General features: G+C 37.0%; 44 protein-coding genes and 6 tRNA genes (1 of these 50 cut by a window edge). 29 read left to right on the forward strand and 21 right to left on the reverse strand.

Annotated elements, in window-relative coordinates; all coding sequences use genetic code 11:
• From CXF79_RS10240 to CXF79_RS10275, 8 genes are all read left to right on the forward strand, one after another.
• Window positions 1-442, forward strand: partial view of a sigma-54-dependent transcriptional regulator gene (locus CXF79_RS10240; protein WP_101154850.1) — the 3' end only. Its footprint begins 1,025 nt before the window's first position; 442 of the gene's 1,467 nt are visible here — the last part of the coding sequence; its start codon lies off the left edge, out of view; its stop codon occupies window positions 440-442.
• A gap of 173 nt (window positions 443-615) precedes the next feature.
• Window positions 616-1,881 carry an oligosaccharide flippase family protein gene (locus tag CXF79_RS10245; RefSeq protein WP_101154851.1) on the forward strand — a complete coding sequence of 422 codons (1,266 nt, stop codon included), beginning with the start codon at window positions 616-618 and terminating at the stop codon, window positions 1,879-1,881.
• 13 nt (window positions 1,882-1,894) lie between these two features.
• Window positions 1,895-2,908 carry a glycosyltransferase family 2 protein gene (locus tag CXF79_RS10250; protein WP_101154852.1) on the forward strand — a complete coding sequence of 338 codons (1,014 nt, stop codon included), beginning with the start codon at window positions 1,895-1,897 and terminating at the stop codon, window positions 2,906-2,908.
• A 92-nt stretch (window positions 2,909-3,000) separates the two neighbouring features.
• Window positions 3,001-3,411: a hypothetical protein gene (locus tag CXF79_RS10255; protein ID WP_011044019.1), complete on the forward strand. Its 411-nt coding sequence runs from the start codon at window positions 3,001-3,003 to the stop codon at window positions 3,409-3,411.
• Between the two features lie 195 nt (window positions 3,412-3,606).
• The gene (locus CXF79_RS10260; protein ID WP_101154853.1) at window positions 3,607-4,893 is read left to right on the forward strand and encodes an HD domain-containing phosphohydrolase; all 1,287 of its coding nucleotides are present in this window, start codon (window positions 3,607-3,609) and stop codon (window positions 4,891-4,893) included.
• A gap of 264 nt (window positions 4,894-5,157) precedes the next feature.
• Complete coding sequence (gene glnS, locus CXF79_RS10265; protein ID WP_101154854.1) at window positions 5,158-6,828, forward strand: glutamine--tRNA ligase; 1,671 nt, start codon at window positions 5,158-5,160, stop codon at window positions 6,826-6,828.
• 166 nt (window positions 6,829-6,994) lie between these two features.
• Entirely contained in the window at window positions 6,995-9,139 is a 2,145-nt protein-coding gene (locus CXF79_RS10270) for a transporter substrate-binding domain-containing protein (RefSeq protein ID WP_101154855.1), read from the forward strand.
• A 79-nt stretch (window positions 9,140-9,218) separates the two neighbouring features.
• Window positions 9,219-10,049 (forward strand): hypothetical protein, encoded by an 831-nt coding sequence (locus CXF79_RS10275; RefSeq protein ID WP_011044015.1) that lies wholly within the window; start codon window positions 9,219-9,221, stop codon window positions 10,047-10,049.
• 94 nt (window positions 10,050-10,143) lie between these two features.
• On the opposite strand, the gene ilvN is transcribed toward CXF79_RS10275, so the two are convergent.
• Both ilvN and CXF79_RS10285 read right to left on the reverse strand, forming a co-directional pair.
• Window positions 10,144-10,641: an acetolactate synthase small subunit gene (ilvN, locus tag CXF79_RS10280; protein WP_011044014.1), complete on the reverse strand. Its 498-nt coding sequence runs from the start codon at window positions 10,639-10,641 to the stop codon at window positions 10,144-10,146.
• On the reverse strand, window positions 10,641-12,368 hold the full coding sequence (locus CXF79_RS10285) for an acetolactate synthase 3 large subunit (RefSeq protein ID WP_011044013.1): 1,728 nt from the start codon (window positions 12,366-12,368) through the stop codon (window positions 10,641-10,643). Before CXF79_RS10285 ends, ilvN begins: the two co-directional genes overlap by 1 nt.
• Before the next feature lie 522 nt (window positions 12,369-12,890).
• Here CXF79_RS10285 and CXF79_RS10290 point away from each other — a divergent pair.
• Complete coding sequence (locus CXF79_RS10290; protein WP_101154856.1) at window positions 12,891-13,469, forward strand: DUF4136 domain-containing protein; 579 nt, start codon at window positions 12,891-12,893, stop codon at window positions 13,467-13,469.
• A 307-nt stretch (window positions 13,470-13,776) separates the two neighbouring features.
• Here the strand turns inward: CXF79_RS10290 and yfbR are convergent, their stop codons facing one another.
• The 3 genes from yfbR to CXF79_RS10305 all read right to left on the reverse strand — a co-directional run bounded on the left by yfbR (window position 13,777) and on the right by CXF79_RS10305 (window position 17,751).
• Window positions 13,777-14,370 (reverse strand): 5'-deoxynucleotidase, encoded by a 594-nt coding sequence (gene yfbR, locus CXF79_RS10295; protein WP_011044010.1) that lies wholly within the window; start codon window positions 14,368-14,370, stop codon window positions 13,777-13,779.
• Window positions 14,371-14,392: 22 nt separating this feature from the next.
• Complete coding sequence (locus tag CXF79_RS10300) at window positions 14,393-15,628, reverse strand: pyridoxal phosphate-dependent aminotransferase (protein WP_101154857.1); 1,236 nt, start codon at window positions 15,626-15,628, stop codon at window positions 14,393-14,395.
• A 413-nt stretch (window positions 15,629-16,041) separates the two neighbouring features.
• Window positions 16,042-17,751, reverse strand: coding sequence for a proline--tRNA ligase (locus CXF79_RS10305; protein ID WP_101154858.1), 1,710 nt, complete (start codon window positions 17,749-17,751; stop codon window positions 16,042-16,044).
• 591 nt (window positions 17,752-18,342) lie between these two features.
• On the opposite strand from CXF79_RS10305, the gene CXF79_RS10310 reads away from it, so the two are divergent.
• The gene (locus CXF79_RS10310) at window positions 18,343-18,825 is read left to right on the forward strand and encodes a GNAT family N-acetyltransferase (RefSeq protein WP_101154859.1); all 483 of its coding nucleotides are present in this window, start codon (window positions 18,343-18,345) and stop codon (window positions 18,823-18,825) included.
• 84 nt (window positions 18,826-18,909) lie between these two features.
• Here the strand turns inward: CXF79_RS10310 and CXF79_RS10315 are convergent, their stop codons facing one another.
• Complete coding sequence (locus CXF79_RS10315; RefSeq protein WP_101154860.1) at window positions 18,910-19,380, reverse strand: RNA-binding S4 domain-containing protein; 471 nt, start codon at window positions 19,378-19,380, stop codon at window positions 18,910-18,912.
• A 25-nt stretch (window positions 19,381-19,405) separates the two neighbouring features.
• Window positions 19,406-19,825 (reverse strand): hypothetical protein, encoded by a 420-nt coding sequence (locus CXF79_RS10320; RefSeq protein WP_011044004.1) that lies wholly within the window; start codon window positions 19,823-19,825, stop codon window positions 19,406-19,408.
• A gap of 131 nt (window positions 19,826-19,956) precedes the next feature.
• Here CXF79_RS10320 and CXF79_RS10325 point away from each other — a divergent pair, with 131 nt between their 5' ends.
• From CXF79_RS10325 to CXF79_RS10375, 11 genes are all read left to right on the forward strand, one after another.
• Window positions 19,957-22,155 carry a carbohydrate-binding family V/XII gene (locus tag CXF79_RS10325; RefSeq protein WP_232769135.1) on the forward strand — a complete coding sequence of 733 codons (2,199 nt, stop codon included), beginning with the start codon at window positions 19,957-19,959 and terminating at the stop codon, window positions 22,153-22,155.
• 113 nt (window positions 22,156-22,268) lie between these two features.
• Window positions 22,269-22,961 (forward strand): DUF3313 family protein, encoded by a 693-nt coding sequence (locus tag CXF79_RS10330; protein WP_011044002.1) that lies wholly within the window; start codon window positions 22,269-22,271, stop codon window positions 22,959-22,961.
• 20 nt (window positions 22,962-22,981) lie between these two features.
• Window positions 22,982-24,316, forward strand: coding sequence for a BamA/TamA family outer membrane protein (locus CXF79_RS10335; RefSeq protein ID WP_101154862.1), 1,335 nt, complete (start codon window positions 22,982-22,984; stop codon window positions 24,314-24,316).
• Window positions 24,317-24,480: 164 nt separating this feature from the next.
• Window positions 24,481-24,556: transfer RNA gene (locus CXF79_RS10340), tRNA-Val, on the forward strand.
• A gap of 104 nt (window positions 24,557-24,660) precedes the next feature.
• Window positions 24,661-24,736 (forward strand) — tRNA-Val (locus CXF79_RS10345).
• A 108-nt stretch (window positions 24,737-24,844) separates the two neighbouring features.
• Window positions 24,845-24,920, forward strand: a tRNA-Val gene (locus tag CXF79_RS10350).
• 107 nt (window positions 24,921-25,027) lie between these two features.
• Window positions 25,028-25,103: transfer RNA gene (locus tag CXF79_RS10355), tRNA-Val, on the forward strand.
• A 107-nt stretch (window positions 25,104-25,210) separates the two neighbouring features.
• Window positions 25,211-25,286, forward strand: a tRNA-Val gene (locus CXF79_RS10360).
• A gap of 108 nt (window positions 25,287-25,394) precedes the next feature.
• Window positions 25,395-25,470, forward strand: a tRNA-Val gene (locus CXF79_RS10365).
• 585 nt (window positions 25,471-26,055) lie between these two features.
• Window positions 26,056-27,468 carry a glutamate--tRNA ligase gene (gltX, locus tag CXF79_RS10370; RefSeq protein WP_101154863.1) on the forward strand — a complete coding sequence of 471 codons (1,413 nt, stop codon included), beginning with the start codon at window positions 26,056-26,058 and terminating at the stop codon, window positions 27,466-27,468.
• Between the two features lie 54 nt (window positions 27,469-27,522).
• Window positions 27,523-28,869, forward strand: coding sequence for a DEAD/DEAH box helicase (locus CXF79_RS10375; protein WP_101154864.1), 1,347 nt, complete (start codon window positions 27,523-27,525; stop codon window positions 28,867-28,869).
• Window positions 28,870-29,156: 287 nt separating this feature from the next.
• Here the strand turns inward: CXF79_RS10375 and CXF79_RS10380 are convergent, their stop codons facing one another.
• Complete coding sequence (locus tag CXF79_RS10380; protein WP_101154865.1) at window positions 29,157-29,966, reverse strand: winged helix-turn-helix domain-containing protein; 810 nt, start codon at window positions 29,964-29,966, stop codon at window positions 29,157-29,159.
• 630 nt (window positions 29,967-30,596) lie between these two features.
• On the opposite strand from CXF79_RS10380, the gene CXF79_RS10385 reads away from it, so the two are divergent.
• The 4 genes from CXF79_RS10385 to CXF79_RS10400 all read left to right on the forward strand — a co-directional run bounded on the left by CXF79_RS10385 (window position 30,597) and on the right by CXF79_RS10400 (window position 33,919).
• On the forward strand, window positions 30,597-32,240 hold the full coding sequence (locus CXF79_RS10385; protein ID WP_101154866.1) for a dentin sialophosphoprotein: 1,644 nt from the start codon (window positions 30,597-30,599) through the stop codon (window positions 32,238-32,240).
• A 91-nt stretch (window positions 32,241-32,331) separates the two neighbouring features.
• Window positions 32,332-32,691, forward strand: coding sequence for a hypothetical protein (locus CXF79_RS10390; protein ID WP_101154867.1), 360 nt, complete (start codon window positions 32,332-32,334; stop codon window positions 32,689-32,691).
• Between the two features lie 10 nt (window positions 32,692-32,701).
• Window positions 32,702-33,406: a C39 family peptidase gene (locus CXF79_RS10395; RefSeq protein WP_232769136.1), complete on the forward strand. Its 705-nt coding sequence runs from the start codon at window positions 32,702-32,704 to the stop codon at window positions 33,404-33,406.
• Window positions 33,407-33,487: 81 nt separating this feature from the next.
• The gene (locus tag CXF79_RS10400) at window positions 33,488-33,919 is read left to right on the forward strand and encodes a hypothetical protein (protein ID WP_157825868.1); all 432 of its coding nucleotides are present in this window, start codon (window positions 33,488-33,490) and stop codon (window positions 33,917-33,919) included.
• Between the two features lie 649 nt (window positions 33,920-34,568).
• On the opposite strand, the gene CXF79_RS10405 is transcribed toward CXF79_RS10400, so the two are convergent.
• Window positions 34,569-35,858, reverse strand: coding sequence for a transporter (locus CXF79_RS10405; RefSeq protein WP_011043990.1), 1,290 nt, complete (start codon window positions 35,856-35,858; stop codon window positions 34,569-34,571).
• A 430-nt stretch (window positions 35,859-36,288) separates the two neighbouring features.
• On the opposite strand from CXF79_RS10405, the gene CXF79_RS10410 reads away from it, so the two are divergent.
• Entirely contained in the window at window positions 36,289-37,956 is a 1,668-nt protein-coding gene (locus CXF79_RS10410; protein WP_101154868.1) for an FMN-binding glutamate synthase family protein, read from the forward strand.
• A 126-nt stretch (window positions 37,957-38,082) separates the two neighbouring features.
• On the opposite strand, the gene CXF79_RS10415 is transcribed toward CXF79_RS10410, so the two are convergent.
• The 3 genes from CXF79_RS10415 to CXF79_RS10430 form a co-directional block, all read right to left on the reverse strand.
• Window positions 38,083-38,970: a 23S rRNA (adenine(2030)-N(6))-methyltransferase RlmJ gene (locus CXF79_RS10415; RefSeq protein WP_101154869.1), complete on the reverse strand. Its 888-nt coding sequence runs from the start codon at window positions 38,968-38,970 to the stop codon at window positions 38,083-38,085.
• Between the two features lie 90 nt (window positions 38,971-39,060).
• Window positions 39,061-40,653, reverse strand: coding sequence for an ABC-F family ATPase (locus CXF79_RS10420; RefSeq protein WP_101154870.1), 1,593 nt, complete (start codon window positions 40,651-40,653; stop codon window positions 39,061-39,063).
• A 446-nt stretch (window positions 40,654-41,099) separates the two neighbouring features.
• On the reverse strand, window positions 41,100-43,403 hold the full coding sequence (locus tag CXF79_RS10430; RefSeq protein ID WP_041737056.1) for a YgiQ family radical SAM protein: 2,304 nt from the start codon (window positions 43,401-43,403) through the stop codon (window positions 41,100-41,102).
• A 270-nt stretch (window positions 43,404-43,673) separates the two neighbouring features.
• Here CXF79_RS10430 and CXF79_RS10435 point away from each other — a divergent pair, with 270 nt between their 5' ends.
• The gene (locus CXF79_RS10435; RefSeq protein WP_101154871.1) at window positions 43,674-45,575 is read left to right on the forward strand and encodes a DUF885 domain-containing protein; all 1,902 of its coding nucleotides are present in this window, start codon (window positions 43,674-43,676) and stop codon (window positions 45,573-45,575) included.
• A gap of 139 nt (window positions 45,576-45,714) precedes the next feature.
• Here the strand turns inward: CXF79_RS10435 and CXF79_RS10440 are convergent, their stop codons facing one another.
• From CXF79_RS10440 to purM, 4 genes are all read right to left on the reverse strand, one after another.
• Window positions 45,715-46,206: a hypothetical protein gene (locus CXF79_RS10440; protein ID WP_101154872.1), complete on the reverse strand. Its 492-nt coding sequence runs from the start codon at window positions 46,204-46,206 to the stop codon at window positions 45,715-45,717.
• 903 nt (window positions 46,207-47,109) lie between these two features.
• The gene (locus CXF79_RS10445) at window positions 47,110-47,868 is read right to left on the reverse strand and encodes a DUF3108 domain-containing protein (protein ID WP_101154873.1); all 759 of its coding nucleotides are present in this window, start codon (window positions 47,866-47,868) and stop codon (window positions 47,110-47,112) included.
• A 188-nt stretch (window positions 47,869-48,056) separates the two neighbouring features.
• On the reverse strand, window positions 48,057-48,698 hold the full coding sequence (gene purN / locus CXF79_RS10450; RefSeq protein WP_101154874.1) for a phosphoribosylglycinamide formyltransferase: 642 nt from the start codon (window positions 48,696-48,698) through the stop codon (window positions 48,057-48,059).
• A gap of 118 nt (window positions 48,699-48,816) precedes the next feature.
• Window positions 48,817-49,857 (reverse strand): phosphoribosylformylglycinamidine cyclo-ligase, encoded by a 1,041-nt coding sequence (gene purM / locus CXF79_RS10455; RefSeq protein ID WP_011043979.1) that lies wholly within the window; start codon window positions 49,855-49,857, stop codon window positions 48,817-48,819.
• Between the two features lie 237 nt (window positions 49,858-50,094).
• Here purM and CXF79_RS10460 point away from each other — a divergent pair, with 237 nt between their 5' ends.
• On the forward strand, window positions 50,095-51,501 hold the full coding sequence (locus tag CXF79_RS10460; RefSeq protein ID WP_232769137.1) for a DUF2066 domain-containing protein: 1,407 nt from the start codon (window positions 50,095-50,097) through the stop codon (window positions 51,499-51,501).
• Window positions 51,498-52,205: a DnaA regulatory inactivator Hda gene (gene hda / locus CXF79_RS10465; protein WP_011043977.1), complete on the forward strand. Its 708-nt coding sequence runs from the start codon at window positions 51,498-51,500 to the stop codon at window positions 52,203-52,205. The genes CXF79_RS10460 and hda overlap by 4 nt, the downstream gene beginning before the upstream one ends.
• A 109-nt stretch (window positions 52,206-52,314) precedes the next feature.
• On the opposite strand, the gene CXF79_RS10470 is transcribed toward hda, so the two are convergent.
• The 5 genes from CXF79_RS10470 to CXF79_RS10490 all read right to left on the reverse strand — a co-directional run bounded on the left by CXF79_RS10470 (window position 52,315) and on the right by CXF79_RS10490 (window position 57,575).
• The gene (locus tag CXF79_RS10470) at window positions 52,315-54,258 is read right to left on the reverse strand and encodes a hypothetical protein (RefSeq protein WP_101154876.1); all 1,944 of its coding nucleotides are present in this window, start codon (window positions 54,256-54,258) and stop codon (window positions 52,315-52,317) included.
• A gap of 312 nt (window positions 54,259-54,570) precedes the next feature.
• Window positions 54,571-54,966 (reverse strand): DUF2069 domain-containing protein, encoded by a 396-nt coding sequence (locus CXF79_RS10475; RefSeq protein WP_011043975.1) that lies wholly within the window; start codon window positions 54,964-54,966, stop codon window positions 54,571-54,573.
• 44 nt (window positions 54,967-55,010) lie between these two features.
• On the reverse strand, window positions 55,011-55,367 hold the full coding sequence (gene arsC, locus CXF79_RS10480) for an arsenate reductase (glutaredoxin) (RefSeq protein ID WP_011043974.1): 357 nt from the start codon (window positions 55,365-55,367) through the stop codon (window positions 55,011-55,013).
• A gap of 79 nt (window positions 55,368-55,446) precedes the next feature.
• Entirely contained in the window at window positions 55,447-56,916 is a 1,470-nt protein-coding gene (locus CXF79_RS10485) for a beta-barrel assembly-enhancing protease (protein WP_232769138.1), read from the reverse strand.
• A gap of 50 nt (window positions 56,917-56,966) precedes the next feature.
• Window positions 56,967-57,575, reverse strand: coding sequence for a hypothetical protein (locus tag CXF79_RS10490; RefSeq protein WP_011043972.1), 609 nt, complete (start codon window positions 57,573-57,575; stop codon window positions 56,967-56,969).
• Between the last annotated feature and the right edge of the window lie 96 nt (window positions 57,576-57,671).

Here is a 57,671-nt window from a genome sequence, read left to right on the forward strand (position 1 = left end):
TAGTGACATTGAGGGTAAGGTATTTGCTGGATTCTCTTCTGGTGCAGAGGCATTAATAAAGTCTTATTCATGGCCGGGTAATGTTCGCCAGTTACAAAATATTATTCATAGTTCAACCGTTATGTCTGAAGGACCACTAATTTCTGAAAAGATTATTGCTCAACAACTGGGTAGACAAAACAAACAAGCAGAGCCAACGTCTAATACTCATAAACAAAGCGACATCCCTTCAATAAATCAGCACAATCAAAATACGAGTGTTGATCAGGGGAATCATTCGACCTCATCAATTATTACCTTGGCTGAAGTTGAAAAACAAGCCATTGAACAGGCCATAGATTCGTGCCAAGACAATATTGTAAAAGCTGCGAGTGAATTGGGCGTAAGTCCATCAACACTCTATCGAAAAATCCAGCAATGGCAAACATCGCCAGCAGAATAATTGTATTCCTAATATGCAAATAACCACCATAATGATTTTCATCATGCAAATAATTATGGTGGTTCTATTTAAACTTTAATAAAACCATTATTAATCAATCGATTAAATAAATCACATGTTGGAATGAATCTTGAAGCTACCTTGTTAATTAACAATGCTTCAGGAATATTCTAATGTGGTTGCTTAATTTTTTTAGAATACAATTAAATTCAGTTATTGAGCTCTTATCAAATACTATTTGGTTGCTCAGTGCAGAGTTTGTAGCAAAAATCTCCCGAATATTCACCATTATTGTACTGGCTGCTCAATTATCACCAATGTCATACGGTACTGCCATGTTAGCTTTAGCATTTCATGATGTTTTTGGATTGTTGTTACGTGCAGGTGTGGGTAGCCAAATTATCAACTGTAAGCCACATCAATTAGAAAACTTTGCCAAAAATGGCATAGTGATCCAATGGGGTATTTGCTTAACCATAGCGATAGGCCAATTCAGTTCAGCAAATTACTTTTCATCACTTTATGATAATGATGACATAACACTTTTATTACAAACGATGGCTGTAATTTACCTTCTATATCCGTGGGTAAGCATTAAAATATTTTTATTGCAGCGTGAAAACAAAATGCGTTGGTTCAGTATTAGAAATGGTCTGTGTGTCATTATTGAAAACTGTACAATTGCAATTACCGCTTTATTAGGAGCCGATATCTTATCGGTGGCTTTGGGGAAAATTGCTTTTTCAATTTTTTGGTTATTGTTATTTTCATTCTCACCTGTCAAATCATATGGGGTTGGTTGTAAACCCTTTATCATTCATCAGATGCTTCAAACATCAGGAAAGCTGTTTAATACTGAATTTCTTCGTGGTATTCGATTTCATGCGGATACCTTTATTGCCGGTAGGTTATTAACACCTGAACTTTTTGGATTTTATACCTTTGCGAAGAACGCAGGTGTAGGTTTAAGTCAGTCAATTAGCCAAGTCTATATTGGTGCTTTATTCCCGTACTTGTGTAAATTAGAGCGAAAAGGTCAGTTATTAGAACAACAAAAAAAAGTATTTGTTATCTCTTTATGCATTGGTTTTCTGTTTGTTATTCAAGCGCTATTAGCACCCATTTATGTCCCTATTCTATTTGATGAAAAGTGGTCTTCAGCGATACCTATTATTACCATCTTATGTTTAGTCGCACTTCCTAATTTAATAATCGATATTGTCTGTTGCATGCAGCGTGTAACCGAGCAATACCACAGGGAAACATTTACTCGATTAGTCTGTCTTTTCATCAGTCTAGCAACGATTTTTATCTTTACTCCCAATGAGCCTATGGAGTTCGCTTTGGTGATCTTTTTTAGTAGTTTATTTTGTTTAATTCCAATTTATTTAATTAATGTAATAAAGCCCTTTAGTAACAATTTACGTACTGTAATTTGATAGGAGAAAACACATGGAAGCTAAATCAATTCCGGTAGTATCGGTCGTTATTCCAATGTATAACGTAGAAAAATATATAGAGCAAAGTGTTAATAGTGTCCTTAATCAGAGTTACCATCATTTTGAACTTATTTTAGTTGATGATGGCTGTGTTGATAATACCTTGGACATAGTTAATACCTTTACTGATCCACGTATTAAGATTGTACGACAAGTTAACCGAGGTTTGTCGGGTGCTCGAAATACAGGTATAGAGTCCGCCAGAGGAATATATATTGCTTTATTGGATGCAGATGATTATTGGGCAACTGATAAATTAGCTAAGCACATACAACATTTAAGTATGAATCCAAAAGTAGGTGTTAGCTATTGCCCTTCATTATTCATTGATGAGGAAGGTGCTCTTTTAGGTGTTGGCCAATTCCCTAAACTTAAGAATATCACTAAACAGCATATCTTTTGTCGAAACCCAGTAGGCAATGGTTCTTCACCTGTCATTAGAAGAGCAGTATTGTCAGAAATTGGCCGTTTCGGTATTAATAAAGATAAATACCGAAAAATGTATTTTGATGAAAGCTTAAGACAATCAGAAGATATTGAACTTTGGACACGTATAGCGTTAAACACAAAATGGCAGTTTGAAGGCGTTAGCACACCGTTAACTTATTACCGTGTTAACGATTCAGGTCTGTCTGCCGATGTAGATAAACAATTTGCAAGTTGGCAACACGCTGTCATGTTAAACCAAGCATCTCATTCAACTTTCTTCAAACAATTTTACAGCTTGGCAAAAGCTTATCAGTTAAGGTATTTAGCAAGAAGATCCATACAATCAAAGAGTAAGGTCACTGCATTTAAACTTATTCATCAAGCAATATACTGTAACTATAGAATTATTCTGCAGGAGCCTAGTCGTACTTTCATGACTTTGTGTTGCGCTTGGTTAAAGTTTTTACCAAGTAAGCTATACAGTCGTATAGAGAAATTTGCCATGTTGAATTTTGGTAACAGCTCAGTTAAGCAGTAATATGAACTAAATAGTGACTATCTTTATGATTTTTATCAGTAAATGTTGTAAATAATATCATTAACTAATCCAATTTTACATTGAGAGATATTATGAATCGTATTAAAAAATTGGATAAAACCTCAACAGTTAATCAACTATTAAACGGTATGGAAAAGTCTGTTGCTGATAGCTTTACTGCTGAACAGCGTAAAGCATTGCAAACAAGCATTAGCACTCAAGACTGGCACCAACACAATGTAGATTTTAGGCCTACGTTAGCACTGCCATTTTTACCCTGGAGCTTTTATCTTGTGTTTCTTGTTGGTATTAATAGGAGGGGACTTGTACCGATAGAACGTTTTATTGCTTTTACTATGTTTTTATTTGTTATATTTATAATTGGCTTAACGGTTACTGGTTGTGCTTTGGTGCTTATTTACTTACTAAAATCATGGTTAGGTATTGATTTATTTCCAAATGAATCTCTTGGTATTTGGGATAAATTCAAAGGCTATTTTTAACACTCTATAGTTAAATAAGGGAATATTTATAAATTATTTGTTTTACCAACAATTACTATACTCCCCACAGAGGTCCTTGAATTTTAATGATAACAGTTATATATACGTTAATACTCAGCTATAATTAGCCAAATTAATTGTGCAATTAATTTTATGTGATAACTTAATTGATGGTCGGTAACCAAGGAACAATAAATGGAAAAACCTTCATTACTAATACTTGATGATGAAAAGGAAGTGCTAAACGCGTTAAACCGTGTTTTACGTAAACATTTTCAATTGTATTTATTTTCAGACGCCAATGAAGCCATTGGCTTTTATCAAGATAATCCTAATATTCCGCTAGTGCTTACGGATATGAGAATGCCCATCATGGACGGGGCTACATTCTTAGGGAAAATCATTGAAATTAATTCCCACTGTAAACGATTTTTGTTAACAGGGCATGCCGATATTAATTCAACTGTGATAGCCGTTAACGAAGGGAAAATATCCCACTACTTTTCAAAACCATGGGATAATGAAGAACTAGTAACTAAGCTCAAAAGTGCTTATGCACTGTATCTTAATGAAAGAAAAACCAAACATTTATTAAAAGTTAATTTGGCTAAAAATGCTGAGCTCTCACTGATTAATAGTTCCCTTGAATTAGAAACCAATAAAAACCAACAAAAATTACAACTTATCTCTACCCGAGAAGCGAATAGCTTCGGTCGACTTAAAAAGACATTTTCGACCTTTATTGATATATATGCTGAAACCATTTGTTTGCATAATCAAGATGTATCTCGGCACAATTTTCGCGTTGCAGCCCATGCTAGGTTAATTGCAGAAATGCATTCTTGCGATAAACTCACCACTTTTCAGATTTATATCGCCGGCTTACTGTATGAAACAGGAAAGTTATCTTTAGAACAAACGTTACTTAACAAACCTATAGATACTTTGACGCAACAGGAAAAGAATCTATACAGTGCTTTTTATCAAAAAAGCTACGAGCTGCTCAATAGAGTTGATGAACTTTCCTTCGTCGCCGAAATAATAAAAAACATTCCTGCAAACTATAACGGCACTACTGCGCCAGAACACCTAACAGCGGATGAGATCCCGTTAGGCTCAAGAATTATTGCCATCGTATCAATGTATGATAATTTAGTTAATGGACGTCAGTCACAAGTTAAAACACCGACAGTAGAAGCCAAGCATCGTATTAAAGAATTAGCTAAGACAATGTTTGACCCAAGTTTAGTTAATCACTATTTAACCATACTAGAAGAACGTCCGAGTTCAAGTGAAGGTAAAGTAGACTACCTACTCAATTGTAGTGATTTACAAGAGGGCATGATGTTAACAAGAGATATTGTTAACGCTGATAAAAACCCAATGCTAACGAAAGGAACCACTATAGAGCAGCATCATATTGATAGACTCCTTGAAATTGAAAAGAGCCAAGGAGAATTCTTTCTTGTTTATGCTCGTTGATAATCCAAGGTGCAGTGATGATAAGCTCTTTCGTAAGAGCATTTGAACACGAAATATACGCAATAAGCGTGATAACCGAATAACCACAATAATGCGATAAGAGTATTAAGAAATATACTCTTATCTAACGCTATTCTCCCCCGTAAACACTTGCTATAATGTTCGGTATCTTTGTGCGTAAAACGTACTTTATACCAAGCTTTATACTAACCGACTCCATAAGTTGAATCGATTGTATTAAGTTATTTTCAGAGGTTTATTTTCATGTCGGATACCGAAAACCGCCCAACAAACTTTATTCGTAATATCATTGATGCCGATCTAGATAGTGGTAAACACACAGGTGTGCAAACACGTTTCCCACCAGAGCCAAATGGCTTTTTACATATTGGCCATGCAAAAGCTATTTGCTTAAATTTTGGCATAGCCCAAGACTATAATGGTTTATGTAATTTACGGTTTGATGATACCAACCCTGAAAAAGAAGATATTGATTACGTTCATGCTATTCAAAAAGATGTAAAGTGGTTAGGTTTTGAGTGGGCAGGGGAAATTCACTATTCTTCTAACTACTTTGACCAATTACATGGTTTTGCGGTAGAACTTATTGAAAAAGGTTTAGCGTATGTTTGTTTCTTAAACGCAGAAGAAACACGTGAGTATCGTGGTACTTTGAATAAACCAGGTAAAAACAGTCCTTATCGTGATACTTCAGTTGAAGAAAATTTAGCCTTATTTGCCAAGATGAAAAATGGCGAATTTGAAGAAGGCATTTGTGCCTTGCGCGCTAAAATTGATATGACTTCGAGCTTTATGTGCTTGCGCGACCCTATTATTTATCGAGTACGTTTTGCCCATCATCATCAAACAGGTGATAAGTGGTGCATTTATCCAATGTATGATTTTACCCATTGTTTATCTGATGCATTAGAAGGCATAACCCATTCTATTTGTACGTTAGAGTTCCAAGATAACCGACGTTTATACGATTGGGTCATTGAACACGTTTCAGTACCAAGTACGCCGCATCAATATGAGTTTTCTCGCTTAAACCTTGAATACACACTGATGAGTAAGCGTAAGCTAAATACGTTAGTAGAAGAAAAATTAGTTGATAGCTGGGACGACCCGCGCATGCCAACAATTGCAGCATTTCGTCGTCGTGGTTATACTCCCGCGTCAATGCGAGAGTTTGCCAAGCGAATTGGTGTAACTAAAATGGAAAACACTATTGAAATGAGTGTTTTAGAAGCATGTATTCGTGAAGATTTAAATGATAATGCTCCGCGTGCCATGGCTGTTTTAGATCCTATTAAATTAGTGATTGAAAATTACCCTGAAGATAAGAATGAAGATCTTATTGTTAAAAATCACCCAAGTGATGACGAGCAAGGGACACGTATCGTGCCATTTTCTAAAGAGCTTTACATTGAAGCTGAAGATTTTAGAGAAGAAGCCAACAAAAAATATAAACGTTTGGTCATCGACAAAGCAGTACGTTTACGTGGTGCTTATGTGGTAACTGCAACACGCTGCGATAAAGATGAACAAGGTAACGTTACCACTGTTTATTGTACTTACAATGAAGATACGCTAGGAAAAAATCCAACCGATGGGACTAAACCTAAAGGTGTAATTCATTGGGTTGATGCCAATAAATCACTTGATGCGATAGTACGTTTATATGACCGATTATTTACCGTGCCTAACCCTGCAGCAGCAGACGATTTTAATTCTGTTATTAACCCTCAGTCTTTAGTCACTATTACAGGAGCTAAAGTTGAGCCGTCACTAGCAGAGGCAAAACCTGAGTTTGCATATCAATTTGAGCGTCAAGGCTACTTTTGCCTAGATAATGACATTAAAGAGCCTGGTGCATTAGTCTTTAATCGCACGGTTGGCTTGCGTGATACTTGGGCTAAAATTAGTCAGTAAGCTAAACAAAAAAATTAGCAAAAGATGTCGTTAATTTCTTAACATTATTTTTAGCATCTTCTTAATAAAGCCAGTTGTAGGTTATTTAAACTTACCACTGGCTTTTTTTTTGTTAAACCTGTTAGTCTTAGGGATAGCTTCTTCATAATTCTTTCGGGCATATTTAATGAATAAACAGTTAGTTGCAATAACTCTAGCAAGTTTTTTTACGCTATTTATCTTAACTGGCTGTCAAGAGGCGCCTACAGTAGAAGAAAATCCTAAAACTGACATTAGCCAAAATGGGAAACAAAACGATCTCAAGCCTAAAACTCAAAAAGCAGTAAAAATTGTAAAACAGAGAACAACCGCTAGAACTTGGTCTGAGATAAAAGCATCAGGGCAGATCAACGCAGTAAAACTTGATTGGAAGTTAGAATCTGCACTACCACGAGCAGGTTCCACAGGGGCATATCACACTACTTTATTACAGAGCTTTGCGGATAGCGGAGGTTTAAAAGTTAAGTGGCATAGGGTGAGCAACTTAGCTGACATGTTTAAGAAATTATCAGCGTTTGAGGTTGATATTATTCCGCGACATCTAACCATCACCACAAATCGTCTTGATAAATATAGTTTCACCTATCCGCTTTTACGTGACAAAGAAGTGGTCATCGCTAAATCGGGCAAACAAGATTTTGATGAGGATGATGACAATAATATCTCTCTTCCTATTGGCTCAGCTTATATTGATAGTGTTAGTAAGCAATATCCTCACTGGCAAGTTAACATTATTGAAGATCATGTCAGCTCTCAGGAAGTGGCTGATAGTATCGCGACAGGTCAAACTAAATATACTGTCATCGATGGCTTTGCTTTAGAAACATTAAAACAATATCGCGATGATATTCAAAGTGTTTTCACGTTGCCTAAAGCGATTAATCTTGCTTGGGCCGTTAATTTAAATAATGACACTTTTTTACATGAGTTAAATGAATTCATATCGGTTCATCATGTTATGCAAATGATAGAACCAGAGCGCACTATCGATTTTAAACAGTTAAGAAAAGATAAACTCCCTTTACGTGTGATCACACGAAATAGCCCTGAAACCTATTTTTTATGGCGCGGCGAGTTACTTGGTTTTGAATATGAATTGATGCGAAAATTTGCCGATATCCATAAGGTGAAATTGGTTATTGTTGTGGCGGATAGTTACGAAGAAATGCTAGAACTATTAGCAAATGGGAAGGGGGATATTATTGCCGCAGGACTGTCTCGTACTAAAGCAAGAGCAAAAAAAATAACTAAAGCTAAGTTAGTGACAAGTATTCGTTATAACCGAGTAAAAGAGCAACTGGTTGCTCATCAAGATAGTGCACAAATAAATGAAGCAACGGATCTTAAAGGCCGCACCATAACTATCAGGAAAAGCAGCAGCTTTTGGTCAACAGCACAAAGGTTAGCGACAGATTTTGGCGCCAATATTGTTTTAGCAAATGAAGATATTGCCACCGAAATATTAATCGCTCAGGTCGCTGACAAAGAAATAGATTTAACCATTGCTGATAGTAACTTAATCGCCATTGAGAGCAGTTTTCGCTCACAAATCATTACCCCGCTAACCTTTAAAGAAGATGTACCTTACTCTTATCTGGTCAGACAAAATAACCCGCAATTATTAGCCTATTTAAATGAATTTGTTAGAAAGTACTATCGTGGTACTTTTTATAATGTAGTTAAAAATAAGTATTTTTATAATGAAAGACTGCAAAAAAGTCATAACAAGTACCGTTTGGTGTCCGGCTCAATTTTATCGCCCTATGACGATATTGTTCGCTTACATGTACAAGAGTATAACTTTGATTGGCGACTTATTGTCTCGCAAATGTATCAAGAAAGTCGGTTTGACCCGCTGGCAAGTAATTCCACTGGTGCCTTTGGTTTAATGCAAATGTTACCGCGCACAGCAGCAGAGCTGGGAGTAAAGGATTTAAAAGACCCTGAGCAAGCTATTGCATCTGGCGTGCAATATTTAGATTGGACCCGCGATCGATTCTCTAAGGACTTGCCAGTACAAGAGCAAATATTTTTCTCTCTTGCCTCTTATAATGCGGGTTATGGCCATGTAAAAGATGCGCAACGTTTAGCAAGACAGTTAGGGCTAAGAAGTGATCGATGGTTTAACAATGTTGAAAAAGCCATGTTATTACTTCAGCGTAGACAATATTATAACAAAGCGCGCTTTGGTTATGTTCGAGGGAGAGAGCCAGTAAATTACGTACGCGATATTCATCAGCGCTATTTAAGTTATATTCGCATTACTGATTAATAGACTGATTAATGGGTTAATTATTCTATTTTTTAAAAGAGGGCATAACCATTTCTTTATTATTAATAGTGCATAAATTATGAAGCCAATCATGGTCATTGTTTTAATGCTATTTAGTTTTATAGTCATGTCTGTAGAAGCTGAAGATATTGAACCAGTACATTATGCTTACGCTAATTACTTAGGTAGTGGTATTTATCAAACCACAGGTCAAAATGCTAGTTTGATCAGCATGCCGTTTTCCTATGAACTAGGGCATGAGGGAAAAACAACTTATGGCTTACGCTTGCCTGTTTCAGTGGGTTTTTTTGACTTTGAACTAGGTGATTTACCAAACCTTGATTTACCTGATAGCGTTGGCACAGTAACTTTTACGCCGGGCATTGCGTTTAACTATCAATACAGTAAAGATTGGTTTATTGAGAGTTATATTGATCTAGGTTATGGCCGAAACTTAACAACGAACAAAGGCGTTAGCATTCACTCTTCGGGCGTTTCTGCGCTTTATCATTTCGATATAAAAAACTATGACGCAATTTGGGCGAATAGATTATATTACGCTCGTTATGATGGTAACGGTTATGATGCTAAAGACTCCTATGCTGCTATTCAGCTTGGCATAGATATGGGGTTACCCTTACAATATCAAGTATTTGGTTACCCATTTCAGCCGAGATTTTTTGCCACCGCCTTTTGGTATTTTAGTGAAGTTGATTTTTTAACACCACGAACTCGAAGCTTTGACGAAGAAGATAACGTCACGTTAACTAACAGTGTAGAGTTTGGTTTTACCTTGAAATTTGCTAAAACGATTGGTTATTCATGGGCAGGAATTGAACGGTTAGGATTAAGTTATCGTTATAGTAAAAATTTTAGTGCTTTTCGTTTACTGTTTAGCTTTCCAATTTAGTTAATCTATTCAATTTTATTACTTTACGAACACATCAGTTTAGTAAAAAAACAAAAAAAAGAGGCTAAAAGCCTCTTTTTTCGTGTGTTTTTAGTTAAATCCGTAAAGCTTGATCGCCACGTGCCATACCAACACAACCTGAACGAGCCGACTCAATAATTTCAGTCTCGTTTTGTAAAGCATTAATAAAGGCATTAAGTTTTTCCGCATCACCGGTAAGTTGAACAGTATAAACTTGCTTGCCAATATCTATAATATTACCGCGAAATATATCCGTTATCCGTGTTACCTCAGTACGTGACTTATCATTCATAGCCGCCACTTTTACTAAGAGTAATTCACGTTCAATGTGTTTTCTATCGGTAATATCAGTGATTTTAATCACATCAATCAGCTTATTTACTTGTTTAACAATTTGCTCTAATACTTTGTCATCACCCTTAGTCGCAATGGTCATTCGAGATAAGCTATTATCATCAGTTGGCGCAACGGTTAAACTTTCAATATTAAAAGCACGTTGAGAGAATAAGCCAACAATACGTGATAGTGAACCAGGTTCATTCTCCATCAAAATCGCTAAAATTCTACGCATTATGATTTAACCCCTTTTTTTAACCACATTTCATCAATTGCACCCGTACGTATTTGCATCGGGTAAACATGTTCTTTCTCATCAACCATGACATCGACAAACACTAAACGATCTTTGATAGTAAAAGCTTGTGTTAATTTTTCTTCTAATTCATCTAAGGTGTCAATCTGAATACCAACATGGCCATAAGCTTCGGCGATTTTAACAAAATCAGGAAGGGATTCCATGTAGGAAGATGAATGACGACCACCATAAACCATATCCTGCCATTGGCGCACCATACCTAGAGAGCGATTGTTAAGAGTGACAATAACGACGGGCAGATTATATTGTGAACAGGTAGAAAGCTCTTGGATGTTCATTTGAATTGAACCATCACCAGTAATACAAACAACATGTTTGTCTGGATAGGCTAACTTTACGCCCATTGCTGCTGGTAATCCAAAGCCCATAGTGCCTGCACCACCGGAGTTAATCCATCGGCGTGGTTTAGCAAAAGGGTAGTATTGTGCTGCAAACATCTGGTGTTGACCAACATCTGAGCAAACGTATGCATCACCCTCTGTTATTTTATATAACGCCTCAACAACTCGCTGAGGTTTTATCATTTCATTTTCATCTTGCTCATAGCTAATGCTTTTTACATTGCGCCATAAGTTTATTTGTTGCCACCATTGGCTCAATGCCGCTTCATCTGGTGAGAAGTTAATATCAGTTAATTCATCTAATAACTGCTGCATAACCACATCGACTAAACCAACAATAGGGATATGAGCATTAATCGTTTTTGAGATTGAGGTTGGGTCAATGTCAACATGAACGATAGTGGCGTTAGGGCAAAATTTCTCGACATTATTAGTAACCCTGTCATCAAAACGTGCACCAAGTGCTAAAATAACATCAGCATTCGCCATGCTCTTATTCGCTTCTAAACTACCATGCATACCCAACATACCAATAAACTGTTTGTGGGTTCCTGAAATACCACCCAGCCCCATTAATGTATTAGTAATGGGCGCTTTTAATGTCTCAACTAACTTAGTGAGTAATTCAGATGCATCAGCTAAAACAATACCACCACCCGAATACACTACCAGTCTTTTGGCATTAGAAATCGTTTGTGCCGCTTTTTTGATTTGTTTCGGGTGCCCCTTAATATTAGGGTTATAAGAGCGTATTTTAATATCTGTTTCGATAGTAAATGGCCCTTTATTTTGAGGAATCAAAATATCTTTTGGCAGTTCGACAACAACGGGACCCGGTCTACCCGTGCTTGCTATATAAAAAGCTTTCGATATGGCATCTGGGATGTCTGCCAAGCTTCTACAGCTAAAACTATGCTTAATGATAGGACGCGTACAACCGACGATATCAGTTTCCTGAAATGCATCGTTACCGATAAGTGAAGTAGCAACTTGACCTGCAAGCACTACCATAGGAATTGAGTCCATATAAGCAGTCGCAATACCCGTAACGCAGTTAGTTGCTCCTGGGCCTGACGTTGCTAATACAACACCAACTTCACCCGTTGCTCTCGTATAACCATCAGCCATATGGGTGGCTGCCTGTTCATGACGAACTAATATATGTTCAATTTCATCTTGTTGAAATATAGCGTCATAGATATCTAAAACGGACCCACCTGGGTAGCCGAAAATGTATTTAACTTTCAGTGCAGATAGTGATTTAACTACCATTTCTGCACCAGTAAAAAGCTCTGTTGTCATACCATCACCTTGATTTTTTAGACCTGTATTATTGTAAATAATGTGTTGTTCTTAAATTGAATAAATTAATGTTGAGCTAATAAAAAACCCTCGGTCTTAAAAAGAGCGAGGGTTTTTTGATATTCTGCTTAATCGTTTTTGCTAAGCACAAGCTATCCCCGCTAATGGTGAAAGTACCACTACGACTATGAGGACGACATTGAGGATAGTTGTTTTAAAAATCATACAATCTTACAAAAACTTAAATATTTTAATTAGTACTATTTTTAAAGACTTTCACTACTTGTGTCAACCAATAAATACAAAACAGCAAATAAAGTGCTATTTAAAGTTTAAGTTGCGTATTGACGACTTATTTTCATGTTTGATATTTATGCTGTTGTTTACAATTTGTTAGAGTTGAAAACAATTTAAATCACTGTTTTGTCTGTATTAGTAACGTATTATGATTTATATTAACTGTAATATTATATCGCAGGCCTATAGATTTATAACTTTGGTCTTACAAAAAATGGAAAAGATATGAATCCAATTAAATTATTAGTCATTACCAGCTTAATTGTTTTTACCGCAGGTTGTGCGACAAATTCAGCTAAAGTTAATTATGATAAGAACACTGAAATTGAAACTATTAACTATAAAACCTTTGCTTGGTTAACTAATGCTAAGATCATGGCGGCACCTGTTGATATTAACCCCGTTATGAAAGAAAGAGTTGATAAGAGTATCGAAGACGCTTTTATTGCGAAAGGTTACCGATTAGTTGATAACGCTGAAAATGCTGATTTTGCTATTTCTTATACAGTAGGTAGCCGTGATAAAATTAAAGTAAATAGCTATCCAGCAACGTATAACAGCGGATTTGGTTGGGGACGCGGTTATTATGGCGGCCGGGGCTACTACGGTACTATGTCAATGGGTACAGAAACGAGTGTTAGACAATACACTGAGGGTAAACTAGCTATTGATGTTTATGATGTTAAAAATCATCAACCAGCTTGGCATGGTTGGGCGACTAAACGTTTATCTTCAGAAGATAAAGAAACACCATCAGCAACATTGAATGAAATTGTTATCAAGGTAGTGAACCAGTTTAAATAATTCATAAAGTTATACTATGATGTAAAAAAAAACGGCTTAGCCGTTTTTTTTTGCATAAAATAACGTCATATACACTGTATTGTGAGTTCACTAGACACTTAGCTCTTACCGTTAATGATGGTGATAAGTTAGTGTATTAAGTGTTTAAGCTAGCGATTCTCTTAAAAGGGGATTTTAGTACTAACCTAGATGTATAAAATCCAGAAGAAGCAATAGTCGATATTGGGGAATAAAGCGTTGTGAGGAAATGTATCGATTCAATATAATGAAACAGGCCAATTTATCTTAAGGAAATTGACCGTGAACATTATTCTTTTGATAACTTATCTACAGTCGCCAAACAAGCAGCCATAAAGGTATCAATAAAGTATTCTACTTCAGGCATGTTTTCTTTTAATTCAGATATTTTTATCGCTAATCGTTGCTCAACATGATCAAACTCTGGATTCTTATGATTAATCTCATCTAGGGCTTTAATATAAGCGACAATGATATCAGCAGCTTTAACAATCGTTTTGTATTCTTCTGAGACGTTATCTTGTACGATAATATCGCTAAATAGTTCTTGAAGTTCATCAGGAAGCGAGGCTAAACATTCTTGCTCTGCTAATAATTCAATCTTTTTAAATTCTCTAGCTATCTCTTTATTTGCATACTTTGTTGGATTAACAATATCGCCGTATCGGGTTTCACTGGCTTCATGATACATGGCAATAGTTGATATTTTATCGGCATTGATGTTGCCATTAAATTTTTTATTTTTAATGACAGCCAGTAAATGAGCAACAATGGCAACCTGATGTGAGTGTTCCGCAATATTTTCTGGTTTAACACAAAACATTAATGACCATCGTTTAATTAATGGCATGCGAAACATCCAGGCTAGAAATGAACTTTGCATTATGTGTCCTCGCTATTAATGATTATGCTGATTTACTCGGCTGAACTTGTTTATAGCTAGCAAAAAAGCTTTTTAACTTTTCAAGAGCAGGAATTAACTCATCAACATGAGGTAAAAAGACTAAACGAAAATAATTATGCTCTTTAACATTAAAAGCTCGACCATGAACTAATAGTATCTTTTCTTGTTTTAGTAAGTCTAAAACCATGCGTTCATCGTTGGTGATATTGAATTTTTTATTATCTACTTTAACAAATAGATATAAAGCACCCATGGCAGGATTACATGATAAACCATCAATATCGTTAATCATTTTGTAAGCAATATTACGTTGTTTAATTAAACGGCCGTCATCACGAATTAATTCATTAATGCTTTGGTAACCACCTAACGCAGTTTGTATGGCGTGTTGACTCGGTACATTGGCGCACATTCGCATTGATGAGAGTAATTTTATGCCTTTAATGTAATCTTCAGCATGTAACTTTGGACCAGAAATGACCATCCAACCTGCTCTAAAACCGGCAATGCGATAATTTTTTGATAAACCACCCAGTGTAATGATGAACACATCTGTCGCTAATGCGGCAGTTGGGACATGTTTAGCTTCATCATAAAGAATTTTATCGTAGATCTCATCGCTATAAATTATTAGACCATGTTTCCTTGCTAGGGCAATTATAGCGTGTAATACCTCTTCTGAATAAACCGCACCAGTTGGATTATTAGGGTTGATCAATACAATGGCTTTGGTTTTTTTTGTAATTTTACTTTCCATATCTTCTAGATCTGGAAACCAATGATTCTGCTCATCACATCGATAATGCACAGGTTTACCGCCTGAAAGTGATACTGCTGCAGTCCATAATGGGTAATCGGGTGCAGGGATCAACACTTCGTCGCCATTATCAAGTAATGCTTGCATTGCCATAACAATCAGTTCACTGACGCCATTACCAATAAAGATATCATCGACCATGACATCTTTAATACCTTGCTGCTGAAAATATTGCATGACAGCAACTCTGGCAGAGTAAATTCCTTGAGATTCGGAATAACCCTGTGAGTTAGGTAAGTTATGGATAACATCTTTTAAAATATCATCAGGGGCTTCAAAGCCAAAAGGGGCGGGGTTACCAATATTTAACTTAAGAATTTTATGACCTTCATCTTCAAGGCGTTTCGCCTCGACGGCTACTTGTCCTCTAATATCGTAACAAACATTATGTAATTTAGATGACTTGGTAATAGCTTTCATGAGTTAGTAACTTCTTAAGTAAAATGGAAAAAAGAGAACATCTCATTGTTGCTAATAATGTACTGTTTTGAAAGTCTTATTTTGGCTTTATTTATGATAATTTATCTTATTTTATAGATAAAAGGCATATTGTAACAACGCATTTACTTTTATTAATAGTGCAGCGACCAAAGACCTAACAAGAATGAAAGGTTTTTCACTCAATAGTGTCTATTTATAGCTAAAACTAGCCAATATTATACTCAATAAACTGGGAGGATGAGGTTACGAGGAATGTTCTTGTTTGCCGTTAATGGTATTGCTGCGGAATGTAAGAATATAGTGCGATTAAAATCAATATAGCTTGAGCAACAAAAAAGGGGCAATAGCCCCTTTTTCATTTTACTCAGTTAATTGCATAACTGATTGTATCGTTAATTAAATAAAGACATAACTTCATCAATAGCAATAAGAGATTTTTCACCAGTGATACGGTTCTTAAGCTCTACTTGCTGAGCATCTAAATTACGCTCACCAATGATAAGCAATAATGGTGTACCCATTAATTCATGATCAGCAAACATAACGCCAGGGCGTTCTTTTCTGTCATCAAATAATACTTCAATACCGGCTTGATTTAACGATTCATATAAGGCTTCAGCTGTTTCTTTTACACGTGCTGATTTTGCCATATTCATTGGCACAATAGCCACTTGAAATGGTGCAATAGCTTTAGGCCATTTGATACCGTATTTATCGTGATTTTGTTCTATAGCAGCAGCAACAATACGAGAAACACCAATACCGTAGCAACCCATAGTCAATGTTTGGTTTTTACCACCTTCATTGAGAACTGCACAGTTCATCGCTTCTGCATATTTACGGCCTAACTGGAAAATATGACCTACTTCAATACCACGTTTTATTTCAATGTTACCTTGACCACATGGGCTTGGATCACCAGCAACGACGTTACGGATATCATGTACGCTGATTTCGTTACAATCACGTTGCCAGTTTACACCAGTTAAATGTGCGTCATCTTCATTGGCGCCACAAACAAAATCACTTAAGTGAGCAGCACTGCGATCAACAATTACTTCAATGTTTAAGCCAACAGGACCAATAGAGCCAGCATTACAATTAGCAGCGGCTAAGATTTGCTCTTCGCTAGCAAATGTTATTGGAGTCGCTACTTGTGGTAAATGTTCTGCTTTAATTTCATTAAGCTGATGATCTCCACGAAGTACAAGGGCAACCACTGTTTCTGCTTCACCTTCTACCGTTGCTCCAACAACTAAGAGTGTTTTTACTGTTGTTTTCAAATCAACAGATAAACATTGTACTAAGTCATCCATGCTTTTAACATTCGGCGTGGCTACTTTAGCTAACGTTTGTGTTGGCTCTGCACGTTCACCTGCAGGGGCTAATGCTTCCGCTTTTTCAATGTTTGCTGCAAAATCACTTGCATCACTAAAAGCGATATCATCTTCACCTGAGTCAGCAAGTACATGGAATTCATGTGACTTCTCACCACCTATTGAACCTGTATCGGCTAGAACCGGACGGAAATTTAATTCTAGACGTTCAAAGATACGGCAATAAGCATCAAACATAATTTGATAAGTTTTTTCTAAACATTCATCTTCTAAATGGAAAGAGTAAGCATCTTTCATTAAAAACTCACGGCCACGCATCACGCCAAAGCGAGGTCGTATTTCGTCACGAAATTTTGATTGAATTTGAAAAACATTTAACGGTAGTTGTTTGTAGCTGCTTAATTCATTAGCAACTAATTTTGTAACAACTTCTTCATGCGTTGGACCTAAAACAAAAGGACGTTTATGACGGTCATTTATACGTAATAACTCTGGACCATAGTCATCTAACCGACCTGACTCTTGCCAAAGATCAGCAGGTTGCACCATAGGCATCAATATCTCATTACCACCAGCGCGTTGCATTTCTTCACGAACAATTTGTTCTACTTTTTTCAAAACACGCAAACCAGTTGGAAGCCATGTATATAACCCAGAGGCTAGATTACGAACAAGTCCTGCTCGTAACATCAACTGATGACTGATCACTTCTGCGTTAGCAGGGGTTTCTTTAAGAGTAGACAGTAAATATTGACTGGTACGCATCGTAAAAATTTCCGTAAAATAGGGATAAGTATAATTGGCGACATTCTATCAGGGGGCTAGCTTATGAAAAAGTAATATATGTAATATTTATGACTTAGTTACATCAAAGTTATTAATGTGACGGTTTATGGACTTTTTTAGTCGTTTATTTACAAAAGCTAGGACAAATAAAGAAGAATAAAACTAACGATAAAAGCCTTTTAGAATGGTAATCACTTGAAAGGTACTTATTCACCTCACTGAGAGAGCAAAATTTTTGATTTTTATTTAATGAAAGCTTTATATACCCGTCACCAATCAATATGCTGGTTTCAGAGTGCTTGAGCTATTTTAATTCAAGGCGCTGTGATGAAATAATGGTTATTCAGGAGAATATGCTCCTGCATTCTCTAATAACACCATCCATGTAGCGCCATTATAAATCACAGCATAGAATGATTATGTTTAAATCATTCTTCTTGCCTAAAGTCATTTTAATTCCCACTGAAAACATGCACTGTGAATGGTAACGAGTATATTGACACAATATCTTTATCATATTCATATTATGCGTATAGTTCGTCCATTTAAAAAATTAACAAAGGAAGTAGTGTGAAAATAACTCTAATTCAAGCAGATTACCATAACGAGCAACACGGTAAAGATTTAGTGATGCTATTAAATGCCTATGCTCTTGACCCTATGGGTGGCGGCGAAGCGCTAACAGAGCATACGCAGCAAAATTTAGTGGCGACTTTAGCAAAACGAAGTGATTTTTTAACATTACTTTGTTATGTCGACGGTAAACCCGCGGGAATACTTAATTGCGTTGAAGGTTTTTCTACGTTTAAGTGCAAACCGTTACTTAATATCCATGATTGCGGTGTATTAAAAGAATACCGAGGTTTGGGGTTAAGTCAAAAATTGTTTTGTGAAGTAGAAGAAATATCGCGTGAACGTGGTTACTGTAAATTAACTCTTGAAGTATTAGAGGGTAATACAGTCGCGCAAAATGCTTACAGAAAGTTAGGCTTTACTGGCTATGAGTTAGATGAAAAAACAGGTAAGGCGTTGTTTTGGGAAAAAGTACTGTAAATATGTTTTAAACGTTAATGATTACTAAAAGGCTTTCATTAACGTTTATTTATCAATGATTAAAAGAACTTATGTCGTTAATGATTAAAACGAAATAGGTTTTCTTTTTCTTGGTACTTTAACTATTTCAATATCTTGTGGCTGAGTAATAAAATCACTTTTAGCTTGTTTTTTATTAGGCTTAGCTTTTTTCTGAGGTGTTTTGGTCTTTGAAGTATAATTGCTCTGTTCGTTAGTCGTTTTAGTTGAACTTTTAGTTGTAACTTCACTAACCGCTGGAGTGATGCTTTCTTCTAGACCTTCAGGGATAGCTTCTGCCTCAGTGAGTTCTTCATTGATAAGTAACTGAACTACTTCACCATTAAACTCAATCACATCTTCATGATAAGCTTTTTTACGCTTTTGGTATTCCACTTCACCATTGAGTAAAACATAGCCTTCACTGATAACGACTTTTGCTTCACCGCCACCACTGACTAAATTTGCTATTTTTAATAGCTTACATAATTCTACCGGTTGATGGTTTAATTCAATAACTAAGTAACTTTCTGACATATATTTCTCGATAATAAACTGAGATTTATTCTTGTGTTAATTGAGATAAAAGTTCAGTTATTTCAGTTTTTAATTCTTCGCTTTCAATGGATTGTGCAACGTCGTTAGCTTTATTAGCAAAAATTAGTGCTTGTTCTTTTTCTTCAAATTCAACTTGGCGTAGCGCCATTGCTAAATATGCGGAAGCAGTAAAGACCGGTAACGCTAATTTTTCTGCCGTTGCTAAGGCAACTTCATAAATATCCATAGCTTGTTCACCATCTTCGGTAAAATCAGCAAGTGCTTCCCATTGTAGGGGGTGATCTTTTGGTGAGTCTTGGTTTGTTGCACAAAGTACTTGTAATTTTTTACAACTGGCTAGCCTTAACTCATCATTATCGGTGTTTGAAGCGTTAGCAATTTCTTGGCAAATAGCAAGAATGTCAGTATATAAAGGGGCTTTCATAGATATTCCTAGTGTATATAAGTAGTTACCGGCTTAATTTTAATGTAATTATATTTACAGCGGCATTATTTCAGGCGATATTAACATACTAACAATTTTTTTACATTAACCCGCACACAATACAGGATTGTATGATGAAACTTAGCCTTAATGTACCCATACTAAGAGTTATTAGTAGATGCTTCATAGCATGCTTTTTACTCCTTTTTTCTTTAACTAGCTTTGCTGAAGATTGGCCACAAGAGCTATCTGGTGATCGTGGTACTATAGTCGTTTATCAACCTCAGCCTGAAAAGCTTAAGGGTAATATTCTGACTGGGCGGGCGGCAATGTCACTTGAATTAAAAGACAACCCCAATCCCATTTTTGGCGTATTTTGGTTTTCGGCCAAAATAGCGACAGATCGCAGTGAAAATACAGTCACTATTAACCAATTAAAAGTGACTAAAGTAGGCTGGCCTGATTCAACAGAATCAGATGAAAAGCAGTTTAGTCAATTTGTTGATGCACAATTAGCCAACTCTTCATTTACCGCTTCGTTATCTAAATTGACCGCCAGTTTAACCAGTGCAGAGCAAATAAAAGAAAGCCTCGCCACGATTAAAAATGACCCACCAATAATACAGTTTACAAGTATTTTGTCAGTATTGCTTAGCTACGATGGTGATCCTGTTTTTAGAGATATTGATAACAGTGACTATCAGCGGGCATTAAATACACCACTGGCGGTAATAAAGAAAAAAAACCAAGCAAAGTTTTACTTAACCAGTGGGCATCTATGGTACCAAGCATCAACAGCGTTAGGACCTTGGTCAATATTAGCTAATCCTCCTGCTGATCTTAAAGCGTTAATTCCAAAAGAAGAAGAACAAAGCGACACACCACAAGTCATTTCAGCGCCTAATATTGTAACGGCAACTAAGCCGACTGAACTGGTTGTTTCTGATGGTAAAGCGAATTGGACGAGTTTAGTGGGTGGTAAATTACTCTATGTTGAAAATACCGAAACACCTTGGTTACGTGAACTTGCCAGTGGTGATATGTATTTGCTGTTATCAGGTCGTTGGTTTAGCAGTAAAAGTGAACAAGGTCCTTGGGTTTTTGTTCGTGGTGATAAGTTACCGCAAAGTTTCAAAGAAATCCCACCTGAATCTGCTATTGGTGGCATAAGAACATCCATTGCAGGGACTGATGAGGCTGAACAAGCGGTATTAGATGCACAAATTCCTCAAACCGCTGCAATTAAACGTAGTGAAGCTAAGCTGACGGTAAATTACGACGGCGAACCTATTTTCGAGAAAATAGCTAATACCCAAGTTGAATATGCAACTAATACTTCAGCGCAAGTACTTAAAATCTCGGGTAAATATTATGCAGTTGATAATGGTGTTTGGTTTGTTGCCTCAAAGGCTAAAGGGCCTTGGCAAGTTGCCGATGATATTCCTCAAGAAGCGATAGCTCAAATTCCGCCTAGCTCACCTATGTATAACACCACTTATGTCACCGTTTATGACTCTACACCTGACGTTGTGTATGTCGGTTACACCCCAGGTTATATGTGGTCATATCCATATTATGGTGTGCCTATTTATGGTACTGGTTGGTATTACCCACCTTATTATGTTGGCGGTTGGTATTACCCTAGACCACCAACGTGGGGATTACATGTAGGTTATAACCCATGGACTGGCTGGAATGTTGGCGTAAGTTGGGGCAGCCCATTCTTTAGAGTTGGCGTGGTATGGGGCGGTGGTTATCACCACCATCCAAGACCCTGTTGTGGTCGATATTATGGCGGTGGTTATCGAGGTAATACCAACATAAACATTAATGGCAATGTGAATATTGGCAACTCGGTGAGTATTGCAAATCGTGATCATGCAAAGAAAAGAATTGCCGCCAATCCAACGAATAGGACTGGAGGAAGAATCGCACAGGGTCATCGAACTAATAATCTATACAATCAAGGTGTCAATAAAAAGCGTAATGCAATCAAACAACCATCGACAGGAAAAATAAACAGAGCAAAAGTTTCTCCGAAGCGAGCGAATAATGTTTATGCCGATAAACGTGGTGGTGTTGTGCGTCACGAAAATGGTCAGTGGCAAAATCGTAGTAATAAAAACTGGAAGACGGTGCCAAAACAGGGAACACTGAACTCACCCTCTTTTCCAAATCAACAACAGCGTAACCAGCAAATAAATAGGCAAAAACCTAATAACCGTTCATTTGATCACAAAACGATGAATCGTGATTTACATGGCCGACAAATGGGTAATATGTCGCGAGGTGGTCATCAGCCAATAGGCAACGCTCGACGAGGTCGATAGCTTATTTATTTGGATAATTAATAATAACAGCATAAATAAACAGGAAGCCTTAGTTAATACAAATCTATTATTAATCTAGTATTAACTAAGTAATTAAAATATAAGGAATAAAAATGACTAAACAACAAGGTCTTAAATTGAGCTTTATCGCTTTAGCCGCATCATTGGTTATTGGTTGTAATTCTACCAACCCAACCAATGCACCTCAAGTCTCGCCAGAAGGCATGGAGTTGAAAAAATCAACACGCTCAACGGTTGCTTATAAAAAGGAAGGTGTTGATTTTTCAGAGTATGACAAAGTACAAATACTCCCTAGTGCAGTTGCTTTTAAAAAGAACTGGAAGCGCGATTACAATAGAGATCAGGTCTCATTATCGACACGGATAAATGATGCTGATGTAATACGTATGAAAGCTGAGATGGCTGAATTATTTGATGAAGTTTTTAAAGAGGAGTTTGGTAAAGATGCTAACTTTTCTCTCGTCGATAAAGTAAGTTCTAAAACCTTAGTTGTAAGACCTGCCATTATCAATTTAGATGTTTCAGCCCCCGATATGAGATCAGCGATAAACGTAAAAACCTATGCCGATGATGCAGGACAAGCGACCTTATTTATTGAACTTTATGACGGTGTTAGTGGCGAAATATTAGCCCGTGCTGTTAACACAGCGGTTGCAGGAGATAATAGCTATCATCAGTGGGCAAACCGTGTGTCTAATCGTGCAGATGCGAAGCGTATGATCAGAAAATGGGCCAAAGCATTGAGAATTAAATTTGATGAAGCTCATATGCCAAAAACTAATTAGATGATGGATCTAGTGTCTAAATGAAAAACAGTGTTACACCTCTTAATTCACACAGTTTACTTTTTCTTATTTTAGTTAGTACGCAGTGGCTGTTTTTTAATACTGCTGTGCACGCTAAGCCGCCGAGTAAGGTTAAGTACTCGGTGCAGCGACTAGAAAATACTAAAATGCGTGAAAGTTTAGTATTACCCTATGCTTTTAGTACTGATGACTTAGGTTTAGTTGTCGGTGTAGGAGCTATGGCTTCTGGCCTATATCAAAAACAAATGACTATGGGAGGAACCGTTTATGGCGGTGAGGAGACTAAAGGTTTGGGGGCAGGGCTTTGGAACTATCGCGTTTTTGACAGTAAACGCTTTTTTTTTAGCGCTATTGGTATGATGGGGAACTTTCCACTATTACGTGCATACTCACCTTTGCCAGAGAAATATACATCAGCGCCTAGGGCAGGGTCTAATGACTCAAGTTTTGACGACTTTATTCAAGCCAGCGGCTCAAGTAATTGGTGGGAGGTGAGTTTAGAGTATGTTCTGCCTTGGGGAGATGCTAAAGAGCAAAGTATGGCTCGTTATCAATTAGCGGGCGGGTTATTAAAAGATGAAACCGAACCAGCTGATTGGAACCCGCTAGTCACCGGTACTAGTATCATTATTGCTAGGCAATTCAATCGTTATCAGCAATATATAAATGAAGAGGGTGAGCTTTCTGGTGCAGTTCATGCGCTTGAATTAGGTATGTTTTACGACAATACGGACTTTCCAGCTAACCCTAGCAGAGGGAGCTCACAATATATCGCTTATAGTTATAATCCTGAATGGTTAGAATCAAAAGAGCGCTGGGACTTTGTTGAGGTGGAAGTGAGTAAATATTTTTCTTTAGGGAAAAGTTCATTTGCGAAACAAAATATTATCGCGCTCAACGCTTGGTTGGGTTACTCACCAAGTTGGGAGGTTATTTATGATGAAGCTGGAAATAACCAGGTCATTAATCATGCTCCTTTTCTTGAGGGGGCAACATTAGGGGGGATGTATCGCTTGCGAGGGTTTAGGCAAAACCGCTTCCATGATAAAGCGGTTGTTTATGCTACAGCCGAGTATCGTATGACCTTAGATTATAATCCCACAGAAAATGTACGATGGTTACGATTTCTAAATCTTGATTGGTTTCAAACGGTTTTGTATGTTGAAGGCGGAAGAGTTTCACCTACTTTTCATCGAGATACTTTATTATCTGACTGGAAATCAGACGTTGGTGTCTCATTAAGAGCCCTAACCGCAGGTATTGTAGTGCGATTAGACTTCACTCGTTCAAAGGAAGGAACAAGTACTTGGTTGATGATAGGTCATCCATTTTAGTTTTATGAACTTAAGTACGTTAAAAGTAATTTTTAATGTGTATTAATGCAGCGTTATGGCTGAAAATAAATCAAGCGCATGATTTTTTGAAAAAAAAATTAGAAACTTATAGCTTTTCTGTTGACAGCTTTTGCGAACTGCCTATAATACGCCCCCGAAGAGACGGACGATTAGCTCAGTTGGGAGAGCACCGCCCTTACAAGGCGGGGGTCACTGGTTCAAGCCCAGTATCGTCCACCACTTTGTTTTTACAAAGTATATTGTGACTTTATACGCAGAATAGGTTCAAGCCAATTCTTGCAACTAATGTCCACCATTCTTTCCATAAAGAATTAAAACTAAATGGACGATTAGCTCAGTTGGGAGAGCACCGCCCTTACAAGGCGGGGGTCACTGGTTCAAGCCCAGTATCGTCCACCACTTTATGTTTTTATAAAGTGTATTGTGACTTTATACGCAGAGTAGGTTCAAGCCTGTTCTTGCAAATATTGTCCACCATTCTTTTCCATAAAGAATTAAAACTAAAATGGACGATTAGCTCAGTTGGGAGAGCACCGCCCTTACAAGGCGGGGGTCACTGGTTCAAGCCCAGTATCGTCCACCACTTTATGTTTTATAAAGTGTATTGTGATTTTATACGCAGACTAGGTTCAAGCCTGTTCTTGCAAATATTGTCCACCATTCTTTTCCATAAAGAATTAAAACTAAAATGGACGATTAGCTCAGTTGGGAGAGCACCGCCCTTACAAGGCGGGGGTCACTGGTTCAAGCCCAGTATCGTCCACCACTTTATTTTTTTATAAAGTGTATTGTGATTTTATACGCAGACTAGGTTCAAGCCTGTTCTTGCAACTAATGTCCACCATTCTTTTCCATAAAGAATTAAAACTAAATGGACGATTAGCTCAGTTGGGAGAGCACCGCCCTTACAAGGCGGGGGTCACTGGTTCAAGCCCAGTATCGTCCACCACTTTATTTTTTATAAGGTGTATTGTGATTTTATACGCAGAGTAGGTTCAAGCCCGTTCTTGCAAATAATGGCCACCATTCTTTATCCATAAAGAATTAAAACTAAAATGGACGATTAGCTCAGTTGGGAGAGCACCGCCCTTACAAGGCGGGGGTCACTGGTTCAAGCCCAGTATCGTCCACCATTCTTTATTCTTATTTTCTTTTAGTATTACCTCAATATTATTTAGTTAAAAAATTTGTTTATCTTCATATTCCCGTACATATATTTTACTACACCCATTAATTATTATTTGTAGCTATTTAGCCTGCGTCTCCACCTCAAAAAATCAATAATTATTGGTCATTCCTCTACCCATTAATGCCCATTGCAAAGATAATACCAATTTGATTAAATTTATTCCCTACTCAGAGCTACATTAGCAAGCTTAGAACAAGAAAAATTAGTTGAACATAGTTATTCTATATTTCATGCATTTTACGCTGTTATCAGTTTGCTAATTAGCTTCCAAAGGACGAGTCTAAAAGGCTTATATGTTGCGTTATTGATTTTGACAAGGGAATAACCATTCTCTTCAATCAATGCCTTACCTTTAAGCCTTTTAATTCTCGCTGAATGGGAAATAACTTAATCAACTTGGTATAAACTATTTAATTACATCAAAGTGATGAATTAACTTAGGTGCGGTGTTAAAATGCGGTCAATTTTTCGATTTACACTCCCAATGTCGCCAAATAGGCGCTGTTAGTGACACCCTTTAGAGATTCTTATGACTTTAACAACACGTTTTGCCCCAAGCCCAACAGGATACCTACATGTTGGCGGTGCCCGTACTGCTTTGTATAGCTGGTTATACGCCAAGAAAAATGGCGGTGACTTTATTCTTCGCATAGAAGATACCGACCTAGAGCGTTCAACCCAAGCGTCAGTTGATGCGATTATGGATGGAATGAACTGGTTAAATCTTGAATGGACACATGGTCCATATTTTCAGACTGAACGTTTTGATCGTTATAAAGAAGTTATTCAACAGTTACTTGCATCGGGTAATGCTTATCGTTGTTATAGCACCAGCGAAGAAGTTGATGTAATGCGTGAAGCAGCTAAAGCAGCAGGCGGCATAGAAAAATACAATGGTTTATGGCGTGATCGTACCGATCACCCAACAGATAAACCTTTTGTTATTCGCTTTAAAAACCCTATTGGTGGTGACGTTGTTATCAAAGATATGGTTAAAGGTGATATTACCATCAGTAATGACCAATTAGATGATTTAATCCTTGCTCGCTCTGACGGTACGCCAACGTATAACTTAACGGTTGTGGTTGATGACTGGGATATGAAAGTATCACATGTTGTTCGTGGTGATGATCATATTAGTAATACCCCTAAACAAATTAACATCCTTACTGCATTGGGTGCTGATATTCCTGAATATGCGCATATTCCAATGATTTTAGGTGATGACGGTAAGCGTTTATCCAAGCGTCATGGCGCTGTTGGTGTTATGCAATATCGTGATGACGGTTATTTACCTGAAGCTCTACTAAACTACTTAGTACGTTTAGGTTGGTCTCATGGCGATCAAGAAATATTCTCTCGTGAAGAAATGATTGAATTATTTGATTTAAAAGATTGTAACCGTGCAGCTTCTGGTTTTAATACCGATAAATTAATTTGGGTAAATCAGCATTATATGAAAACGATGGATCCCGCTTACGTAGCTGAGCATCTTGCATGGCATATGGCTGATCAAGGCATTAATACCGAGAATGGTCCTGCTTTAGCTGATGTTGTTAGAATTCAGGCTGATCGTGTAAAAACCCTTAAAGAAATGGCAGATATTTCACGTTACTTCTATGAAGATTTTACTGAACTTGATGCAAAAGCGGTTAAAAAGCACTTACGTCCAGTCGTTAAAGAGCCAATGATGTTGGTTAAAGAAAAACTAGCTGCATTAACTGATTGGTCACCAGAGCCTATTCACGCAGCCATTAACGATACTGCTGTAGAATTAGAACTTGGTATGGGTAAAGTAGGTATGCCATTGCGTGTTGCTGCAACAGGTGGCGGTAACTCACCATCACTTGATATTACCTTAGCTCTGTTAGACCAAAGCAAAGTAATCGAACGAATTGAACAAGCTTTAATCGTAGTAGAAGCACGAATTGCAGCTGGTTAATGACATATCTAACGATGAGTTTAACCACTTTAAATAAGTTTAGGAGAAAGCCGAGTGCAATTTAGTGATTTTGGTTTAGACAGTGCTTTAATGAGTACCATTGAGCATATGGGGTTTAGCGAGCCAACACAAATTCAGCAACAGGCTATTCCTGCTGCAATGGCGGGGCATGATTTAATTGCTTCGTCTAAAACAGGCTCAGGTAAAACCTTAGCGTTTATTATTCCTGCTTTACAGCGACTGAATAAAAATCGTGCTCTGTCAAAGCGTGATCCACGTGTGGTGATTTTAACACCAACACGTGAATTAGCTAAACAAGTATTTAGTCAACTACGTTTGTTTACGTCGAATACTCAATATAAAGCGGTATTAATTTTAGGTGGTGAAAACTTTAACGACCAAGTAAAAGTTTTGCAGAAAGAGCCAGAGTTTATTGTTGCAACACCTGGACGCTTAGCGGATCACTTAACGCAAGGTCACTTTCATTTAAATGGTTTAGAACTGCTTATTTTAGATGAAGCGGATCGCATGCTTGATTTAGGCTTTAGTAAAGAGCTTACGCAGATAAATAATGCAGCCGATCATCGTAAACGTCAAACGTTACTGTTTTCAGCAACTTTAGACCACGCGCAAGTAAATGACTTTGCAAAAGAGCTATTAAAAAAGCCTAAACGTGTTGCTATTGAGTCGGCTCATACCGAACATGAAGACATTACTAAACGTTTCTACCTTGCTGATAATCTTACGCAAAAAGAAGCGTTACTACAGCACTTCTTGGTTACTGAAAAATCACAGCAAATCATCATTTTCACGGCAACACGCAGTGATACTGAACGTTTAGCTAAGCTACTAACCGAGCAAGACCTTAATGCAGTAGCCTTAAGTGGTGAGTTAAACCAAGGTCAACGTAACCAAATTATGGACAGCTTTTCTAAAGGCCAACATAAAATATTGGTAACGACTGATTTAGCCTCACGAGGCCTTGATTTAATCAATGTATCGCATGTTATTAATTTTGATATGCCAAAGCATACTGAAGAATTTGTTCATCGTATTGGTCGTACTGGCCGAGCAGGAACGAAAGGTGATGCTATTTCATTGGTAGGGCCAAATGACTGGTTAAGCTTTAAAAATGTAGAAGCCTTTTTACAACAAAAAATAGCTTTTACAAAAGTTGAAGGTATAAAGGTTAAGTTTAAAGGCTTAAAACCTAAAAAACCAAAAGCGGTTAAAGCGAAAGATAATGTAGTACAAAACAAAAAACCGGTAGCCAATAAACCAAGAAAAGTTATTAAGAAAACTTTCCTTGATATAGAGGATGCTGGCGCAATGAAAATTATTAAACGCAAGAAGTTAACACCAGATCAAATTGAAGATGCGACTAAAAAAGAGCAGGATTAACACTCTTTGCTAAAGCACTGTTCGCTAATGTATCTCAGATTAAATGCAGATTTACTTTTCTGAGTTTGTGAGCCATTTCAGTTGTAGACTCAGCGATTAAATGAGAGTACTCCCTTATTTAATCGCTGTAATATAGCCATGAAAAGGCTCAAATTCTTTTAAGCATTATGCTTTTAGTCCTATCATAAAATGACAACATCAACCTATCATAAGTAACTCTCTCAACTCAGCCACTAGACATTCTAGAATTGCGTTTTTGTTAGTGAAATACCTTGTAAGTAAAATACCTAGATATGTAATTTATAACCAACACCTTTAATCGTTATGATCCAATGTGGATTATCTGGGTCAAGTTCAACTTTCTTTCTTAATAAATGCATGTATTGGTAAAGGTCAGATTTATTCGCACGACTTCGATTCGGCCATAAGTGAGTGATTAACTTTTCGGTCGTACATACACGTTCAGGGTCTTCAGCTAGCAATTTAAAAAGCTTAAATTCCTTAGAGGTAAGCGCTAAGTTTTTTCCTTTTAAATAAACATTTTGACAATCTCTGTCTATTTTAAAAAGCCCCAATAATTCGAGTTCTACATCGGGATTAACTAACTTAGCAGTCCCATTAAGTTGTTTGGATGAAAAAGAGTTAATTGTGCCTAATAAAGTACGTCTGTCAGTCCCTAATCTACGATTGTAATTTCTTCGTTCATCAAAGACATGAGTAAAATCGATAATGTATTTATTAATATAATCATCAAGTTTTTCAATAAAGGTTTCGTCTTTATAATAATTGAGCCAAGGTAGTAGTAAATGAAGTGGCATTCTATTTCTGTTATGTATGGCGCAAATAGGAATGGAATATTGATGATGAATATTGTTTAACGATTCTAAATGGTCTTCAATTAAAGAAGGTGTCAGTTCACGTAAATCAAAAATAATCAACTTAAACTTAGGATGATCACCATTGGTATATAGAGGCTTTGAGCGAGGTATACATTTAAGAGTGAAATGATTAGCAACACAATATCCCGTTAATAAGCCAATGATAAAGCTATCATTTGAAATTATGAGCATACTATTGTCATGCTGAAAATAGGGCATATTTAAGTCCTTTTCTAATTGTAATGACGAAAATAATTTCTCTTACTCTGGAAGTAAGATTGAACCCCGCAGAGAAAGTCCACAGTAAAAGTTAATTTATTGTTAAAAAACTATTTTCAATCATATGTTTAAAAAACAAGCAATATTTACGCCTAAAATATTTTTTATTATTAATACAATTGCTTAATTGATTCACTCTGTTGCACTGATGGCGCATAAAAAATAAGTGTAAAAAATACTGACAGATAATCTAACTCCTAACACAATTATAGCTAACTATATTTATCGTTAAAATTCCAACAATCCCCTACGGTTAATTACTTACTATTTTATAAAATCATTTTAAAAATTAAGGGATTTAGATTTTTTTTTAAGTGTTTTTTGATGTGTCTTTAATGGAATTTTAAGTTAGCCGTGAACTACTATTCACAGTGAATACAAAGCTGGTGCATTCAGATATATGTTAACGCAGATATGGGTTAACGCTTTTTATATAGGTATACACGCTTTATATGGACGTTTAAGCTGTCACTATTTTTCTTGTTTCGTTAGATTTTTCTTTCTTACTAGCGTTTTAGATGTTTCAAGTAGATTAATAGTTACTAAATAATTTTTAGTGGAGTGTAAAATATGAAACTTTTTAACAAAAACATACTAGCAGTAAGTATTGCCCTAATACTTAGTTCTGCAGCCAATTTAGCATTGGCAAATGAAGCGGATAATGGCTCATCCGCAGCAAATGATAACTCGACTGTAACTACCGACAACTCAGCTAATAACAACTCAGATAACAGCGATGCTTCGAATAGTTCGGATAACAGCACTAATAGTGATGATGTAGATGTTGCTATTTCAGATAATGCTAATGATAATTCGGATAACTCGGATAACTCGGATGATTCGGATAACTCGAATAACTCGGATAATTCGGATAACTCGGATGCTTCGGATAACTCGGATAACAGCACTAATAGTGATGATGTAGATGTTGCTATTTCAGATAATGCTAATGATAATTCGGATAACTCGGATAACTCGGATGATTCGGATAACTCGAATAACTCGGATAATTCGGATAACTCGGATGCTTCGGATAACTCGGATAACAGCACTAATAGTGATGATGTAGATGTTGCTATTTCAGATAATGCTAATGATAACTCGGATAACTCGGATAACTCGGATGATTCGGATAACTCGAATAACTCGGATAGCTCGGATAACTCGGATGCTTCGAATAACTCGGATAACAGCACTAATAGTGATGATGTAGATGTTGCTATTTCAGATAATGCTAATGATAACTCCGATAATTCAGATAACAGTGATAATTCAGATAACAGTGATAATTCGGACAACAGCGACAATACTGATAACTCTGATAGCAGTAATGATTTAGATGTTGCTATTTCAGATAACGGTAATGATAACTCAGATAATTCGGATAACTCAGATAATTCAGATAATAGTGATAATTCGGATAACTCTGATAATAGCAATGATTTAGATGTTGCGATTTCGGATAACGGCAATGACAACTCCAACAATTCGGATAACTCTGATAATAGTGCTGATTTAGACCTTACCGTTTCAGATAGCGGTAATGACAATTCAGATAACAGCGACAATTCTGATAATTCGGACAACTCTGATAACAGCAATGATCTTGACTTAGCCATTTCAGATAATGGTAATGACAATTCAAATAATTCAGATAACTCGGATAACTCGGATAGCAGCAATAATTCAGACAATAGTAATAATTCGGATAACTCTGATAAGAGCATGGCTAATGCAAATGCCATGGGGTCTGCAGCTGCCAATAATGGTGGAGTAGCGACCGTTGATAACTCCGATAATAGTGATAACTCAACTACAGATAATAGTGACAATAGTTATGCTGATGCCAGTGATCAAGCCGCTTCAGCGAATAATGGCAGTACCGCCACGGTTGATAACAGCGACAATAGCGATAACAGCGACAATAGCGACAACAGTAGTGCTTGGGCTGATGGATGGGGAACATCTTCAGCAAATAACGGCGGCACAGCGACTACAACCTACAGTGTTAATGAATCTTCATTAACAGGTACAGTTGCTGATAATAACGTGTCATATAACTTTGGTGGTGCTTCTACAATGTCACAAAGCAACAATATGACCGATGCCTTTAATGGTACCGCTGGTATTAACCAAAATGTACAAAATCTTGGTAATAATGCTTTAACTCAACAACAGGTATCATTTCAAGGGAATGTTGATGTAAACCAATGAGAGGTAGGTACACCGACACGTTAAGGTTTATGTAAAATGACGTTAAAAGTTGCTGGCATTATGCCAGCAACTTCCTATAAGGATAAGGGCTATGAAAAAGCTATATCAAAGTACTCGTCTATTAATGTTACTTATCTTATTAATTATAATGAGCAACAAAACCTTTGCCGAAGATGTTATAGACATTACGATAATTGATGTTGCGCCTGTATTGCTTGAAGAATTAGATCAAATCCGAGGCCTTGGTGGAGTCGTCGATGTTACTAGCAATGCGAACTTAGGAGCCGAGCTTACCAATAATGGTGTTAACAACAGTGTTACTGGATATAACATCATAGATCAAGGCTCGTTTACTGATGCAAGTGGAGTATTTTCGATTATTCAAAATACGGGGAATAATGTCATCATTCAAGACTCGACTATAATTACTATTACAATAACTCCTGAGTAAAGGTGTCATTATGAGTAGAATGTTTACGGTATTTTTCCCGCTAATAGCAATAATGCTAATGCAAATAATGTCTGCACATGCAGGCACTGTTAATTTAGGCGGGGGGTTTAGTGGAGGCGAATTTTCAGTAAATGTTTCAAGCATCAAAGAGCGGCGTTTCAAAACTATCTATAAACAACAATACGACTTTAGTTGTGGTTCTGCCACTTTGGCAAGTTTGTTGTCTTTTCATTATGACGATGTTGTTGATGAGTTTAAAGTCTTTAAAGATATGTATAGCCATGGTAATCAAAATAAAATACAGAAAGAAGGCTTCTCGTTGTTTGATATGAAACTCTATTTATCACGTCGAGGTTATAGATCTAATGGTTTTAAAATAAGTTTAAATCAGCTTGCAAAAGCTGAAATTCCGGCAATAACTATTATTAATAATAAAGGTTATATGCACTTTGTTATTATCAAAGGCAGTGATGAAAAGGAAGTATTAGTTGGTGATCCTGCCATCGGTATTAAAGTCTATAGCAGAGCAGAATTTGAAAAAATGTGGAACAAGCAAATTCTTTTTGTTATTCAAGACAAAAAGGACATTGCCTCTAATCATTACCAAACGCAGGAAGAGTGGAAGTTACGAGTGAAGGCTAATTTAGGCTTAGCCGTGGATCATTCTAGTTTAGCACTATTTAATGTACTGCAACCTTCAGCAATTGATTTCTGATTTAACATTTAGGATATTTAGATGAATATAAACTCGGTCATGCTTTTAAAGAACCTATGTATAGTTATGGCATTTATAATCATGACTGGGTCATGTTTAGTGTCTGCTGCAAGCATAGAATATGTAGCTTTTAAGGCACCTCTAGATAAAGAAAAATGGCTTAAGGTATCGGACAAAAAGTTAGCTTTTTCACGAGGAGGATTTATATTATCTAATGGTGTCATAGTTGATATCAGTTTTGAAAAGCGTATATTTCGAAATGGTCAAGAGACCTCTAGCTCATATTTTCAAACTGCAAATAATCAGAACTTAGTTAAGAACGGAAAACTAAATATCCCTGGATTATCTAATACCTTATTTAAGTCAGTAGTACAAAATGATCTAGACAACCAATTACTTCAAACGATCAACAACATCAATATTGATATAAAAAACTTAGATAATATTAACTTAACGCCAAGTGATAGCCAATTTTATAATTTACACTCATTGCCTGTAACCATTAACCATTAACCATTAACCACAAGGTTAAACCACTGATAATATGACGTTTTTACATGCCCATCACCAATCAAGATACAGGTTTCAGAGTGCTTGAGCAATTTCAATTCAAGGCGCTGTGGTGAAATAATAGTTATTCAGGAGAATATGCTCCTGCATTCTCTAATAACACCATCCATGTAGCGCCATTATAAATCACAGCAACGATGAAGTGATGTTGCTCAAGAGCTTCTTCTATGGGTTTAAAATGATTTTATTCGGCGTTAAATAATCAAGGCATAGAGTGAATTGCTTAAATTATTTGTATTGCCTAAAGTCATTTTAATTCCCCATGAAATCCTGCACTTTGAATGGTGACGGGTATAATCCTTCCACTTGAAAGTGTTAGATTGATAATCTCTGAGCGACTCATAATCAATACGCATTTTTGATAAATGATTATTCCTTTAAAACTTAAAAAGAAATTCTATGCATTGTATGGGCTGAGTATTATTTTCTCTACTCCCCGAAGTACGGGTAGAAATGTTTGAAGTAGCTTTAGACTAAGTTAACATTGAATAATTATGTTTATTATCGGTCTACTTTTCTTGAGGTGTAGTTGATTCCAACTGAATTCTAAACGAAATGGCTATAAACAAAGTGTTGCTTTAAATATATCGAATTAAAACACCATTGGAAGCCTGAAGTTAAGTCTGATATCTGGAGCATCATCAGTAACGCCAATATTCAATGATAAATTAATGTTTGTTTGTTTTGTATAGTTGAATGAATAGCCAATAATCAGTTGGCCAATATCAAGCGCACTACCGTTAATTTTAAAGTTATCAATTTTGGATTTTAATACATGTTTATGTGAGTAACTTAAGCTCATAGAAGTACGTTCATTTAATGACAGACCTAAGCCAAAGCTAAACCCTATGCTATCACCGGGATTAACTTCCCCTACCTCTTCATCGGTTTTTAAGTTATTGCCGTAGCTTATATTACCAAAAAGCACACCAGGGTCCGTCGCGTAGATTGCAGTTAAACTAGGTTGAACACTGTAGTATCCAGAGCCTGTTGGTAACTCTGTAGGGAAAACAGTTCCTGGTGTTGATTCTACATACTCAACATCGAATGGACTTGTACCTGTTGGGATTGTGGCAACAAGGTTAAAAACATAAATTGCTCCGCCATCTGCGCCAGAGTTAAGCTGATAACGTGTAGACAATTCAATATCACCCATATCACTACCACTTGCTGTAAATATGTCATCCTCACTAACACCTATGCTTATTGGGCGAGAGCGCTGACTGTCATTTCGGCCAATGTAAGAAAGTTTCATGTCGACCTCCCATCGATCAGTCACACCATATCGAGCACCGAGACTACCAACAACGGTATGACGCTTTATTTCTCTAAGGTCGATCACACCAACCACGAGTGCAGGTAGAAAAGAATAAGCATCTAGAAATACACGGTTAGTATCTGTGTATGAATAACCTAACCTTGGCTCTATTATTAAAGTACCTGATTTTGTAAGTACGCCGCTATTATTAGTACTTAATTTAGGTATAGCTGAGACATCAATGCGGGTAGCTTTTTTAGGTGGCGCTTTACCTACCGGCTTATTAATGACAGGCGAAACTTTACGTTTTTTGTTATTCGTAACTTGATTGCTAGCTTGTTGGGCGTTTTTGTTTTTGGGAGAATTCTTATTCTGTTGATTGATTTTTGAACTTTGCTTTTTAATTGAACGTTTTAATTTTTCAATCTCCTTTCCCTGCTGAATTAGTATTTTATATTGTCGCTCTAACTCAAGTAGGTGTTTTTTATTAGCAGACTCTTGCGATTCAGTTATTTGCTGTGAATAACTGTAATGGCTTGTAGACATCGACAATGCAAACATAAGCACAAATAGTTTATATCGTTTTGCAGGAGGTAAGATTATGTGACTATTAGTTTTTTTCATAAATTTCTCTTATATGAAAACATTCAAAGTAGTTAAGTCAATCATTGAAAGTTTACAAATATATTTGTTAACTGAAAATCATGCTTTAGACCTAGATGGTAGTTAATATAAGCTTATATGTTAAAGCTTGAAATGCAAATTTAGGGAGTAACAAATAAGAGGAAAACAAGTAGGAAAATTGATTTTTTATCGGTCATACCAATAGAATTATTACTTACCTATTGAAACTCACACAGGGCTAGCGACTTTGTTTTAAGCAAAGTAAGTAATGAGTAAACCAATTGACAGTCTTTATAAAAACTTTCGTATTCAAAGAAGAGTGAATAATGGTAAGTTATTAGTACCAAACTATTTAATCCTTCTTTTGGATTAATAAGTTTGATTAATGCGCTTGACAAATATAATAATTATAATTCTATGAGGATGTTTCATGACCATCATGCAAAAAGCTCTATGGTTCATTGCCAGTGTTGGTAATTTTTCAGCAGGGTACTTCTACATGCACAGCGAAAGTGCTTTTAGTTTAATTTTATTAATCTCAACATTACTTTATAGCATTATTGGACTGTATGATGTCTTTCATAGTCGCCATAGTCTGAATCGCCTTTATCCGGTAGTCGCTTATCTACGTTATTTCCTTGAATCTTACCGAGTTGAAATACAACAATATTTCATAGCAAACGATACCGAAGAGCGTCCATTTAACCGTGAGCAACGTACTTTAGTGTATCAACGTGCTAAAAATGTCCGTGATACTATCGCTTTTGGTACCCAGCGTAATCTTGTTGAAGATAATTATCTAAGTTTATGGCATTCATTAGCGCCTACTCATATCAAAGAGGCTGCTAAGCGAGTCATTATTGGTGGTGCTAGTTGCCAGCAGCCATACTCAGCATCCTATTTAAATATTTCAGCGATGAGTTTTGGCTCGTTAAGTTCAAATGCCATTGAAGCACTAAATTTAGGTGCTAAAAAAGCAGGTTGTTATCATAATACTGGTGAAGGAGCTGCGAGCCCTTATCATTTAAAGCACGGCGGCGATATTGTGTGGCAGCTAGGTACCGGTCTTTTTGGCTGTCGTGATGAACAGGGACGATTTAACCCTGCTACCTTTGAGAAAACAGCTAAGCTGCCACAAATAAAAATGATTGAAATAAAATTAAGTCAAGGCGCAAAGCCAGGTCATGGTGGTGTGCTGCCTAAAGCGAAAATTACCGACGAAATCGCCCACATCAGACATATTTCAAAGGATAAAGACTGTATCTCGCCGGCAGTTAACCCAGAATGTACTTCCCCAAAGGATTTGTTAGCTTTTATCGAGCAATTACGCAGCTTAAGTGGCGGTAAGCCTATTGGCTTTAAATTATGTATTGGTAACCCCGCCGAGTTTTTAAGTATTTGTAAAGCAATGTTAGAAACAGGTATTACACCTGATTTTATCACTGTTGATGGAGCCGAAGGGGGGACAGGTGCTGCACCAGTTGAATTTACTAATCGCTTAGGGCTAATTTGTCTAGAAGGCATAAGCATAGTAAACAATGCATTGGTTGGTGTTGGACTCAGAGATAAAATAAAAATAATTGCTTCAGGTAAAACGGCATCAAGCTTTGATTTACTCGCAAAAATTGCTGCCGGCGCCGATGTAGTTAATGCGGCTAGAACTATGATGATGGCCATTGGCTGTATACAATCAAGACATTGTAATACTAACCTTTGTCCTACAGGTGTAGCGACTCAAGATCCCGCAAGAGCAAAAGCAATTGACATCGAGTCAAAAAGTGACCGAGTGAAAAACTTCCATGATAATACGGTAGCAAGTTTCTTTGAATTGGTGGGGAGTATGGGCTTGGACGATCCAGCTAAGCTCATTCCGCAAATGATTAAAAGGCGTTCACCTTATGGCGTTCAAATGTCGATGGGCAGTATTGTAGCGCCATTACCGGCAATGGCTTTAGTTGACCCTTTACAGAACAAGTTAGACCTTGATGAGTCTTGGCAACATTGGTGGCAAGCAAGTAGTGCAGAGCAATTTTATGTCGATGACATTTTTATACTGAAATCGCCAGAGTTTCATCAAGTAAAAACAAATCGAGCTTAGTTATGCTCTTTTGCTTTAAAATAGAGTCTTTTAAGTCATATGACTTAGAAGACTCTAGCAATATTTAAGATTGGTTTACCTCCAGACAATTATTTAGTCTGAGCTTATATATATCACTCATCTATATCATTCAGCGATCAACTGGTTAAGTGTGTAACTTGTGTCGTCACTGCCTAATTTAGTCTTCATATAAGGTAATATTTCTTCAAGCTGCGAAGTTAATTGCCATGGAGGATTAACAATAAACAATCCAGTACCTGTCATACCGTATTCATCAGTATCACTTTCTAGACAAAACTCTACTTGTAATACATTTTTGACCGAGCTTTTAGTGAAGGTATAGCTCATCTGCTCAACTAACTCGCGCTTAACAACGGGATACCAAAGAATGTATGTGCCTGTTGAAAACTTTTCATAGGCCTTAATAATAGTTTTTACCGCTTTGTGATAGTCTTCTTTCAATTCATAAGGAGGATCGATAAGTACCACACCACGACGACTTGGTGGTGGTATTAAACCAAGCACACCTTGATAGCCATCAGATTGTTTAACAAACACTTTACGCCAGCGCTGGCAAAAATCTTCCAAGTGTTGAATATCAGTCGGGTGTAATTCAAATAAATGACTACTGTCTTGTCGACGAACAAAAGCTTTTGCTATGCCAGGGGAGCCAGGGTAAACGTCAAGGTCGTTACTTGTGTCAGTACTTATGTCTGCACTTGGATCAGTCTTACGGTCAGAAGCAAGGTTGAGACTCTTGATCAGTGATAAATAAGGTTCTAGTGACTCAGGCGCATCTTCATCGTTAATAATCTTGGCAATACCGTCTTTATACTCACCCGTTTTTTGGGAATATTCGTCGGCTAGCTGATACATACCAGCCCCCGAGTGGCTATCTATGTAACAAAAGCCTTTTTCTTTACGAGTCATATAATCTAAAACAAGTGATAAAACACTATGCTTTAGTACATCGGCAAAATTGCCAGCATGAAAAGCGTGACGATAACTAAGCAAGGTAATTCCTTAAGAGGGAGTTATGTTAAACAGTGGGAACACGGCTATCAAAAGGTATATTGATAGCCGATAAATATTTTGAACGTAAACTTAAACTTGGCTTGCTAAGTACTCATCGTAAGTGCCAGCAAAATCGATATAACCGTCTTTGGTTATTTCAATAATACGGGTAGCGATGGTTGAAACAAACTCTCTGTCGTGACTAACGAATAAAAGCGTCCCTTCGTATTGCTCTAACGCCATATTCAATGATTCAATCGATTCCATATCCATGTGGTTGGTTGGCTCATCAAGCAGCAATATATTAGGATTGTGCATCATTAGCTTACCAAACAGCATACGACCTTTTTCACCACCAGATAAGACTTTAATTGACTTTTTAATATCATCGGCAGAGAAAAGCAAACGACCTAAATAACCACGAACAGCTTGCTCGTCATCAGTTGGTTGACGCCATTGGCTCATCCAGTCAAATAAGGTCATGTCATTTTCAAATTCAAACTCATGATCCTGTGCATAATAACCGATATTGACATTTTCAGACCAAGTAAACTCACCTGAATCTTGCTGGTAAGCTACTTCGTTCATTAACGTACGTAAAAGCGTGGTTTTACCAATGCCATTTTCACCGATAATAGCGATACGTTCACCGACTTCAATTAATGCTGAAATGTCTTTAAGTACAGAGTTACCATCAAAGCTTTTATTCAACTTTTCAATAACTAAAGCATTACGGAATAATTTCTTCTCTTGCTCAAAACGAATAAACGGATTACTACGACTAGATGGTTTGACTTCATCTAATTGAATTTTATCAATTCGCTTGGCGCGAGAAGTCGCTTGTTTTGCTTTTGATGCGTTAGCAGAGAAACGGGCAACGAAGGCTTGAAGTTCACCAATTTGTGCCTTTTTCTTAGCGTTATCTGACAATAAGCGGGCTCTTGCTTGTGTAGCAGCCAACATGTATTCGTCATAGTTACCAGGAAAAACACACAGTTCGCCATAATCTAAATCGGCCATATGAGTACAAACACTGTTTAAAAAATGTCTATCATGGGAAATGATGATCATGGTTGAATTACGTTCATTTAACGTTTCTTCTAACCATTGGATAGTGTGAATATCTAAGTTGTTGGTTGGCTCATCAAGTAACAAAATATCAGGATTTGAAAAGAGTGCCTGAGCTAGTAATATACGTAACTTAAAGCCAGGAGCGATTTCGCTCATTAACCCGTAATGTTGCTCAACAGGAATACCTACACCGATTAACAATTCACCAGCACGACTTTCAGCACTGTAACCATCCATTTCAGCGTACTCTGACTCTAAATCACCCACTTTCATACCATCAGCTTCGCTCATTTCAGGCAAAGCATAAATACGGTCACGTTCTTCTTTTACTGCCCATAACTCGGTATGGCCCATGATCACAGTATCAATAACACTGTTTTCTTCAAAAGCGAACTGGTCTTGGCGTAATTTACCCAAACGTTCACCCGTATCAAGATTAACGTTACCAGACGTTTGCTCTAAATCACCACCTAAAATCTTCATGAAGGTAGATTTGCCACAACCATTTGCGCCGATTAGACCATAACGGTTACCGCCACCAAATTTTTGTGAGATATTTTCAAACAATGGCTTAGCGCCAAACTGCTGGGTTATATTATTTGCTGCTAGCATGATGTGTTCCGTCGAATGTTGATGTTTACTGAATCAAATAAAACAGTAAATTTACCGATAAAATATTGCGCGCGATTATACACGACAAGACAATAATAGTTAATAAAATTTCTAAGTAAGGCGTAGTGTAAATAAATCAAATAAACGAGCTAAATAGGTTAGCTCGTTTATATACCCAAGCCACTTGAAGATGCGTGTTTCAGGACGTCTGAGCTATTCATGATCAAGGCGCCTCCTTTTATTAGGGTTATTCCCTTAAAAAAGGAGGCAACGAAGAGCATGGTTTGTTCGGACGTTCCCGCAGGGCTGGTTTAGAAACGCTTTATGCTGCGTTATTGATTTCGACAAGGGGGCAACCCTTCTCTTCAATCAATGCCTTACCTAAAGGCATTTCTAATTCCAGCTGAAACCTGCATCTTCAGGTAGCTTGGGTATAATATTAAATATTATTTACTCTTTTTTCTATCACTAAATTGGTTATCAGAAAAGCGTGTTAGACCTTTTTTGTGCATTGGCGTTTTCTTCTTTTTTCCATTACCTTGTTCTGACTTAGGCTTATTTTGACCTGGGCTGGTTTTAAAACCTTGTGAATTATTTTTACCCTGTCTATCTTTGTTTGCTAATTGTTGCTCGCCACGTGTTTCTCTTGGCACAAGACAATTTGGTGCAGAACCAATAAGTTTCGTTAAGCCCATTTTAGTTAAGGCTTGTCGAATCTGTGCCCAGTTAGCTGGATCGTGGTAACGCAATATAGCTTTGTGTAAGCGGCGTTGGATGGTGCCTTTAGGTACGTTAATTTTTCCATCTTCTTTAGCTAAGTTTTTAGTGGTTACATTACGTAACGAATTTAGCTCGGTATGGTACAAGGTTGTGGCATTAGCTAAAGGTGAAGGGTAAAAATTTTGCACCTGATCTAACTTGAAATTGTTTTCTTTTAGCCAAAGTGCGAGATTAACCATATCTTTATCTGTCGTGCCAGGGTGGGCAGAAATAAAGTAAGGGATTAAGTACTGTTTTTTACCCGCAAGTTTCGAGTAATGATCAAACATTTCTTTAAATTTATCATAGCTACCCATGCCAGGTTTCATCATATTATCAAGCGGGCCTTGCTCGGTATGTTCTGGGGCTATCTTTAAATAACCACCAACATGATGAGTTGCTAATTCTTGCACATATTCAGGATGTTCAATGGCTAAATCGTAACGAACACCTGAAGCGATTAGTACTTTCTTAATGCCTTTTACTTTACGTGCTTTACGGTATAACTCTATTGTTGGCGTATGATCGGTATCTAAGTGACCACAAATGGTTGGCCAAACACATGAAGGTTTTCGACAAGTCGCTTCTGCTTTTTCACTTTTACAATTGAGCTGATACATATTGGCGGTTGGGCCACCAAGATCTGAGATTACGCCAGTAAAACCAGGGACTTTTTCTCTAATATCTTCGATTTCATTGATAATAGACTCATGAGAACGACTTTGAATAATGCGTCCTTCATGTTCGGTAATTGAACAGAAAGTACAACCACCAAAACAACCACGCATGATATTAATCGATGTCTTGATCATATCATAAGCGGGGATTTTCGCTTTACCATAGCTAGGGTGGGGTACGCGTTTATATTCAAGACCAAATACACCATCCATTTCTTCAGTTGATAAAGGTTTAGCGGGTGGGTTTAGCCATATAAGGCGAGTACCATGGCTTTGAACCAATGGCTTTGCCGAGGTAGGGTTAACTTCTTGATGAAAAATTCGGGATGCATGAGCATAAAGAACTTTGTTTTCTTTTACCTGTTCGAAAGTAGGTAAATTAATGTAAGTTGTTTCCCAAGGTTTAGCTTTTTTATCCCACGTTTTATTACGGTAATCAGCCATTTCGATAGGCTGTGCCGTTTTCGTTATATCATTATCAGAGATAGCGGCTGCTGTTTGCGCCTCATTATCACTACATGATTCAGGGGTGATTTCTTCATAAGGGCTATAAATAGGATCAATTTTACCTGGTCTGTCTATATCACGCGAATCAATGCCTTGCCAACCAGGGAGTGCCTGATTGGTTAAAAATGCACTGCCTCTAACATCGGTAATAGTCTTAACATCTTCACCACGGGCAATGCGATGAGCAATTTCAACTAACGGGCGTTCGGCATTACCAAAAACTAATAAATCTGCTTTTGAGTCAAATAAAACAGAGCGGCGTACTTTGTCCGACCAATAATCATAATGGGCAATTCTACGCAAACTTGCTTCTATACCGCCAATAATTACAGGAACGCCTTTAAAGGCTTCTTTACAACGTTGAGTGTACGCTGTTACCGCACGATCAGGACGTTTACCACCCTCATCATTTGGGGTATAGGCATCATCATGACGCATTCTGCGCTCGGCGGTATATCGGTTAATCATTGAGTCCATGTTACCCGCAGTAACACCAAAAAATAAATTAGGCTTTCCTAATTCCATAAAGGCATCTTTTGAATCCCATGCGGGCTGTGCGATTATGCCGACTCTAAAACCTTGTGCTTCTAGCATACGACCGATAATAGCCATACCAAAACTTGGGTGATCAACATATGCATCACCAGTTACAATAATAATGTCGCAGCTATCCCAGCCGAGTATGTCCATTTCTTTGCGAGACATAGGTAAGAAAGGTGCTGTGCCGTAGCACTCAGCCCAGTATTTTGGATAATCAAACAATCCCTGTTGAGTCTTCGAAATTATTTGTTTTTTTACTGAAGTCATATCACCATTCCCATTGGGGTTAACCGAATCTAAATCGCTGCGCCGCAAATAGCGGGCGCGGGATTATATCAGATATTTCATGCTATCCCCAACTATATCTGTTCGTTTTTTGAACAATGTTAGAGTCTATTATTTATTAATCAAGATTGTATACTGTTTACAATCTTGATTTCATTTGTTCTAATCGCTGTGAAATAAAATTCGATGTAAAGCTGAAAAATAATTAAAATAATAATAAACCATAGTGCTAATCGCATTTCTGAGGAAAATATGAATAAGAATTTAAAAAGCAGCTTATTGGCTAGTGCGGTTATTGCTGCATTAGGCTTGAGCGCATGCAATGAGAATAATACTGTTGTGGCGGAAACTAAAACAAGTACGGCTTCTGAAACTTCGGAACCTAAACAAGTGATCAGCTCAAAGCAACAATTGGCTTCGTTATATCTGCAAGCTAAACAGAGTCTTTTTAAGCAACGAGCTTTATCAGCAACCATGTATGGTCTATCTCAAAAAGATATAGGACAAGTCATCAGTAGTGATATGGAGTTCTATAGCCCTGAAAATGAAAAGCAATTAAGAGCAGAGTTATTATCCATATCAAATACTATTGCTGGTATCAAGCTAGATGATGCCGATATAACAACAAAGAATAACCAACAAGTTATGGCAGGGCTTACGCGCTATTTTGCTGGAGAGCCCAATTTTAATATTGGTTATATTGATACATGGATGGGGCTTTCTCCTTTTATTGTTAATCAAATTAATGGTCCATTAATTGATATCCCAAGGGTGATGCAAAATGATCAGCCAATTACTACAGAAAAAGAAGCATTAGATTACATCGCGCGTTTAGGGCAGTTTGATAAACTTGCAGCAACTATTATTGAAAAGCAAACGGCAGATGCAGCCCAAAACTGGTTACCTTCAAAAGTAACCTTACAAGGTGCTATTAAATATTTGAAAGGCTTTACCAGTAGATCTGCAGAACAACATCCATTCGTGAATGTTTTTCGTGAGAAAATTGAAAAGGTTGACTCACTTACTACAGAGCAAAAGCAGTCTCTAATCACTCAAGTTATTGCTAAGGTAAGTCAAGTGGTATATCCCGCTTACCAATCAGTAGAAAAAGCCAGTGAACAGTTATTGAGCGAAGCGCGTTCTGAGTCAGGTATATGGGCGCAGCCAAAGGGTAGTGTTTATTATCAAGATGCTATTAAGCAGTTAGGGGATAGTGAATTATCGCCGACTCAAATTCATCAAATTGGTTTGGATGAAGTGGCGCGCATTAGCGGCGTTATGAATGAAATATTACTAGCTCAGGGTTATACAAAAGGCACTGTCGGTGAGCGCATGGTGGCGTTAAATGAAGAGCCACGCTTTTTATATGAAGACTCAATAGCAGGACGTGAAGAATTACTCAGTGATATTAATGGTTATATTACTGAGGTAACAGCAAAAATGGCACCAGTATTTAGAACTACGCCAAGTTATCAAGTAGAAGTGAAATCTTTCCCTGTTGAAGTGCAAGATGGTGCTCCAGGTGGTCAATATACATCACCCGCTGTAGATGGTAGCAAACCAGGTATTTATTGGATTAATTTGAGAGATATGAAAGCTAATCCGAAATTTGGATTAAAAACGCTAACATATCATGAGGCAAATCCAGGTCATCACTGGCAAATTGCGTTGAATTTAGACCAAGCAGAGCTGCCTTTTTTACGTAGAATTGCACCCTATAACGCATACACTGAGGGCTGGGCTCTTTATTCAGAACAAGTCGCGTATGAGCTCGGCATGTATGAAAATGACCCTTTCGGAGATTTAGGTCGTCTACAAGCTGAATTATTTAGAGCAGTACGCTTGGTTGTTGATACTGGATTGCATGATAAACGTTGGACGCGAGAACAAGCGATTAGTTATATGTCAGAGCAAACAGGTACTGCTGAATCGGATGTGGTTGCAGAGATTGAGCGCTACATGGCATGGCCGGGTCAAGCGCTAGGTTATAAGCTTGGTATGTTAAAAATATTAAGTTTAAGAGAACAAGCTAAAGCCCGCTTAGGTGATAAATTTGATTTAGCAGAATTTCATGATGTAGTACTTTTAAATGGCGCAGTGCCAATGGCTGTATTATCACGTAATGTAAATCATTGGTTGGATAATAAAGTATAAAAACACTTTATAAAGCCATGTCGTACAAGACTGTCAAAAAAGTAAGTTATCCAGCTATGTTTGCCTGGCAGTTATAAAAATTAAAAGCCGTATTGTTAATAACAATACGGCTTTTTTATTTTAGGTGGATTATACAGTTTTAGTGAATTTTTTGACCATTTAAGACGGTTTCATTTTTTCTATTATTCTTAAGTAGTACGCAGTGCGTTTCACCTGAACGAGCACAACTATCAAGAGCAGCCATTTCGTCAACGTCAAATGAAGCGTTTGAAAGAATAACTGCTGAGCAATTCCCACGACACAATACATTCTTTATTTGCTCTATATCTAAATGAGCTGATTTTGAATCCAGTAAATTATTCACTTTATTCTTACCCTTAAAACTAACACAAAGCACTTTTGAAATATCAACACCATGGGTATGAGCTAACTGCTCAATTGAAGATTCTTCTGGGTTGATAAAAAGTACCCATTTTTTTTCTTGATTATGTTGCTGACAAATATTTACATAATGCGACGACAATTCTTGATGGTTTTCAACATTAGCTAGCTTTAGCCAAGCTTGCTCTGCAAGTGGAGTACTGATGGCATTATTGATACTTGCATTGATGGTTGTATTGGTCGTGAACATAGTTTTGCCTCGTGCTAAGTCGTGTTATGTAATTATACTGTATAAACGTACAGTATAATGTATTTGATGACTATTCAAGCATTATTTGCTATTTATTGAACAAAATAATACCAGCCGCATTAAAGCAGTAATGCCATTTGTATTAATTAAGGTTACAGAATTCAATGAAAATAAATTTTCAAGAATAAGGCGCTTAATTGAGCAATAGCTGGCTATTAGGATCGAAAGCAACGAGGTTATTGGATATTGATACCCGTCACCAACAAGATGCAGGTTTCAGAGTGCTTGAGCAATTTCAATTCAAGGCGCTGTGGTGAAATAAAAGTTATTCAGGAGAATATGCTCCTGCATTCTCTAATAAGCTCCATCCATGTAGCGCTATTATAAATCACAGCAACGATGAAGTAATGTTGTTCAAGTGTTTCTTCGATGGGTTTAAAATGACTTTATTCGGCGTTAAATAACTTAAGCATAGAGTGGCTATGCTTAAATTATTTGTCTTGCCTAAAGTTGTTTTAATTTCCACTGAAATCCTGCACTTTGAATGGTAACGGGTATAGGTCATTTGAAAATGATCACTTACTTAGTGCAATTGGTATAACAGTTAATAAAGGTTAAATAGGTACTTGTCAACTCGGTATATACCGGTAATCATTCAAGAAGCATGTTGCAGAATTTATGAGTCACCTCAGCGAGGAATGACATAAGAAAGGTATTATCAGCTATGAGTAATTATTAATTTTACTAAAGCATCAAGCACTCATTATCCAGAGTTCAGCTTATTTAATTTGATGGTTTATTTTCTTTAGGAAAGCGTATTTAGGAGATAGTGTTTGAAAAATATTTGGGAACATCACCAATAAACATTGTTAATTTATTGGTGAGTAAAGAACAAGGCTTAGATTATTTAAGCTCAAGTGTTGATAATTGTGCTTCAAATTGTTCAGAGCCACCTTTAACTTGGTAGAGCTTTACCAACAAGTAACCTAACTCGGGTGCAAACCAAGCGTAGGTGATGCGTTTTTTCTCAACAATTTCACGTTTTAATCGAATAGTTTTGACTAGGCCATAGGGGAGAATTAGTTCTTCTTTACCATCATATAGATATTGATAATCTTTAACAGATCCCTTTGTACTAATGACGGGATATACAAACCGCTTTTGTTCGGGGTTGTTAATTAAATCAATGCGATTTTGTAGATGATAACTCAGTTTATCAAGCAGGCCGTCAGTAAAATCGAGAGATATTTTTTTATCTTTTTTCAGATCTGTTGCTGTTTTCCCTGCTAAATCATACTGCCATTGATAGTACTTATCACGTCCTGTTCCCTCACGCTGATAGTCATAACTTAAAGGGATCACTTGGTTTTCTTTGATATCAACAATAGATGTTTCGCTACGTGTATCAGAAAATATTAACCAACTTATATCAGTTTCATAATGATATTTAACTGTACCATCACCAAGATAACTTAACTCTCTGATAGCTTTTCCTACAGGATCTGATTTACGTAATAGCGTATAAGTTGCACGAAAAGCAGGGATAGTTTCAGCGAATGAGTTTTGTTGTTGCTTGGCTTTTGGTAAGGGTGACGTTTCAATATCAGTAGCGGAAGCTAGTAAAGGCAGAGTAAATAAAAGTAAGGAGAAAATTTTTCGCATAATAAACAAATAGACCAGAAGCAATGAGTATACATTTATACTAACAGCTTCTGTCTGGGGGAGAGCAAAAACTTGGTAACTATTTGTTGTACTATTTGTTGTACTATTTGATGAGTTACTTCATTTAGCGAGTAGTACTAAAATAACCCTATTTAACTAGCAGTATTCAAGAGTTTAAGCTAATTAGGTTAATCAGCAGCATAACCTGAAATAGGTAGAATATTACCATCTAATACTGCATGTTCGTCTTGCATATTAAGTCTTTTCTCAGCAAACCACTTTACGACTAGTGGATAGATACGATGTTCTTGCTCATGAACTCTAGCAGCTAAATCGTCACTGGTATCGCCTTCAAATACCGGCACTTTGGCTTGAAGAATTACTGGGCCACCATCAAGTTCTTCAGTAACAAAGTGAACACTAACACCATGTACATCATCACCGGCATCAATAGCGCGTTGATGTGTATTTAAGCCCTGATATTTAGGTAAAAGAGAAGGGTGAATGTTTAACAGTTTACCTTGGAAATGCTGGACAAAGCTTGGTGTAAGGATTCGCATAAAGCCAGCTAATACGATTAAGTCAGCATCAAAGCAATCAATTTCCTTGATAAGTGCTTGATCGTAATCTTCACGGCTAGCAAAATCTTTATGAGAAAGCGCTACAGCGGTAATGTCAGAATTTTTAGCACGGGTTAGGCCATAAGCATCGGCTTTATTGGATATTACGCCAACTATTTCTGCAGGATAATTACTATCAGTACAGGCATCAATAATGGCTTGTAAATTAGTGCCACCGCCAGAGATCAATACTAAAATTTTGCTCGACATATATTTTCCTACTTTACTTAATAAAAGGTTTATAAAAGATTGATAAAGTCGTGATAAATTAAAGGGGCTAGTAAATAGCCCCTTTAATATAACTTTGTATGCTTTGTACGTTAGCTACTTAAGCAAAAACTACTTGCTCTTCACCGTCAGCTTTATCAGCGATTTCGCCAAGGTGCCAAGCATTTTCGCCATGTGCAGTTAGCACTTCAATACTTTGTGCTACTTTATCAGCAGGAACTACGATAACCATACCAACACCACAGTTGAACGTACGGTACATCTCATGTTCAGTAATGTTGCCATTTTCTTGTAACCAATTAAAGATGCTCGGCCATTGCCAGCTATCACCTTTAATCACAGCTTGTGCTGTTTCAGGTAATACACGTGGAATATTTTCCCAGAAACCACCACCAGTGATATGAGAAAGTGCATGAACATCTACATTTTTAAGTAACTCAAGTACAGATTTAACGTAAATCTTTGTTGGTTCAAGTAAATGGTCAGCAATTTTCTTGCCTTCAAGTAATTCATTAGTATCAGTGTTGTTTACTTCTAATACTTTACGAATTAAGGAGAAACCATTTGAATGAGGACCTGAAGCACCAAGCGCAATCAATTGATCGCCTGCAGCAACATTAGTACCGTCAATTAAACGAGACTTTTCAGCTACACCAACACAAAAACCAGCGATATCATAATCACCTTTGTGGTACATACCTGGCATTTCAGCAGTTTCACCACCAACAAGAGCACAACCAGATTGAATACAACCTTCAGCAATACCTTCAACAACTGATGATGCGACAGCAACATCAAGTTTGGCAGTAGCATAATAATCAAGGAAGAATAATGGCTCAGCACCTTGAACAATAAGGTCATTAACACACATTGCCACTAAATCGATACCAACAGTATCGTGTTTAGCTAAATCGATTGCTAAACGTAATTTAGTACCTACACCATCGGTACCAGCAACTAGTACAGGTTCTTTATAACCTGTAGGTAATTGACATACCGAACCAAAACCACCTAAACCACCCATAACTTCTGGGCGTGTTGTGCGTTTTACCGCACCTTTAATGTTTTCAACTAGCGCATTACCAGCATCAATATCAACACCAGCATCTTTATAGCTTAACGACTGTTTTTGTTCGCTCACGGGAAACCTCAGAAATTACCGACAGTATTTTAAGGGCCGTATTCTACCAGTGCAAAGGCTCATACTCAAGACGATAAACAGTATCTTCGCCTTGTTTTCTTTTATTGGGGTATTTCCAAAGAATTTATTGAGATTTGCGGGTATTAATTGCTGGCAATGTGGTAAGATATTACATATAAAATCATAGAGTTTTTAAAATTTTCAGTCGATATGTTTAGATTTCCTTTTGTAATAATTATGCTGGTATTCTCGTTGCTTAGCCCTAGTCTAGCAGCCCTTGAAGTCAATGATCTGTACCAAGCCAATGTTGTCGTCGATTCACAAGCTCGTGAGCAACGTCAACAAGCAATAAAAAAAGCACTGCAAGGTGTGTTTTTAAAAGTCGGTGGTAAAAAAGGTGTGTTAACACATGATGTGTTGAAAAAAGCACAAAGAAAAGCCAGTAGTTACGTTAGTCAATATCACTACCAACGAAAAGATGAAGAGCTGAGTTTGGTCGTTAGCTTTAATGAAGACAAAGTAAATCAATTGTTTAAAGACGCGAATCTTCCGTTATGGGGCAGCTTGCGCCCACAAGTACTGTTGTGGTTAATTGATGAGCAAGGCACAAGCCGAAGTATAGTAGCTTCTGATGAAGATACTATTATCCCTTCAAGTATCAATGACTTTTCAATACAACGTGGTTTACCTATTGTTATGCCTTTAATGGACTTAACCGATAACGAACAAGTGGTGTTAAGTGACTTTTGGGGGTATTTTCCTGAGCAAATCCTACAAGCTTCGCAGCGTTATTTTGCAGATACTATTGTGGTCATGAGAGTATCAGATTCAAGCTTAGTTATTGATAGCGAAAAAAATGAAACAGCTATTACGGAAAGTGATGCTGCGTGTGGCTTGTTATGTGAACAGCAAGAACTTGCTCTCCCTAAAGTATTAGATTGGCGTGTTTTCACTCAAGGTGTTCTTTATACCCAACAATATCAGGGTATTGATAAAGTCAGTTTAATTGAACAAGGCTTATCCGACATTACCGAGTTAATTTATCAATCTTATGCATTATCTACCACAGCGGAAAATGACTTTGTTATTGAAGTTAAAAATGTCACATCATTGAAAAGTGACATGCAATTATTTGAATTTTTAAAAGATTTGTCTGCAGTTAAAGCCGTCACTTTAATTAATGCTCAAGGTGATGAACGTCAATTCAAGTTAGATCTCATTGGTTCAAAAGCATCATTTTTAGCCTCATTGAAGCTAAACAATAAGTTAACGCAACAACTTGACAGTCAACTCGATGGCTTTTCTCATATTCAACAATTTAATACTCAGCTATTCAATGGCCAAGATCAAGCAGGCATAGACCTCAATAACGAGGCTAATGGTCAAGTACAGGTTACTGTTTTAGGCACTGTTGATACGAATAAAGATGAACTTAAAAACCCACAAACGAATGTAAAAAATAAAGAAGGTCTCCTAGATAGCAATATCCCAGAGACTATCCCTACGGGAGAGGATAACAGTAATTTAAATACTGACTCTGCCGATGAACTTACCAAGAATGATCAATTGCAAATATTAACTGAAGCAAAACCACCACTGACGATTGTACCCAAAATTCCCGTTTTTTATTGGGAGCAAAGATGAAGCAAGTTGCTCAATTAACGTTGATGGTACAATTACCTGATGATGAAACGTTTGATAGTTTTAAAAGTGACATTAATCAGGGGGTAGTAACTCAATTAAAGTCCTATATAGAATCACAACAATCGACGCCCCACAGTTTTTACCTGTTTGGCTTATCGAGTGTTGGTAAATCACACCTAATGCATGCAAGCAGCACTTATGCTGCGCAGATTGGAAAATCTTCTGTATGTTTATCTTGTGCTGAGTTAAAACAATTACCCGTAGAAGTTTTAGATGGCTTAGAGCAAATTGATTTAATCTGTTTAGATGATATTCATTTGATTGCAGGCGATACACGCTGGCAACAAGCCATTTTTGATTTATTTAACAGAGTGCTTGAACAAAATAATTACTTATTAATTTCAGGTGATGAGAGTGCCCAACAGTTAGGTATAAGCTTACCTGATTTAGTGTCGAGACTTACTTGGGGATTAACTGAGCAAGTTAAGCCTGTTGATGATGAAGAAAAAGTTATTGCCCTCCAATACCGAGCCACGCAACGCGGTTTGTTTTTGTCTGATGAAGTAGTCAAATTTTTACTTAATCGCTTGAGCCGAGATATGGGCAGTTTAATTAACTCACTTGATGTCTTAGACAAAGCTTCTATACAAGAACAAAGAAAAATTACCATTCCTTTTATCAAAGAAGTGCTAACGCTTCAATAGTTTGTTGATAAGTAGGATTGAACAGAATTTACATAAAAAAACGCGATGATTTAATCGCGTTTTTTTATGTTGGTAAAGTAACTGTATTGACTCAGAGATTATGTGGTCATTAGTGCAGAGGTAAAGGTTTTTGATAATACCGATTAAAATTATTTTCTTGTTCAGGTGTAATGTTTGCTGACGATGGCTGTGCAAATTCTGTAAAAATTGAGACGCTGTTTCGTTGTCCCATCATTTTTCTAACATTTGCTCCTATTGGGCTAATAGTTAAATTATCAAACCAATTACTTCCTTCAACCATTTCTATAGGAGTAGGTACTAAGTTTATTGCCGCTTGGCTATCAAACTCGGGTAATACACGACTAGCACTAAAAAGTACTCTATCTGTTAACTTATCGTCACCAATGCGGCCACGTTGTCCCCAAGTGACAATATAATCAGCTGCGGAAATACTTTCACCTATTGGCTGATTGGTAATGGCAACATCACGTATTACTGCAAAGCGGCTTTGCATCATTAACTCTTCAAACAACATGGCATAATCTTCACGTAAACTCGAGTAAGCATAAAAGTCTGAGGCACCTTCTGGACTAAAAAAAACTTCAATATCTGTTGGTAAGTAGTTTTTTTGTGTCTGGTTGGCGGTCTCGCCAGCAAAACTAACTTGCGCTAAATTACGCATTTCTTGGCTTTTTAGTGGATAGGTAATAGCAAGTTCATCTGATTCAAACGTCGTACTGACAGCTGCATCGAGCACACGTTGATTGCTGCTATGTACATACCATTCGTTACTTGGGAAAAAGTCATTGGCATGAGCAAGTTCATGGTACATTAATGATGTTAAGCGATATAGAGCATCTGTAGCTGTTCGAGTGACCCGTGCAGATTTACTATAACTTTTACTTGCAGAGGCATTATCTTTTACGTACCGCCAAGGCATAGTGAACTGTAAGTCTTTACCAAAGTCAGCCCGATAATCGGGTGCTTCATTTATCGTATCGCGCTCTTGTGGAGTTAACCAAAAATTTTCTGCATCTAAATATATGGCACCTGTCGCCGCCCAATAAAATGAAGGGCGCACATCATAAGAAATAACAATTGCTGTCGTCGCTCTAAGCAAATTTTTGATATCGTTGTTGGTATCATTATTACTCAGAAAGTCTTTAAATCTATCACCCATCCAATGGTGGGATACCACAACACGATCCATAATACTCTCTATTGAAGGTGTCATTGATGAACTTTTTACTTCCTCTGCAATTAGAGGTGTTTGGGACAAAGTACATGAACTGGTTAAGGTATTAGAGTAAATACAAGTAACAAGATCATCAACATAAGGGCTATTGCTGTTATAAGCGAAAACCGATGCTTTACGCTCTGAAAAGTAAGCATTACTGCCTATTTCCGCAGCTGGCTCTACGAGTATCGCTACCTGATCACGATAAATGGTATTACTGTCAGAATCTGTGGCGGATGCCTCGAAGGTAATAATGGTATCGACATCAACTTGGGGAGCATCAAAAAAAAGTGCTAACTCACCACCACTATCAGCGGTTAGGGTGACACTAGGACCTTCTATTTGTTGCCATGTTAACGTGTTGATATCAATCGTTTCAGAAAGTTGGCTACGAAGTGACACCTTATTACCGGCTAAAGCTTCATGAGATAGACGTGTGGTTAACTTATGGTTGTCATCATTAACCGTTATATTCTTCTTTAATGTTTGCTCAATGCCATCATTGAGAACAAAACTGACACTAAAACTGTAATCGCCTGCTAGCATAGGCGTAAAAGAAATAACTTTACTCGTTTTTGCTAAAATTACTACCGACTCGCCAGCCGTTTGTTGCCATTTTATTTGACTAACGACATCAAAAGGGAAGTGAAGAAGGAGATCTATGCTTTGATTTACATTTTGCACCTTATCAAGCTGTACTAAGCTATCAAGGGGATAATTCGTCACATTACCATCAGATTTACTATCACAAGCAGTCAGTACTACTGTGAGAAATAGGGGTAATAACAACGAGGCTCTTACAAAATCACAACGCATTCATTTATTCCTTCTTTTAATAATACCAAATCAACTAAGTTTGTTCTCGCTCAGAGCTTGTCAGCGGTTTGAGAACAAATAGAATTTTTTTATGTATAGTCATTCTATCTTAAGAAAATTATGTGCAGTTATCAGATTGCTGACAAACTCCCAAAGGGCGAGTACCTAATAAAAAGTAAAGGCTTACATGCCGCGTTATTGATTTTGATAAGGGAAAAACCATTATCTTCAATCAATGCCTTACCTCTAAGACTTTTAAGTCTCGCTGAGTGAGAAGAAACTTACTTGAATTGGTATTACTCGGTATTAGAATTATTTACTTTCTTTCTTTTTCCGAATGCTCAGACCAAGTTCTTGACCACGAAATTTGGCGTAATAAGTCGCGCCAAAAAACATAGCACTAGCAAATATCAACTCTAACATTGCCCAAACTCTATCTGCTGGCAATACCCAAAGGGTCGTTAAACTATGCAAAAAATAGATTAAAACAATAAAGTTTGACCAAGCATAGGTGAAAGGGTTTCCTTGTAACAATCCCTTTAATGGAAATAATAACGGCAAGGTAAACATTACCAGTGACGTTGTCGTACTTAAACTCTCGCTTGGACTTAGTACTATTAACCATAACGGCATAAATACTAATAAAGAAAAATAACCTGCTAAGGCTATTTTTTTATAATTACTCGTTGAAAATCTTTGTTTGTTCATTTGGCTGCTTATCTACATTAAGGATTAAATGGTAATTTAGTAACTTACTGTTTAAAAAAAGTTAAAACATTTTCAGGAGGACGTCCAATAATTGCTTTATTGCCATCAGTAACGATAGGGCGTTCAATAAGTTTCGCCGTATTTGCCATGGCGTTAATCAACTCTTCTTCATTAGCACCTTTTAAATTATTTTCAGAAAATTCGGCTTCTTTTACCCGCATCATTTCAATGGCTGTACAATTAAGCTGCGCTAATAACTGCTTAATCTGGGCGTGATCAATTGGTGTTTTTAAGTACTCAACAATAGTGATTTCCTGATTTGTTTTTTGTGCTTGTTCTTCAAGTAATGCAAGTGTTTGGCGACTCTTAGAACATCTTGAGTTGTGATAAATAGTAAACATGGTTTTCCTTTCATAATTAATTGCTAGTTAAACGGTAATGTAAATGCTAACAAGCTGACAGGTTAATACAGTCAACTTGTTATAAACGTTTTAAACGATTTTCTTGTTCTTGTAATTGTAATATCCGGGCCTTCACTCTTTTTTGCATTAAAGGCTGCTCATCAAGAAATGCATAACTGGTCTGCAATTCATCAACTGCTTTTGGGTATGCGCCAAGTAACGCATATACTTCTGCTTTACTCATGTGCATTAAACCTGTTTTCTCTTGAGTTCTATACAAGGTAGTTAATATATCATAAGCGATAAAGTTACCTGGGTTGACTAATAAAAAGTCCTGTAATATTTGCGCTGCAAGATCATATTCTTTCACGCTGAGTAGGGCGTTAGCATAGTTTAAACTGACTACCTGATTGTTAGGCATGAATAAGTTTAATCGTTCAAGCATCTTTATTGCTTTGTTGGCCTGATTATTTGCTATGTAAACATCCGTTAAGGCATCAACATAAAATAAATTATCCTTATCATTTTTTTCTAACATCTCTAATAACTGCAAAGCTTCACTAGTTTGTTTGTTTTCAAAATATGATAGTGCTAAACCATATTGTGCAGCAGCTTTAATAGCGTAGCGTTTTTTCTCCAACTGTAGTTTAAAGAAACTAATATTGGATTTTGCCTCGCCTTGATATCTAGACTTTAATCTTGCTTTGGTTAATTCAAAACCTAAACTAGGTGGTAAAGGTCTTGCTGGGTAGTTTAATGCACGCTGGCGAGCATCAGCTATACGCGATTCAGGTAATGGATGAGTAAGCAACATTGCCGGTGGTTTGCTGGCATAGCGGTACTTAGTCGACATTTTACTAAAAAAGCTTGCAGCACCTTGAGGGTCATAATTGCTGCTCGCTAGTAAAGCAATACCTACTCGGTCTGCTTCTTTTTCATTACCACGAGTGTAGTTAATGCTGGCTTGTTGCGTTACGGCCATACTTGCGCTTAGTGCGGCGATACCAACGGTAGGGTTAACCAAGGTAATCAATACACTAGACAGCATAGCAGCCATGGTTAAACCTTGAGTTTGGCTTTGTGATTCAAGACGTCGGGCTAAATGGCGCTGAGTAACGTGAGAAATTTCATGAGCAATAACAGAAGCTAATTCACTTTCTGTATCAGCTGTTGTTATTAAACCACTATGGATGCCTACATGACCGCCAAAAAAAGCAAAAGCGTTTAATTCGTTATTATTGATAAGAAAAAACTCAAACGCATAATTCACCCCTTGAGCATTTTTCACTAGGCTATTACCTAAGTGATTTATATATTCAATTAAAACTGGGTCTTGAATTAGCGGTTGTGAAGCGCGTAATTGCCGCATCATTGCTTTACCGATTTGCAGCTCTTTATCGGTAGATAATACGCTGTAGCCAGAAATGCCTATATCGGGTAACTTATTTTTATTGTTATGATTATCAATAGCACTTGCATTAAAGCTAGTAGCGGCTGCGATGCCTAATGTAAATAACAAGGCAGTAAACATGGGTTTTAGGTTAAGCAATATTACATCCTAGGGTCATAATGGAAATATACGAGAGTAACAGAGAGCACTTAAGTGTCTTGGGTAAGGATATTACCATTTCTTTTGGCTATTTCTTGGTAAAACTCCGCTATACTATAGCCTTTGACCACAATAATCTGAAAAGATTCGCTTAAAGTTGTGATTAATTCTTTCACTTTGTAATGCGCATATTTTAACAGTGCTATATCTGCTTCATCCCCACTTTGGAAACTGTAAATAGCAAAAGCAACTAAGCTATTAAGACGAAAGAGCATCTGTGTCTTTTCAGGTAACCAATTATTAAAAGGGCAGTTGCCTTTGTCAATCATACTATGAGTAACGACTTCGCCATCAATAGCAGGATAACAATGTAGTTCATAGCCCATGTCATTAAATTCATGGCGTAAGGTGATTTGTGGTTTATTCTTCACCTGAATACTACCATCTGCTTTTTTACTAGCGCCTAACAAAGCTAAATTCCATGAGTTTTGGTTTAATATTTGTTTATACGCACTATCAAACCCATGAGTAAGTATGCCATCTACTTCACCTAACGAAGAAGAAAACATATGATATATAGAGGATACTTCTCCCCAATTAATTTGCTTTTTATAAGCATTAATCTCTTTTAAGCTAGCGTTGGTACTTAATGAGCTCATTTAATTAATATTCCTGACAATAAGTAGGTTTTCATAGGGCTTATCTTTATATCCGTACTCCATAAGAATGCAACTTTATGGAGATTATGCAATTTA

This window comes from Colwellia sp. Bg11-28 (assembly GCF_002836245.1).
GTDB lineage: Bacteria > Pseudomonadota > Gammaproteobacteria > Enterobacterales > Alteromonadaceae > Colwellia > Colwellia psychrerythraea_A.

Bases quoted from the DNA above. Each gene is read 5' to 3' on its own strand.
- CXF79_RS10305 (WP_101154858.1), bottom strand. From the start codon at position 17,751: ATGCGTACCAGTCAATATTTACTGTCTACTCTTAAAGAAACCCCTGCT.
- CXF79_RS10330 (WP_011044002.1), top strand. From the start codon at position 22,269: ATGACTAAACAACAAGGTCTTAAATTGAGCTTTATCGCTTTAGCCGCA.
- CXF79_RS10285 (WP_011044013.1), bottom strand. From the start codon at position 12,368: ATGACAACAGAGCTTTTTACTGGTGCAGAAATGGTAGTTAAATCACTA.
- CXF79_RS10245 (WP_101154851.1), top strand. From the start codon at position 616: ATGTGGTTGCTTAATTTTTTTAGAATACAATTAAATTCAGTTATTGAG.
- glnS (WP_101154854.1), top strand. From the start codon at position 5,158: ATGTCGGATACCGAAAACCGCCCAACAAACTTTATTCGTAATATCATT.
- CXF79_RS10380 (WP_101154865.1), bottom strand. From the start codon at position 29,966: ATGCCCTATTTTCAGCATGACAATAGTATGCTCATAATTTCAAATGAT.
- CXF79_RS10270 (WP_101154855.1), top strand. From the start codon at position 6,995: ATGAATAAACAGTTAGTTGCAATAACTCTAGCAAGTTTTTTTACGCTA.
- CXF79_RS10460 (WP_232769137.1), top strand. From the start codon at position 50,095: ATGCTGGTATTCTCGTTGCTTAGCCCTAGTCTAGCAGCCCTTGAAGTC.
- ilvN (WP_011044014.1), bottom strand. From the start codon at position 10,641: ATGCGTAGAATTTTAGCGATTTTGATGGAGAATGAACCTGGTTCACTA.
- CXF79_RS10410 (WP_101154868.1), top strand. From the start codon at position 36,289: ATGACCATCATGCAAAAAGCTCTATGGTTCATTGCCAGTGTTGGTAAT.
- CXF79_RS10335 (WP_101154862.1), top strand. From the start codon at position 22,982: ATGAAAAACAGTGTTACACCTCTTAATTCACACAGTTTACTTTTTCTT.
- CXF79_RS10395 (WP_232769136.1), top strand. From the start codon at position 32,702: ATGAGTAGAATGTTTACGGTATTTTTCCCGCTAATAGCAATAATGCTA.
- CXF79_RS10445 (WP_101154873.1), bottom strand. From the start codon at position 47,868: ATGCGAAAAATTTTCTCCTTACTTTTATTTACTCTGCCTTTACTAGCT.
- CXF79_RS10275 (WP_011044015.1), top strand. From the start codon at position 9,219: ATGAAGCCAATCATGGTCATTGTTTTAATGCTATTTAGTTTTATAGTC.
- CXF79_RS10475 (WP_011043975.1), bottom strand. From the start codon at position 54,966: ATGAACAAACAAAGATTTTCAACGAGTAATTATAAAAAAATAGCCTTA.
- yfbR (WP_011044010.1), bottom strand. From the start codon at position 14,370: ATGCAAAGTTCATTTCTAGCCTGGATGTTTCGCATGCCATTAATTAAA.
- CXF79_RS10440 (WP_101154872.1), bottom strand. From the start codon at position 46,206: ATGTTCACGACCAATACAACCATCAATGCAAGTATCAATAATGCCATC.
- CXF79_RS10255 (WP_011044019.1), top strand. From the start codon at position 3,001: ATGAATCGTATTAAAAAATTGGATAAAACCTCAACAGTTAATCAACTA.
- CXF79_RS10325 (WP_232769135.1), top strand. From the start codon at position 19,957: ATGATGAAACTTAGCCTTAATGTACCCATACTAAGAGTTATTAGTAGA.
- CXF79_RS10260 (WP_101154853.1), top strand. From the start codon at position 3,607: ATGGAAAAACCTTCATTACTAATACTTGATGATGAAAAGGAAGTGCTA.
- CXF79_RS10490 (WP_011043972.1), bottom strand. From the start codon at position 57,575: ATGAGCTCATTAAGTACCAACGCTAGCTTAAAAGAGATTAATGCTTAT.
- CXF79_RS10405 (WP_011043990.1), bottom strand. From the start codon at position 35,858: ATGAAAAAAACTAATAGTCACATAATCTTACCTCCTGCAAAACGATAT.
- CXF79_RS10400 (WP_157825868.1), top strand. From the start codon at position 33,488: ATGACTGGGTCATGTTTAGTGTCTGCTGCAAGCATAGAATATGTAGCT.
- CXF79_RS10470 (WP_101154876.1), bottom strand. From the start codon at position 54,258: ATGCGTTGTGATTTTGTAAGAGCCTCGTTGTTATTACCCCTATTTCTC.
- gltX (WP_101154863.1), top strand. From the start codon at position 26,056: ATGACTTTAACAACACGTTTTGCCCCAAGCCCAACAGGATACCTACAT.
- CXF79_RS10435 (WP_101154871.1), top strand. From the start codon at position 43,674: ATGAATAAGAATTTAAAAAGCAGCTTATTGGCTAGTGCGGTTATTGCT.
- CXF79_RS10320 (WP_011044004.1), bottom strand. From the start codon at position 19,825: ATGAAAGCCCCTTTATATACTGACATTCTTGCTATTTGCCAAGAAATT.
- CXF79_RS10390 (WP_101154867.1), top strand. From the start codon at position 32,332: ATGAAAAAGCTATATCAAAGTACTCGTCTATTAATGTTACTTATCTTA.
- CXF79_RS10315 (WP_101154860.1), bottom strand. From the start codon at position 19,380: ATGTCAGAAAGTTACTTAGTTATTGAATTAAACCATCAACCGGTAGAA.
- arsC (WP_011043974.1), bottom strand. From the start codon at position 55,367: ATGTTTACTATTTATCACAACTCAAGATGTTCTAAGAGTCGCCAAACA.
- CXF79_RS10300 (WP_101154857.1), bottom strand. From the start codon at position 15,628: ATGAAAGCTATTACCAAGTCATCTAAATTACATAATGTTTGTTACGAT.
- purN (WP_101154874.1), bottom strand. From the start codon at position 48,698: ATGTCGAGCAAAATTTTAGTATTGATCTCTGGCGGTGGCACTAATTTA.
- hda (WP_011043977.1), top strand. From the start codon at position 51,498: ATGAAGCAAGTTGCTCAATTAACGTTGATGGTACAATTACCTGATGAT.
- CXF79_RS10290 (WP_101154856.1), top strand. From the start codon at position 12,891: ATGAATCCAATTAAATTATTAGTCATTACCAGCTTAATTGTTTTTACC.
- CXF79_RS10385 (WP_101154866.1), top strand. From the start codon at position 30,597: ATGAAACTTTTTAACAAAAACATACTAGCAGTAAGTATTGCCCTAATA.
- CXF79_RS10420 (WP_101154870.1), bottom strand. From the start codon at position 40,653: ATGCTAGCAGCAAATAATATAACCCAGCAGTTTGGCGCTAAGCCATTG.
- CXF79_RS10250 (WP_101154852.1), top strand. From the start codon at position 1,895: ATGGAAGCTAAATCAATTCCGGTAGTATCGGTCGTTATTCCAATGTAT.
- CXF79_RS10430 (WP_041737056.1), bottom strand. From the start codon at position 43,403: ATGACTTCAGTAAAAAAACAAATAATTTCGAAGACTCAACAGGGATTG.